The organism is Cyclobacterium qasimii M12-11B (genome assembly GCF_000427295.1).
GTDB lineage: Bacteria > Bacteroidota > Bacteroidia > Cytophagales > Cyclobacteriaceae > Cyclobacterium > Cyclobacterium qasimii.
Window position 1 is genome coordinate 1 of record NZ_ATNM01000016.1, and the last position, 50,931, is coordinate 50,931.

The 50,931-nt window shown below is 38.9% G+C and carries 38 protein-coding genes and 2 pseudogenes; 22 read left to right on the forward strand and 18 right to left on the reverse strand.

All coding sequences use genetic code 11. From position 1 onward, the window contains the following. The 4 genes from ADICYQ_RS01425 to ADICYQ_RS01440 all read right to left on the reverse strand — a co-directional run. The coding region (locus ADICYQ_RS01425) for an ion channel (protein WP_040413863.1) at positions 1-673 on the reverse strand (673 nt) is incomplete at its 3' end. Positions 674-821: 148 nt separating this feature from the next. Further along, the gene (locus ADICYQ_RS01430) at positions 822-1,331 is read right to left on the reverse strand and encodes a hypothetical protein (protein ID WP_020893213.1); all 510 of its coding nucleotides are present in this window, start codon (positions 1,329-1,331) and stop codon (positions 822-824) included. 359 nt (positions 1,332-1,690) lie between these two features. Beyond that, a complete protein-coding gene (locus tag ADICYQ_RS01435) occupies positions 1,691-2,044 on the reverse strand; it encodes a hypothetical protein (protein ID WP_020893215.1) in 354 nt (117 codons plus the stop codon). A gap of 350 nt (positions 2,045-2,394) precedes the next feature. Beyond that, complete coding sequence (locus tag ADICYQ_RS01440; RefSeq protein ID WP_040413868.1) at positions 2,395-2,592, reverse strand: hypothetical protein; 198 nt, start codon at positions 2,590-2,592, stop codon at positions 2,395-2,397. A gap of 264 nt (positions 2,593-2,856) precedes the next feature. Between ADICYQ_RS01440 and ADICYQ_RS01450 the strand changes: the two genes are divergently transcribed. From ADICYQ_RS01450 to ADICYQ_RS01480, 7 genes and pseudogenes are all read left to right on the forward strand, one after another. Beyond that, the gene (locus ADICYQ_RS01450; protein WP_020893219.1) at positions 2,857-5,265 is read left to right on the forward strand and encodes a PSD1 and planctomycete cytochrome C domain-containing protein; all 2,409 of its coding nucleotides are present in this window, start codon (positions 2,857-2,859) and stop codon (positions 5,263-5,265) included. A 3-nt stretch (positions 5,266-5,268) separates the two neighbouring features. Beyond that, the gene (locus ADICYQ_RS01455) at positions 5,269-6,726 is read left to right on the forward strand and encodes a DUF1501 domain-containing protein (protein ID WP_020893220.1); all 1,458 of its coding nucleotides are present in this window, start codon (positions 5,269-5,271) and stop codon (positions 6,724-6,726) included. Between the two features lie 188 nt (positions 6,727-6,914). Next, the gene (locus ADICYQ_RS01460) at positions 6,915-7,871 is read left to right on the forward strand and encodes an aldo/keto reductase (RefSeq protein WP_040413871.1); all 957 of its coding nucleotides are present in this window, start codon (positions 6,915-6,917) and stop codon (positions 7,869-7,871) included. Between the two features lie 26 nt (positions 7,872-7,897). Further along, positions 7,898-8,854 carry an aldo/keto reductase gene (locus tag ADICYQ_RS01465; RefSeq protein ID WP_020893222.1) on the forward strand — a complete coding sequence of 319 codons (957 nt, stop codon included), beginning with the start codon at positions 7,898-7,900 and terminating at the stop codon, positions 8,852-8,854. Between the two features lie 704 nt (positions 8,855-9,558). Further along, complete coding sequence (locus tag ADICYQ_RS01470) at positions 9,559-9,987, forward strand: response regulator (protein ID WP_020893223.1); 429 nt, start codon at positions 9,559-9,561, stop codon at positions 9,985-9,987. A 257-nt stretch (positions 9,988-10,244) separates the two neighbouring features. Continuing rightward, positions 10,245-11,720, forward strand: a complete 1,476-nt coding sequence (locus ADICYQ_RS01475) for a sulfatase family protein (protein WP_020893224.1) — start codon at positions 10,245-10,247, stop codon at positions 11,718-11,720. A gap of 146 nt (positions 11,721-11,866) precedes the next feature. Further along, a pseudogene (locus ADICYQ_RS01480) lies at positions 11,867-13,284 on the forward strand (Glu/Leu/Phe/Val family dehydrogenase). A gap of 112 nt (positions 13,285-13,396) precedes the next feature. Here ADICYQ_RS01480 and ADICYQ_RS01485 read toward each other — a convergent pair. Together ADICYQ_RS01485 and ADICYQ_RS01490 are read right to left on the reverse strand one after the other, a co-directional pair. Continuing rightward, the gene (locus tag ADICYQ_RS01485; RefSeq protein ID WP_020893227.1) at positions 13,397-14,278 is read right to left on the reverse strand and encodes a 3-keto-disaccharide hydrolase; all 882 of its coding nucleotides are present in this window, start codon (positions 14,276-14,278) and stop codon (positions 13,397-13,399) included. Between the two features lie 27 nt (positions 14,279-14,305). Further along, complete coding sequence (locus tag ADICYQ_RS01490) at positions 14,306-15,391, reverse strand: hypothetical protein (protein WP_146948513.1); 1,086 nt, start codon at positions 15,389-15,391, stop codon at positions 14,306-14,308. Positions 15,392-15,577: 186 nt separating this feature from the next. Between ADICYQ_RS01490 and ADICYQ_RS01495 the strand changes: the two genes are divergently transcribed. The 3 genes from ADICYQ_RS01495 to ADICYQ_RS28025 all read left to right on the forward strand — a co-directional run bounded on the left by ADICYQ_RS01495 (position 15,578) and on the right by ADICYQ_RS28025 (position 18,784). Continuing rightward, positions 15,578-16,990: a Gfo/Idh/MocA family oxidoreductase gene (locus ADICYQ_RS01495; RefSeq protein ID WP_020893229.1), complete on the forward strand. Its 1,413-nt coding sequence runs from the start codon at positions 15,578-15,580 to the stop codon at positions 16,988-16,990. 205 nt (positions 16,991-17,195) lie between these two features. Next, the gene (locus ADICYQ_RS01500; RefSeq protein ID WP_235114245.1) at positions 17,196-18,410 is read left to right on the forward strand and encodes a sulfatase family protein; all 1,215 of its coding nucleotides are present in this window, start codon (positions 17,196-17,198) and stop codon (positions 18,408-18,410) included. Beyond that, positions 18,404-18,784: an alkaline phosphatase family protein gene (locus ADICYQ_RS28025; RefSeq protein WP_235114246.1), complete on the forward strand. Its 381-nt coding sequence runs from the start codon at positions 18,404-18,406 to the stop codon at positions 18,782-18,784. Before ADICYQ_RS01500 ends, ADICYQ_RS28025 begins: the two co-directional genes overlap by 7 nt. A 67-nt stretch (positions 18,785-18,851) precedes the next feature. Here the strand turns inward: ADICYQ_RS28025 and ADICYQ_RS01505 are convergent, their stop codons facing one another. From ADICYQ_RS01505 to ADICYQ_RS01530, 6 genes are all read right to left on the reverse strand, one after another. Then, positions 18,852-19,856, reverse strand: a complete 1,005-nt coding sequence (locus ADICYQ_RS01505) for an FG-GAP repeat domain-containing protein (protein ID WP_020893232.1) — start codon at positions 19,854-19,856, stop codon at positions 18,852-18,854. A gap of 179 nt (positions 19,857-20,035) precedes the next feature. Then, the gene (locus ADICYQ_RS01510; protein ID WP_020893233.1) at positions 20,036-23,125 is read right to left on the reverse strand and encodes a PVC-type heme-binding CxxCH protein; all 3,090 of its coding nucleotides are present in this window, start codon (positions 23,123-23,125) and stop codon (positions 20,036-20,038) included. 369 nt (positions 23,126-23,494) lie between these two features. After that, positions 23,495-23,683 (reverse strand): hypothetical protein, encoded by a 189-nt coding sequence (locus tag ADICYQ_RS01515; protein ID WP_020893234.1) that lies wholly within the window; start codon positions 23,681-23,683, stop codon positions 23,495-23,497. Between the two features lie 144 nt (positions 23,684-23,827). Beyond that, positions 23,828-24,607, reverse strand: a complete 780-nt coding sequence (locus ADICYQ_RS01520; protein WP_040413896.1) for a 3-keto-disaccharide hydrolase — start codon at positions 24,605-24,607, stop codon at positions 23,828-23,830. Positions 24,608-24,664: 57 nt separating this feature from the next. Beyond that, a complete protein-coding gene (locus tag ADICYQ_RS01525; protein WP_020893236.1) occupies positions 24,665-26,182 on the reverse strand; it encodes a DUF4301 family protein in 1,518 nt (505 codons plus the stop codon). 363 nt (positions 26,183-26,545) lie between these two features. Continuing rightward, positions 26,546-27,784: a DUF5723 family protein gene (locus ADICYQ_RS01530; protein WP_020893237.1), complete on the reverse strand. Its 1,239-nt coding sequence runs from the start codon at positions 27,782-27,784 to the stop codon at positions 26,546-26,548. Between the two features lie 297 nt (positions 27,785-28,081). Between ADICYQ_RS01530 and ADICYQ_RS01535 the strand changes: the two genes are divergently transcribed. The 3 genes from ADICYQ_RS01535 to ADICYQ_RS29220 are packed head-to-tail and all read left to right on the forward strand — an operon-like array spanning position 28,082 to position 29,816. Then, positions 28,082-28,816 carry a hypothetical protein gene (locus ADICYQ_RS01535; RefSeq protein WP_020893238.1) on the forward strand — a complete coding sequence of 245 codons (735 nt, stop codon included), beginning with the start codon at positions 28,082-28,084 and terminating at the stop codon, positions 28,814-28,816. After that, a complete protein-coding gene (locus tag ADICYQ_RS01540) occupies positions 28,810-29,472 on the forward strand; it encodes a S41 family peptidase (protein WP_152520443.1) in 663 nt (220 codons plus the stop codon). The genes ADICYQ_RS01535 and ADICYQ_RS01540 overlap by 7 nt, the downstream gene beginning before the upstream one ends. After that, positions 29,442-29,816 (forward strand): S41 family peptidase, encoded by a 375-nt coding sequence (locus tag ADICYQ_RS29220; RefSeq protein WP_020893240.1) that lies wholly within the window; start codon positions 29,442-29,444, stop codon positions 29,814-29,816. Before ADICYQ_RS01540 ends, ADICYQ_RS29220 begins: the two co-directional genes overlap by 31 nt. 13 nt (positions 29,817-29,829) lie before the next feature. On the opposite strand, the gene ADICYQ_RS01545 is transcribed toward ADICYQ_RS29220, so the two are convergent. Continuing rightward, positions 29,830-32,838, reverse strand: coding sequence for a PVC-type heme-binding CxxCH protein (locus ADICYQ_RS01545; RefSeq protein WP_152520444.1), 3,009 nt, complete (start codon positions 32,836-32,838; stop codon positions 29,830-29,832). Between the two features lie 39 nt (positions 32,839-32,877). Next, positions 32,878-34,458 carry an Alkaline ceramidase domain protein gene (locus ADICYQ_RS01550; RefSeq protein WP_020893242.1) on the reverse strand — a complete coding sequence of 527 codons (1,581 nt, stop codon included), beginning with the start codon at positions 34,456-34,458 and terminating at the stop codon, positions 32,878-32,880. A 412-nt stretch (positions 34,459-34,870) separates the two neighbouring features. Here ADICYQ_RS01550 and ADICYQ_RS01555 point away from each other — a divergent pair, with 412 nt between their 5' ends. Beyond that, positions 34,871-35,749, forward strand: a complete 879-nt coding sequence (locus tag ADICYQ_RS01555) for an arylamine N-acetyltransferase family protein (RefSeq protein ID WP_020893243.1) — start codon at positions 34,871-34,873, stop codon at positions 35,747-35,749. A gap of 111 nt (positions 35,750-35,860) precedes the next feature. Here ADICYQ_RS01555 and ADICYQ_RS01560 read toward each other — a convergent pair whose 3' ends face one another. After that, on the reverse strand, positions 35,861-36,109 hold the full coding sequence (locus tag ADICYQ_RS01560; protein WP_020893244.1) for a hypothetical protein: 249 nt from the start codon (positions 36,107-36,109) through the stop codon (positions 35,861-35,863). Positions 36,110-36,904: 795 nt separating this feature from the next. Here ADICYQ_RS01560 and ADICYQ_RS01565 point away from each other — a divergent pair. Next, on the forward strand, positions 36,905-38,236 hold the full coding sequence (locus ADICYQ_RS01565; RefSeq protein WP_020893246.1) for a Gfo/Idh/MocA family protein: 1,332 nt from the start codon (positions 36,905-36,907) through the stop codon (positions 38,234-38,236). A gap of 147 nt (positions 38,237-38,383) precedes the next feature. Here the strand turns inward: ADICYQ_RS01565 and ADICYQ_RS28030 are convergent, their stop codons facing one another. The 3 genes from ADICYQ_RS28030 to ADICYQ_RS01575 all read right to left on the reverse strand — a co-directional run bounded on the left by ADICYQ_RS28030 (position 38,384) and on the right by ADICYQ_RS01575 (position 41,058). After that, entirely contained in the window at positions 38,384-38,791 is a 408-nt protein-coding gene (locus ADICYQ_RS28030) for a ferredoxin reductase domain-containing protein (protein ID WP_020893247.1), read from the reverse strand. After that, positions 38,782-39,588, reverse strand: coding sequence for a globin domain-containing protein (locus ADICYQ_RS01570; protein ID WP_020893248.1), 807 nt, complete (start codon positions 39,586-39,588; stop codon positions 38,782-38,784). The genes ADICYQ_RS28030 and ADICYQ_RS01570 overlap by 10 nt, the downstream gene beginning before the upstream one ends. Positions 39,589-39,981: 393 nt before the next feature. Beyond that, complete coding sequence (locus tag ADICYQ_RS01575; protein WP_051160081.1) at positions 39,982-41,058, reverse strand: SGNH/GDSL hydrolase family protein; 1,077 nt, start codon at positions 41,056-41,058, stop codon at positions 39,982-39,984. A gap of 282 nt (positions 41,059-41,340) precedes the next feature. Here ADICYQ_RS01575 and ADICYQ_RS01580 point away from each other — a divergent pair, with 282 nt between their 5' ends. The 7 genes and pseudogenes from ADICYQ_RS01580 to ADICYQ_RS01605 all read left to right on the forward strand — a co-directional run bounded on the left by ADICYQ_RS01580 (position 41,341) and on the right by ADICYQ_RS01605 (position 50,757). Further along, complete coding sequence (locus ADICYQ_RS01580; protein ID WP_020893251.1) at positions 41,341-41,571, forward strand: hypothetical protein; 231 nt, start codon at positions 41,341-41,343, stop codon at positions 41,569-41,571. 240 nt (positions 41,572-41,811) lie between these two features. Then, positions 41,812-43,368 carry a sulfatase family protein gene (locus ADICYQ_RS01585; RefSeq protein WP_040413883.1) on the forward strand — a complete coding sequence of 519 codons (1,557 nt, stop codon included), beginning with the start codon at positions 41,812-41,814 and terminating at the stop codon, positions 43,366-43,368. 64 nt (positions 43,369-43,432) lie between these two features. Further along, positions 43,433-44,785: a DUF1593 domain-containing protein gene (locus tag ADICYQ_RS01590; protein WP_040413886.1), complete on the forward strand. Its 1,353-nt coding sequence runs from the start codon at positions 43,433-43,435 to the stop codon at positions 44,783-44,785. Between the two features lie 125 nt (positions 44,786-44,910). Then, entirely contained in the window at positions 44,911-46,896 is a 1,986-nt protein-coding gene (locus ADICYQ_RS01595; RefSeq protein WP_020893255.1) for a heparinase II/III domain-containing protein, read from the forward strand. A 171-nt stretch (positions 46,897-47,067) separates the two neighbouring features. Further along, positions 47,068-47,322: pseudogene (locus ADICYQ_RS30000) on the forward strand (sulfatase-like hydrolase/transferase); the annotation flags it as partial. Between the two features lie 434 nt (positions 47,323-47,756). Then, positions 47,757-48,908, forward strand: coding sequence for a sulfatase/phosphatase domain-containing protein (locus tag ADICYQ_RS30005; RefSeq protein ID WP_369073246.1), 1,152 nt, complete (start codon positions 47,757-47,759; stop codon positions 48,906-48,908). A gap of 73 nt (positions 48,909-48,981) precedes the next feature. Continuing rightward, a complete protein-coding gene (locus tag ADICYQ_RS01605; protein WP_020893258.1) occupies positions 48,982-50,757 on the forward strand; it encodes a sodium:solute symporter family protein in 1,776 nt (591 codons plus the stop codon). Positions 50,758-50,931 lie beyond the last annotated feature (174 nt).

Sequence of the window (50,931 nt, forward strand, 5' to 3'; positions counted from 1 at the left end):
CTATGATGGGGATATTTTCGTTGACCTCTCTTATCGTAAAAGCAACATTGGTATTGACTACATCTGAAGAAGTGGAGGCCACAAGGTTGGCTTTGTCTATACCTGCATTTTTATAGGTAAGGGGGTCGTCGAGATCTCCTAACATTACCACTATCTCCATCTCGCTTAACCTTAATCCTTCTGTGAAATCCTGAACAAGTAGTACATAGGAGATCTTGAATGTTTTCAGTTTTTTGATCAAAGCTATTGATACCTCGTCATAATGGGTAAAAATAACATGTCCACTAATCGTTGGATCTAATACTTTAGGTACCCGAGATTGTTCCTGCGCTTTCATCCAAGGGGCGTAAAAAAAATTGATGAAGGTAAATGGAAACAAAACCAGCAAAAACAACATGCCTGAAAGTAATACAACCATGGTGTATACCCTGCCCCAATCTGTTTCAAAAGTGATGTCCCCAAAACCTAAGGTGGTCATTACTGTGAAAGTCCAGTATAGCCCTGTAACCCATGAAAAGTACCTGCCCTCACTCAACATGATAAGGTGAAAAGTAATGGTGAAAATTACAATCAAGACAAGTAATATAAATAAAAACCTAAATAATAATTTGAGGTTTCGCCTGTGGGGTTTGTTTTGAAGCAGGTAGCTTATTTGAGAACTTAAAAACTTCATATATCATCAAATTTAAGAAGCATAGATACACAACTTTTCGTACAAATGCATACTTATATAAAATTGCCAGATATAAGAATAGTATAAAAAGAAATCCCGTTTAAAGTAAAACCTTAAACGGGATTGTATACTACTAAAGATGAACTTGTTATTTGTGCTTTGAAGCTGCGATCTGTTTTAGTAAGATGGCATTCCATTTTTGAATTAATGGCCACTCACCAGATAAATCCGAATGCTTGTCACCATCAAAAAAACACAAAATTGACTTCCCTGATTGTTCTGAAGAATGATTTATGATCAATGATAATTTATCAATTATTTCTGATTTATTTGAACCTTTTCCTACATGTCGACTTTGTTTTTGCATGTCCAGGTGCGAAATGTTATCCGTGGAAACCAACTGAAACCCTAACTGTGATTGAGGATCCATAAATAGGAGCTTGTGCTTTTCAAAATCAATACCAATGCCATACCCGCCTCTCCAAAAGTCCTTCTCTTTTAGCAATAGGCCATTTTTTTCTGCTTCGTCAGTGAATTTTCTTTGGTGGGATTTTTGGATATTGGTTTGTTTTTTCTTGCTAATATATATAGGGGCAATAAATGCCAATATTGCAGCTAGGGATATCCCCAAGCTTACTGGTTCGATATCTACAATCATTTTATTTTTGTTTTAAGCGTTTGGGAAAAAACAATAGGTCCGGAATGTTTGGTTAAACCCAGCTTATTCAATGGGATTTTCTGAACTTTCCCAGGGAATGAATTTATTTCCAAATAGAATACCTATTGTTAATTTAAGGTTACACCTATTGCTAATGTAGAAATTGAGAAAAAGCTTAATTGGAGAACTAATAGCCCTATTTGATTGAATATTTGGCTAAATTATACGGTTCCTTTCGCTAATTTAAATTTCTCTTAGTCTTTGGTGTTTATAAGACGTACCCTCAAATTGCATTAAGCAATACGTTGTTGTTTGCATTTTCCGTGAATCACGGAAGCGCAAAGAAAAATCAAACATTATTACCAAAAGAAATGGAATGGAAAGAGGATTTGTTTTAGGTAATGATAAAGCACCCAATTGTATGGGATAAAGGTTTTTACACCTAAACCAGGGGTGGGGTTCCAAGAAAACTCCTGGTTCTTTATTCCTGCGAATAAACCTTCACTTAAAAAATTTTTGAAAGCGTTCCCTTCTTCGTATACGGATGGAAGCGCAAAGAAATCTACGTAACCAAGTGCTTTAACTGAGGCTTCCCTTTCATTGGAAGTGTTAAACGCTTGTGTTGGGGAAAACGGTAACAAGAATGACCATATCATTACTGCTCCGGAGAGTAGTAATGAAAGCGACATTTTTATATCTTTTAGTTTTCTCATTTAAGCGGTAAATCTACTTCTTTTTTAATTATTTCAGGATTGTCCTCATTTTATTTTTTGTTCTTTCTAAAGCCGTTAACACTTTAACCCTAAGGAGATTTAACAACAAAATTAAGTGGTTAATAAAGAATTAATGAGTACCCAGGCTAACCTGAATACTAAATTTATTTAAACCCTATGCTAAAAATACCATAAACAATGCTGGGGATATTTTGAGTAAATGTGGAGAAATTTGTGGTAAAGTGTAGAATGCTAATTTAATTGAGAAGGCTAAAAAAGTAATTTTTAAAAAATAATAGCCTTCCTTAAAAAAGAAAAGCTGCCACATATTGTGACAGCTTTAGTGCGATTTATTGCGCAGAAATCACTACTTCCTCAACTATTTCCACTGAATCTTCAGTTTCTATAATTATTTCCTCATTCTCCATTTCGATTTCTACCTCTTCTTGTTCGATAGTAGTGTCGATTTGTGATTCTACAGGTTTTTTGCCGCAAGATGCCACCAGGCTGGTTGCGACGATCATCATAACAACGATGCTTGTTCTCATTTTCTTATTTTCTTTTTAATGTCTCTTTAGACAAGGATACTATAATAAAAAGTATGCCAGAAAATTAAATATTGTATGCTTGCCAATATTTATTTTCTTAAGCTGTTCTTCTAAATTTTCATCTAAGAATTTATGGTGCTTAAAATCAAACAATTGACGCGTTTTGGATTGCTTTTGTTTTTTGATAAATCCGTAAAAATTGTAAATCAATTGCTCTAAAAACAATGGCTTTGCTTTTACACCTTAAATAACTATTTTAACGATATGAATAGCGAAAAGGCAGTGAAGTTATATTGGATGTTACCAATTTGGGGATGGTTGATTTTCGTGATATTAGTTTTAGGCTGCGAAGAAAGCCAAAGAAATGAAACAGTCAATTTCCCTAATGATATCAGTTACAACCTTCATGTCCGGCCCATTCTTTCTGAAAACTGTTTTACTTGTCACGGCCCTGATGCCAATAAAAGAGAAGCTGGCCTTCGATTGGATAAAGAGGAAGATGCTTATGCAGCATTGGCAGAAAGTCCTGGTAAGCATGCCATTGTTCCTGGTGATCCGAATTCCTCCATGGCCTTTCTCAGAATACTTTCTGACAATGCAGAAGAGAAAATGCCGCCTCCTTCCTCTAATTTGCAGCTTAATGATCACCAAATCAAACTTATAAAGAAGTGGATAAATCAAGGCGCTGTCTATGAACCCCACTGGGCATTCGTGCCTCCAAAGAAACCGCAACTTCCGAAGGTTAAAAATGAGGAATGGGCAAAGAATGAACTTGATTATTTTGTACTGGAAAAGATGGAGGAAGCAGATTTAAGGCCTTCTCCAAAAGCGGATAATTTGACCTTAAGTAGGCGGCTTTACTTTGACCTTACAGGCTTACCACCCAATCCTAAAGATTTGGACCAAATGGCTGAAAGTCCAATTGATGTAGGAGAAACCGTTGATAGGTTATTTAAGTCAAAAGCTTATGGGGAGAAAATGGCCGTGACCTGGATGGATGTTGCCAGGTATGCAGACAGTCATGGCTATCAGGACGATTATTACCGGACCCAATGGCCTTGGCGAGACTGGGTCATTCATGCATTCAATGAAAACATGCCCTACGACCAGTTCATTACCTGGCAACTTGCCGGTGACCTTTTGCCTGAGGCAAGTATGGAGCAGTTACTGGCTACAGGATTTAACCGAAACCATAAAATTACAGAGGAGTCGGGTGCCATAGATGAAGAGTACCGAGTCATGTATGCCATAGATAGAACCAACACCTTGGGTAAAGCAATGTTGGGCGTTACCTTGGAATGTGCTCAATGCCATGACCATAAGTACGACCCCTTTTCTCAGAAAGAATATTTTCAAACCTATGCTTTTTTCAATAATGTAGCGGAATGGGGAATTGAAGAATCCACACCAGGCTTTTCCAAGAAAAGTCCTGCAAAGTACCCCTTGATGGAAATTAGTGAGACAACAGCTAAGGAAGTACTTCAATTCATAAATATGCCAGATAGTGTCAGCAGAATGACCAGAATGATGACGGGAATGCTTAAAGGCGCCAATTACAATTCTCTACTCAAAGAATCTACGGTATTGAAGGTGGCCGTGATGGGGGATTTGGATAGCACTCGATCCACTTTTATTCTTGAAAGAGGGGAATATGATGCGCATGGTGAGCAAGTAGAGCCTGGTGTTCCTGCTTCCATTTTTCCATTTCCGGAAAACCTACCTAAAAATAGGCTGGGATTATCAAAATGGTTATTTGATGCTAACAATCCATTGACAGCGAGGGTATATGTGAATAGGATTTGGCAGGAGATTTTTGGGACAGGATTAGTCGATACACCTGGAGATTTCGGACTGCAGGGTAATTTGCCAACCAATCAAGCTTTACTTGACTGGCTGGCAGTAGACTTTATAGATAATGGCTGGGACATTCAGTACCTATTAAAGAAAATTATGTTGTCAGCCACTTATCAGCAATCTTCTAATGTGAATGCAGAAAGTTTTGAAAAGGATCCGGACAATAGGTTCCTGGCACGATTTCCCAGACGAAGGTTAAAAGCAGAAGAAATAAGAGATCTGGTGTTAGCGACTAGTGGCTTGTTAAATGATGAGGTAGGCGGGCCATCTGTAAAAACTTACCAGCCCGAAGGATTATGGGAGGCAGCAACATCCGGCAGAGGGAATCTCTCAATATTCCAATTGGATACAGGGCAATACTTGTATAGGAGAGGGCTCTATACTTTTATCAAAAGAACAGTCCCACCACCCAATATGATGCTATTTGATGCAAGCAACAGAGATGCCTGCGAGGTGGAAAGGTTAAAAACCAGTACTCCTTTACAAGCCTTGGTGATGATGAATGATCCCGTTGTCCTGGAAGCCTCCAGAGTATTTGCCGGTAGATTATTAAAAAAAGATGACAATGTGGAAGTTGGGGTGAATTATGCCTTTTACAGTGTTATTGGCAGAAAGCCTGATGAAAGTGAACGAACAATTTTAATGAATCATTTTGAAACGTTTCTTAATGAATACAACGAAGACAACTCCAAAGCAATAAAAATATTGGACGTAGGGAAGTTTCCACTGACGGATGAAATACCTGTGGCCGTACATGCTGCTTTGATGCAGGTCATTGCACTTATTTATAATTTGGAAGCCACTATTACAAAAGCTTAAACCATGGAAAAGGAATTTTTAAATCATCGATTAAACCTCAATAGAAGACATTTTCTTTCCAAATTAAGTTTAGGCTTAGGAAGTGCGGCTTTAGGGTCGCTTTTAATACCTGATTTGTTTAGTGGCGCTGACTTGAGTGGGTCAGATGGTAAAGACCTGGGATTGCCTCATTTTGCTCCCAAGGCAAAAAGGGTGATCTATTTGTTTCAAAATGGAGCCCCTTCCCAATTGGAATCCTTCGATTTCAAACCAAAACTACGAGACCTTTGGGGGCAGGAGTTACCAGAATCTATACGGAAAGGGCAGCGGCTTACGGGGATGACGGCCAGTCAAACTACCTTTCCTATGGTGGGGTCTTTTTGTGATTTTCAGCAATATGGTGAAGCAAGGGCCTGGGTTAGCTCGCTTTTCCCTCATACGGCCAAGATTGTCGATGATATTTGCATTGTGAAATCCATGCACACGGAGGCCATCAATCATGATCCAGCACTTACCTTCTTTCAAACGGGTGCCCAACAAGGTAATCGGCCCAGCATGGGTTCCTGGTTAAGCTATGGACTTGGAAGTGAAAACAATAATTTGCCAGCCTTTACGGTGTTGCTTTCCAAAGGAAAAGGAAATGGTCAAGGCGTCTATTCAAAACTTTGGAACAATGGTTTTTTACCTTCTGCACATCAGGGGGTCCAGTTTAGCAATGGCGAAGATCCTGTACTCTACCTAAACAACCAGGAGGGTATGAGTAAGGCTGGAAGAAGGAAAATGCTGGACAATTTAGCTGCTTTAAATCAACATGCTTATGAAAAAGTGGGAGACCCTGAGATTCAAGCTAAAGTGGCACAGTATGAACTTGCTTATAGGATGCAAACTGCAGTGCCTGAAGCTACTGACTTATCTAAAGAGCCCGAAAGTGTTTTTGAAATGTATGGTGAGGACAGCAGGAAGCCTGGAACCTTTGCGGCAAATTGCCTGCTAGCCAGGAAGCTTTCAGAATCAGGGGTCAGGTTTGTACAATTGTACCATCAGGGATGGGATCATCATGGTAACCTTCCTAATCAAATGGCCGAACAGGCAAAAGACGTAGATCAAGCTTCGGCGGCATTGATAAAGGACCTGAAACAACGAGGACTTTTGGATGAAACCCTGGTCATTTGGGGTGGGGAATTTGGCAGGACGAATTATTCCCAGGGAAAATTGACGAAAGATAACTATGGTCGAGATCATCATCCAAGATGTTTTAGCATTTGGATGGCTGGTGGAGGAATAAAACCTGGAATGGTTTATGGCGCCACTGATGAGTTGGGTTATAATATCACTGAAAATCCGGTTCATGTGCATGATTTTCAGGCTACCGTATTGCATCAATTAGGTTTGGATCATGAGCGATTGATTTATAGGCATTTGGGAAGAAAATTTAGGCTTACGGATGTTTCCGGACGGGTTATTGAGGATTTGTTGGTTTAAAAAAATCGAATTTAAACACTTTGTGATGAAACTTGATCTTCTGATTTTTGTTTAATAATTGAGATTTTTGGATTCCACTGCATTCCGCAGAACTTTCTTAAATTAAAATGAATCAAATATTGATTAGGATCAATTTTGATTGTCAACCATTAAAATAGCTTTCGACTTAAACTACACAACCAACAAAAATGAAAAACTTAATATTTAAGAACGGAGACAAAATGCCATCCCTTGGCCTGGGAACCTGGAAGTCAAAACCGAATGAAGTTTATGAAGCTGTTCTTCACGCCATAAAGGTGGGATACAGACACATAGATTGTGCGCTTGTCTACAAAAATGAAAATGAAATAGGGAGCGCAATAAGTGACGCCATTTCCAAAGGTTTAGTGAAGCGGGAGGATTTATGGATCACTTCGAAATTATGGAATGATTCCCACTTGCCAAATGATGTACTCCCAGCCATAAAGAAGACCTTGAGTGATTTACAGTTGGATTACCTTGATCTTTATTTGGTTCATTGGCCTATAGCTTTAAAAAAAGGTGTTGGATTACCTTCCGAAGCATCTGACTTTTTGACCAAAGAAGAGGCTCCTCTGGGCGCAACCTGGGCCGAAATGGAGAAGCTTCAAGAAAATGGGCTCACGCGTCAAATTGGAGTTTCTAATTTTAACTCAGCCAAAATTGAATCCCTTAAAGCAAATGCTTCACAAATGCCAACTGTCAACCAGGTAGAATTTCATCCTTACCTACCTCAAGTTGAGTTGAAGGATTATTGTGATAAAAATGACATTCTAATTACTGGGTATGGCCCCTTAGGTGCAGCGTATAGGGTTGCAGACAATGAAGTTGACCATCCGATATTACTTGACAATAAGGAATTGTCGGTTATAGCAAAGAAATATTCTGCCTCAGTAGCGCAGGTGGTGCTTGCATGGGCGATTAATAAGGGAGTGTCTGTAGTGCCTAAATCTGTTAATTTTCAACGAATAGAGGAGAATTTTGCAGCAAGTCAATTGAGTCTTAATGAAGAGGATATGTCTATTATAGATAATCTTGGAGGACCTTATCGATATACCCATGGCGGTGCCTGGGTAGGTGGGGTTAGCCCTTATGATTTTTCTGATATCTGGGAAGAATGTCTTTAAGTTTTAGAACAACAAAGAATTGAACTATGAAATACATAACATTTAAAAATCAAGATAAAATGCCTATGCTGGGCTTAGGGACATGGAAATCCGGTCCAGGAGAAGTATATCAGGCAGTACTATGGGCACTTGAGGCAGGTTACAGACACATTGATTGTGCAGCCATCTATCAAAATGAAAAAGAAGTAGGCGATGCTTTAAATAAAGCTTTTAAAGATGGAATCGTAAGTAGGGAAGAAGTTTGGGTAACTTCCAAGTTATGGAACAATGCGCACGAAATGGATAAGGTGGAGGGTGGCCTTCAAAAATCATTAGCAGATCTTCAGTTAGACTATCTGGATCTTTACTTGATTCATTGGCCTATATCTTTAAAAGAAGAAGTGATGTTTCCCAAAAGTGGAGATGATTTTCTTGATTATAAAACTGTGCCTCTTTCAGATACCTGGAAAGGAATGGAAGCCCTTAAGGACAAAGGACTTGTCAAGCATATTGGTGTTTCCAATTTCAATATTTCAAAACTGAAAGAAATACTTGATTCTTGTGTCATTGCTCCTGAGATGAATCAAATTGAATTACACCCTTATTTACCTCAAGACGGATTGGTAGGTTTTTGTAAGGAAAATGGCATCAATATTACGGCGTATTCGCCATTGGGATCTGCTGATAGGCCCAAAGCCAGACAGAAAGATGATGATCCTATCTTGATGGAACACAAGGTTTTTAAAGACATTGCTCAAAAGCACGGCGTCTCAGTGGCTCAGGTATTGATCGCTTGGTCTCTTCATAGAGATATTGCGGTTATTCCTAAATCAGCCAACAAGGAAAGAATAAAAGCGAACCTTGAATCCAAAGATGTTGAATTGCAGGCGGATGACTTGAAATCTATTGCTGATATCAATAGTCATCACAGGTATATTGATGGTACATTCTTTACAGAGGTACCTGGAAGTCCTTTCCGTCAATCAGATCTTTGGGAGGATTAATAGATAGAACATAGCAAAAGCCTGTCTTGTAGGCAGGCTTTTGCTATGGCCTATATCAAAGGTATTTAAGAGAAAGCAATTTACTTTTTTTTAGGCTTATCGTAAAGCAACCATGTGTTACCATTGTTTTTTTAAGCAATGGTTATAGTGCCTACTTAATGCATTGTAAATGACAATAAGGTGGAAGGGGAATTTTAGCTAATTAGACTGATTTTATTTGCTATCACTCTTTGATTTATATTTTTGAGTGATTTAAATACAAACTTAGAATTGGTAAAGGTGATTTGGTGGAAATAATTACTAAGTATCTTATACTTAAATAAAAAAAACACATTATTTCTGATTAATCATTAAATTTTTTCTCAAAAATACTGCTAAATAAAAAAAATACGATAATTTCGTGTGTCCTTGGTAGGATTGGTGAATTTTCATTTCACTGACATTTGAGGTTTATTTAAAATAAATTGCTTTTAGTTATCTAAATTGATTTTAATAGAGGAAAGATTTTTCTACCATTAAATTTATTTTTATATTTAATGGGTGTCTCTTTAGTTTTATGTGATTGATAGATAAATTTAATAAGTATCTGATTTGAGAGTGTTTGAAATGAATAAAAGCAATTTTGTTTTTATGTTCAGACCAATAAATTTTAACATACTTCGCATTTTGAATGGGGGTATTAATGTAGTAGAATTAAGAAAAACATGAAATCAGCACATATTTTATTGGTAGAGGATAATGAAGGTGACATATTTTTAACAACCGAAGCCTTAAATGAAAGTGAAAATGAAAGTAGGGTCAGCATTGCTCGTGACGGACAAGAAGCACTGGACTTTATTTTTAAGATAAATGGGTTTGAAGAACAAGCTACACCTGATTTAATCATACTTGATGTTAACCTTCCCAAGAAAAGTGGGCATGAAGTCTTGATTGAGCTAAAAAACCATGATTGCTATAAACAAATCCCTGTGATCATCCTATCTACTTCCAGTTCTAAGAAAGACATTGATTTATCTTATCAGAATTTTGCAAATTGCTACATTACCAAGCCTGTTGAGGTTACTGATTTCATGAAGGCCATTTCTTCCTTACAGAAATTTTGGTTAGAAACAGCCACCCTGCCAGTCAATTGATCTGAGAAATTTACTATTAAAGTAAAAAGACCTTTCGAAAAGCCAGGCATAGCTGGACTTTCACTAACATTCTAATGGCTAGCTTTTAGCTTGGCGGGTACAGCCCTAATTGTAAATTTCTAAGAGGTCCCCAACCATTCTAATCTTATAGTAAATATTTACCTTTCAATTCTTTGGGTAAAGTGCAAAATATCAACTTATGGCTTTGTTAAATGGCTTGGGTTCGGTATCTTCTGTCATTTATAAATATGACACAGATGATTCCTAACTTTCCAATGCCTTTTAATAGCGTTCACTATTTATTCATTCTTGCAATCATAGCTTCAGTCGCAGGCTGTTCAACTTATTCGGAGAAAAAAGAAGCCGGTGAAAAACCAAATCAACCCAATATTGTAATCATTTTCACGGATGATCAGGGATATGGAGATGTAGGGGTTTTTGGTGCGGAAAATATATCCACCCCCAATCTAGATAAAATGGCTGCAGATGGTGTTCAATTCACCAACTTTCATGTAGCCAACGCAGTATGTTCTGCATCCAGGGCTTCTCTTCTAACAGGATGTTATTCGAATCGGCTTGGGATTTTCGGGGCACTTTCGGATAAAAGTAAGCATGGATTATCTCCTGATGAGACAACTATAGCTGAGGTTCTAAAACCAAAAGGATATGCTACAGGCATTGTGGGTAAATGGCATTTAGGACACCTTGAACCATTTCTTCCAACCCAGCAAGGGTTTGACGAGTTCTTTGGGCTTCCTTATTCCAATGACATGTGGCCTTATCACCCAGAAAACCCCGATGCCTATCCACCGCTTCCACTTTATCAAAATGAAACCATAATCGATACCCTTACGGATCAAAGCCTTTTGACAACTTGGTATACGGAGAAAGCCGTGGACTTTATTGACAGAAACCACGAAAAGCCATTTTTTCTTTACCTGGCTCATAGTATGCCTCATGTACCTCTTTTTGTTTCTGATAAATTCAAAGGAAAATCTAAAGCAGGCCTATATGGAGATGTGATTATGGAGATAGATTGGTCGGTAGGTCAGGTGATGCAAGCATTAAGAAAAAACGGTTTGGAAGAAAATACCCTGGTAATATTTACCTCTGATAATGGACCATGGCTTTCCTATGGAACACATAGCGGAAGCACTGGCATTTTTAAAGAAGGCAAAGGTACTTCATGGGAGGGGGGTATTCGAGTACCAGCTATTATGCAGTGGAAAGGAAATGTTCCGAAGGGAAAAATTCAGGATAAGATGGCAATGACCATAGATTTATTGCCTACCATAGCTCATATTACTAACGCTCCTCTACCTCAAAAATTGATAGATGGTAAAAATATTTGGCCATTGATACAAATGGAAAAAGATGCAAAATCGCCGCAAGAGGCTTATTTTATTTATTATAACAAAAATGAACTTCAGGCTGTTATTTCAGGTAAGTGGAAATTGTACTTTCCACATAGGTATAGAACGCTTCCGGAAAACTTTGTTAAACCATCGAATGGTATTCCCGGTAAATATGAGATGACGGATCTGAAAGAAATGGAGCTATATGACCTTGAAAAAGACCCTTCCGAAACCAAAAATGTGATTGAGGAATATCCTGAAGTATTGAATAAAATGAGAGCAATGGCTGATAACGCTAGAAATGATATGGGGGATGCACTTCAGGGAATTGAAGGAAAGAATGTTCGCTTACCTATGAAATTTGTACCTGCGGAATAGTATTTACAGTGTTTAAGTTCTGGGAATTTGTTACCATATAAAACTATATTTTTTAAGGTTCAGCATTAATAAGAAGTTTCACTATTTAGGCATAGACCTTGCAGTTAATTATATGAAATTCAGTTTAAAAATTAAATGAAGGTTTTATGAATGCAAAGGTGGAGTACAGTCTGTTTGATGATGTAAATAAAGTTGTTGATGATGCAGCCAGTCATATGGATATTCATCCAGGCTTATTGGAACAAATAAAACTATGCAATAGTATTTATAAATTTAGTTTTCCTCTTAAGAATGGGGATGGAACGTACACAGTATTGCTGGGATATAGGGTACAGCACTCCCATCATAAATTACCAGTAAAGGGAGGAATTAGGTACAGTAGTTTTGTCAATGAAGAAGAGGTAAAAGGCTTAGCTGCATTGATGACCTATAAATGTGCCTTGGTAAATATACCTTATGGCGGCGCTAAAGGCGGAGTAAGGATTGATCCCAAAAAATATACAGTTGATCAATTGGAGAAAATCACAAGAAGGTATACTTCTGAGTTGATCAAAAAGAAATTCATAGGACCAGCAATAGATGTACCTGCGCCTGATTATGGTACCAGTAGCAGAGAAATGGCTTGGATTGTAGATACTTTCGAGGCTTTCAATCCAGATGTAATAAATGCCAAAGGATGTGTTACGGGCAAGCCACTTTCCCAGCATGGCATAGAAGGCAGAACGGAAGCTACAGGAATGGGTGTTTTTATAGGTATTCGTGAAGCAGTAAGTGTTAAAGAAGACATGAATGCCTTAGGATTAAAAGTTGGGTTGAAAGGTAAAAAATCATTATCCAAGGGCTAGGTAACGTGGGGTATTACTCGGCAAAATATTTATCAGAGGCAGGTGCTAGAATTATTGGTATCGCTGAATACAATGGGGGGATTTGGGATGAAAATGGCATAGACATAGAGCGAATTAAAGTTTACCAAACTGAAAATAAAACCTTTAAAGGTTATGCTAAAGGGCAGTTTATTGAAGACGGAAATTCTTTGTTAACCAAGCCTTGTGATATTCTGATTCCAGCTGCCTTAGAGAATCAAATCACCGTACAAAATGCACATGACATAAAGGCTAAAATTATTGGAGAAGCTGCGAACGGGCCAGTGACACAAGAGGCCAATACCATTCTTTTGGAGAAGGGGATTATGATTATTCCAGACATGTACTTGAATGCAGGAGGGGTGACAGTATCCTATTTTGAGTGGTTGAAAAATCTTTCCAGGGTTTCTTTTGGGAAATTAGAGAAGCGGTACGACATGAAAAAGTACGAAGAGCTTCTGTTAGGTATAGAGAAAGCAACGGGTGATTCCTTTAGCGAGGAACAAAAAAGGATTATTATAAAGGGGGCAAGTGAAAGAGATCTTGTTAATTCTGGACTGGAAGAGACGATGGTTACAGCTTACCATCATATGAACGGTGTTCGAAAAGAGAAAGGAATAAAGGATTTAAGAACAGCTGGATTTATTGTGGCACTTGAACGGATAGCGATATCTTATACGGATCTGGGTATTTTCCCATAAAACCCACTTAATAAGGTCACCACCTTCAAAAGCGATGACTTTGCAAATAAAAACAGCCACGGATATTATTACGTGGCTGTTTTTTTGATTTTAGCTATTTCTTGGCACTGTATTAATCGACTTGCCCTTTACTTTGGGTTTTTAATAGATTTAATACTTCTTTTAGCTTTTCTGTATCGTCTTTATAAGGACTTAAATCAAATATCTCTACGCTTTTAAAATCGATAGGATGACTTTCGCTTTGAAGGGAAATATATCCTGTTTTAATCAATTGTCCATCCTTTTTGACATCAGGGTTATGATTGCTCACATTACCACCTCCCATTTGAGGTTGTAAATAAGTAAGTACTGTGTCTCCTTCAATTATATGGTGAATAATGGAATCTCCCAAGACCAGGAAATCTGCAGTCACCCATTGATCGCCATGGTAAGTTTTTGAATTCGAACTTACACAGTGAGGGGTGAAAAGTTCTCCGTCCATTACCACATTTGTGCCGGGAGTACAGAGGTTGCTGGTAGTTCTTGGTTTTTCTCCATCGCCACCCAAAAGCTGACCTTCTATAGAAATAGGGAAATCCTGGTCTCTGGTCATCGTTTCCGGGTTTTGTCCATGGAGCATGACCCCTGAGTTTCTCCAGGCCCAACCTTCACCACCTGGTGCTTGTTCTCCTACGAACCTATACTGAACACGGTACAGGTAATAAGAAAAAGATTCGTCGTAGAAAATATGACCATATTGTTTGTTAAAATCTTCGTAGCCATCATACCTTACTTTTAGTAAACCATCTTCTACCCGAAAAGTATTGGAATAATTTTCGTCTAGATCATGTTTGGCTATTTTAATGCGCCAATTGTCCATGTCCTTTCCATTAAACAGGCTTCGCCATCCATCTTCTATATTAATGCTTTCGCTTTTGTTTGAAGAGGTGCAGGATGCCAAAAGCGTACAAAGGATTATAAGTACTGAATACTTCCTTAAGAGATTTGTCTTCATTGGGCTATAGTTGTAAGTGACTTATTATTATTTCGGTTGAAGTTTCAATTTCAGTACTTTCGCTTCCTTGTTGCCTTTAGGTAATGAACTAGGATTTATCAAAGCGTAAAAAGATTGACCTTCATCTGTGAAGTTAAGCAAAAAGAGTACGTTTAATGGTAACTCTATAGGATTTGACCATCCGGTCTCATAATTGTATATTTTTAATTGTTTGCCGGGTAACTTGTTTTTCTGGGGCGAACTTTTCGATATCCCATCTAAATAGACTACAGCAAATCCATTTTCTAAAGCAAAAAGATTGGTGATTTCACCTTCTGCTAAAACAGACCCATCGTTGCCGATTGGGACTTCTTGCCCTTCTATTTCTACAAATCCTTCTGAGTCCAATGAAACACTGCTTTCCCAGGCCCCATTATTCTCCAAGTTGTATTTGCTGATTAAAGGTTCTTTATTAAAAACGAAATACAGAGAATTGCCTAAAACACTTATTAGGGCAGTAGGGGGTACAAAATGAAGGTTCTCCTGGTACTTGCTTTCAGGAGATAATTTGAGATAGGGTACTGCCTCACCCGTACTAGGATTTAATTTTTCTATCAAGAAATTGTCTTTGTAATACCCTAAATTATAAGGGTTTTTATTGTCTCTTCCCGGGTAAAAAAGAAGTAATTCATCTTTATAAATTTCGATAGCATTTTGATTTCTTTTAAGATCAAGAGAGCCATTCGGAAAGGGCATACTAACCTTTTTTAGAAGGTTTAATTCCTCATCGAGCAAGCCAATTTCTCCTCTGATTGTTTTAGCTAGAATATTTCCATTTTCAATTATTTTGAGGCCATTGACATAAAACAAGCCATTTTCACCTTCTGAAGGAATGGTATTTTTGGCCAATACATTGCCTAAACTATCAAATTTTAAATATTCCCCGGATCTATAATTGTAAATCAAACCTGTGTGGTTGGCGTAGGCTCCAGCGTGAATGTCTCCGACAAAAGGGATATCAAGCGTGTCTAAGAACACTAAATCAAATTGACCATCATTACTTTGGAAAGTGTTACATGCTCCTGTCAATAGTGCAATAACAAAAATAGGAAATAGGTGATTCTTAACTTTCATCCCGAAATTTAAGCGCATTTTCCAGCCTTTTCAAGTTTTTTGCTTAAAGTAATTTTTGAAATCGACTGAAATTATAGACTTTTCCATTAACTTCAAATCAAAATATCTTTAGAAAGCGCATTCAATTCTCCAACGGTGCTTTAATTTTCAGAGATTTATCAATAGACCAAATAATTAACAATAAGAATGAATAACCAAAGAAGACGATTTTTAAAATCGAGTGCCATGGGTGCTGCAGGTATTTCTCTAATACCTTCATTTGTCCTCGGAAATCAAACCGGGCATATTGCACCAAGTGAAAAAGTGAATTTGGCCTGCTGCGGTATTGGTCACCGTGGAGGATCAATCACCAAATCATTACATGAAACAGGCCTTGCCAATATTGTAGCCATTTGTGATGTGGACATGGGAGCGGAACATACCCTTGAGGTTATGGAGATGTTTCCAGATGTGCCAAGATTCAAGGACTTCAGGGAGATGTTCGATAAAATGGGCAAAGACATCGAGGCTGTTTCTGTAGGTACACCTGATTTTTCTCATTTCCCTATTACCATGCTGGCCATGTCTATGGGGATACATGTATATGTTGAAAAGCCTATGGCCAGAACATTTAATGAAGTGCAGCTTATGATGGACGGTGCCAAAAAGCACAAAGTTGTCACCCAAATGGGGAACCAAGGTCACTCAGAAGCCAATTACTTTCAATTTAAAGCCTGGAAGGAAGCTGGTATAATCAAGGATGTGACTGCTATGACAGCTCACATGAATGGCCGTAGAAGATGGCACGGATGGGATCCTAAGATCAATTCTTTTCCTGCCAAGCAACCAATGCCATCTACTATGGATTGGGATACCTGGTTAGGTACCTCTCATCACCATGATTATAATGAAGACCTTGTCAATGGTCAGTGGAGATGCTGGTATGATTTCGGTATGGGCGCACTAGGTGATTGGGGCGCACATATTATGGATACTGCACACGAATTTCTTGAGTTGGGATTACCTGAGGAAATAGAACCTTTAAGACTTGATGATCACAATACCTTCTTTTTCCCTATGGAATCAACATTGGCTTTTAAATTTCCGAAAAGAGGAAATATGCCGCCAATGACCATTACCTGGTATGACGGTCAAAACAATATACCTCCTGTTCCTGCTGGTTATGGCGTTTCTGAACTTGATCCGAATATTCCACCTCCAAGTAACGGACAATTGCAACCCGCTAAACTTAACCCAGGAAAGATTATATATGGTGGAGACCTAACCTTTAAGGGTGGCTCTCATGGCAGTACACTTTCTATCATCCCTGAGGAGAAAGCCAAAGATATGGCTGATCAATTACCGGAAGTTCCTGAAAGTCCTTCCAACCACTTTGCCAATTTCCTTAAAGCGTGTAAAGGAGAAGAAAAGACCAGGTCTTCCTTTGAGATTGCCGGACCTTTGAGTCAAGTGTTTTCTTTAGGTGTTTTGTCCCAGAGATTAGGAGCCAAATTAGAATTTGACAGAAAGACCAAGCAAATTACCAATCATGCCTTGGCAAATGAATTGCTAGCAGGTGTTCCACCAAGAAAAGGCTGGGAAGAATACTATAAAATGTAAGCTAATTATCCCCTTCGGGAAAATTGTTTTATAAGAGTTATTAAGTAAACTACTGGTTCGGGTAGGTAACAGATTTTCCTGTGGCCTATCCGAACCAATTGGTTTATACCTAAATACAAACCGATTGCCCAGTTACTTTTGCAATACACCTTAAGGGCGAATCATCCTGATTTTGAATCACAAGATTAAAAGCCATAAACCCACTATGCTGAAATCATTTACCCAATTTAAAAAGTTCCCTTTGTGCAAAACCAATATTCTAATCGGATTGGTTTTGTTGCTTGTAATAGGTGTTTTAGTAGGTTTTACATTCAAGTCCTCTCCGAAATCTGAACGACCTAATATAGTTATCATCTTTGCCGATGATATGGGGTATGGAGATATCAGTGCGCTAAATCCCTTGTCTAAAATTAATACCCCTAATATCGATGATTTGGTGAAAAATGGGATTTCATTTCAAAATGCCCATGCAAGCGCATCCGTTTGTACTCCTTCAAGATATGGTTTGCTAACTGGCCGATATGCATTCAGAACGCCTAAAGCTTCAAAAGGAATAGGTGGATTTACCCCTTCAGTTATTGAAAAGGACCGAATCACCATCGCTGGAATTTTAAAAAAGGCAGGGTATACGACTGCAATTACAGGCAAATGGCATTTGGGATTGGACTGGGGGACAAAGGATAATAAAGAAGCTCAATTAAATTCCACTACAGGTTATTCAAATGTGGATTATACATTACCCGTTAAGTCAGGACCTAACGATTTTGGCTTTGACTATTCTTTTATCCACCCTGCATCCCTGGACATTCCTCCTTATTTCTTTTTAGAAAATGGAAAAGTAGTCGATCAAGATGTGGTATTGACCACAGCTGTTTACCCTATCAGAAAAGAAAACACTAAATTCTCCTGGGACAAAAAGCACAGTGATGACAAAGCCGTTTATTGGGAAAAGGGCGTATGGTGGCGTTTGGGTGAAATGTCAGCTTCATTTCGAGTTGAAGAATGTTTGGAGACAATCGTAAATCAAGGTGAGCAATTTATTGAACAGCAATCTGCCGACAAGCCTTTCTTTTTGTACATGCCACTTACAGGGCCACATACTCCCTGGTTGCCTTCTGAAGAAAATAAAGGGAAATCAGGGGCCGGATTATATGGGGATTTTGTAATGGACATTGATCAGGTGGTTGGTAGAATTAAAACAAAATTGGAGGCTGAAGGCTTGCTTGATAATACCCTAATCATTTTTAGTAGTGACAATGGGGCTTACTGGCCCGCCGAAGAAATCCTTTTACACGGACATGATTCAAATAAAGGAAGCAGAGGACAAAAAGGTGATGTTTGGAATGGTGGTCATAGGGTTCCACTTATTTTGTCATGGCCCGATGGTATTAAAAAAGCAATACCTATGAAGGCTTGGTAAGTCTAACGGATATCTATGCTACAATGGCGGCGATGACCGGGGTGGAAATACCTGTAGGCGAGGCCATAGATAGTAAGGCCTTTATCCCTGTTTTATCGGGCAACATGTCTTTTCAAACCAGAAATAACATGGTGCATCAATCTTCAGGAGGAATGTATGCCATTACTTCTGGCGCTTGGAAATACATTGATGGATTAGGGTCCGGTGGTTTTACCTTTCCTGCTATGTTGACACCTGAAGACAATGGCCCACAAGGCCAGTTGTATCAAATAAAAGAGGATCCATTGGAAAGTGAGAACCTATCTTCAGGATTTCCTGAAAAGATTAATTCCATGAAACAACTGCTGGAAGATATTAAAAACAGCGAGGAGTAGGCTTTTTTAGGGCTGGTTTTAGTAGTGATACACAATTGATTTTACCCTGACTTCTTTAAGGGAATGATTATTTCTCTTTTCCAGGTTTAATCGCTAGTTGCTCAAAAACAAAGACTCCTTTTTTATTGGCTACAATAATATCCATTCGATCATTTCCGAAAAAATCTGTAACAATTACCTGAACACCTACGCCTGAGTTGTCATCAATTATATGTTTGGTCCAGCTTGGTGAATTTCCTGGCAGGTATTCATACCAGGCTAGGAGAGGTGGCTCTTTTCCACCTGGGTCTTTGCCCATGTGTGCAAAATAACGTTTACCTGTTACCAGGTCCTTATTCCCATCCCTATTAATGTCCACCAATTCCAATCCATGTGTTTGAGAGAAGCTTGTGTCTATAAGGTATGTTTCCCAAGCTCCAGTTGGCTGTTGCGCATGCCACCAAATACCCAGTTGATGTGCTGCCGATGAAATTACTTCAGCCTTACCGTTCCCATTCAGGTCATGGGTATACATTTGGGCAGAAGCCTCACCTAAATCCGCTTGGTGAAATTTCCACGGTCCTGTTCTTGGGTTTTCCGGTGATTCCCACCAGCCATCGGTTATCATTAGATCGACATTTCCATCACTATTAAGGTCACCCATGCCTAGGCCATGTGCATATCGTGCAGTACCGGGGCTCTCTTTTTCGCTTATGGTGAATTTTTCCCAGGCTAAATTTTCAGAATTGGAGGGTGCCTTGTACCAAACCATTTCACCTGAGTCCGGTATGCTTCCTACCAAATCTTTTCTGCCATCTTTGTCGATGTCAAAAAAGCCCGCTGATTCATTTCCCAATGCGGGGCAGATGCTGTGAACCTCCCAGAAACCTGATTCATTTTTCGGGTTTTCAAACCAGAGAACGGCTTCACCCGGAAATCCAATCCTTACAAAATCTACCCAACCGTCCATGTTTACATCCATTCCATGACTGATAAATGCATTGCTGTAGCCTTTATCGTATTCAAATAGCTGTGGTTCTTCCAATTCATGTGGTTTCCAGGCAGGTGCCTCAAACCAATAAGCTCCAGCCATAACATCCATTAAACCGTCCTTATTTACATCTCCTACGGCTGCCCCTTCTGCAAGGAATTGAGTAGTGAGTACATGTTTTTTTGAAGGTTATATTAGAGGATTGTGCATAGCTAAAGGTTGTGCAAGAATAAAAAACCAGAAACAAGGAGGGGAGAAGTAAATTGTTTGCTTTTGACATTTTATCGAAGGCTTAGTAAATAGGTCATTAAACCATTGAACTGAGATTGACTGAGCGAATTGCCAAAATGATCTGGCATTAAGGTCATATTTGATGGGGTTTGCTCGTCGATGTCTTTTTTGGCGATGGTGAATTCTTTACCTGATTGGTCGGCCATGACCACAACGGGCCCATCCTCTCTTCTGAACAAACCAGACCTGGTTTGGCCGTTATTTAGTTTGATTGTATAGGTGCGGAAGTTCTCTGAGATATTTCTATTGGGATCCAGCACCTTTGTTGCAAGGGCATCGAGTCCCCAATTGCCTACTCCATCTAGTTGTGGACCAATCATTCCACCATCATCTCCAATTCTGTGACATATCCCACAGTTTTGTTGAAACAGTGTTTTCCCAGCAACTAGCTGGGAAGAGTCGTTTTGATAACCTTTTGTTCTTTGTACAATTAGTGTTTGTTTTTCATCACTTATTGGCGGTAAATTTTCCTTTAGTTCAGCGAAAGCTGCTTTTTGCTTTTCACTGGCTCCTGAAAGGAATCTTTCTTCCACCTGTATGCCTTTTAATACTCTGGCAGGTGCATGCCCCTCCTTGATTAACTTTAGCAGTTGGTTTTTCCCAGTATTGGTAGTGGCAAGTTGCGTCGAAATGAATTCCTGCAATTCCATAGGTGAGTTCATGATACCATCTACTAAGGCCGTTAAGGATTGATTCGAATTTGCTTTGGCAATGGCTTCTGCCATCTTCTTTCTAAAGCCAATGCTACTGTTGCTGTCTTTCATCCAGCTCTTCAAAAAGTCGACTTGTGATTGAGGGGCAATTTCCATCAAGGCATCGGCAGCAAGCGTTCTAAGTTCGACTTTTTCCTGACTATCGTTTACCAACTGCTTTATTTGGGGGATACTCTTACTGATTTTAAGTAAGCCTGAAATTTGAATAGCGAATTTCAATTCATCCAAATCATTTTCTGATTTGCTAGCCTGATTTGTTGGGTGTTTTTGAAAAATTTCACTGCTTAAAGATTGATTCCAGGATTTAAGCGCCGGAGGAAGGTCCATTCCTTGTTGCTTTACGCCATTATTCAAAGCCGTTGCTTTTTTGAAATCAGGGACTTTAGGTCCTTTCTCTTTTGCAAGCGCTATTATCCCTTCCATTCTTGATGCTGGTAGGTCTCTCGTTATTGATGTTAAATAGGCTAGGAATTTATCTTCCCCGAGGTCATTGTTTTGCAAGTATTTAATTAGGAATTCACCTGCTGTTTTTGATTTTGTATCAGAAAAAACCAATGCGACTATTTCTTTTTCTGCAGCTGACCAATCCTTAGAGGCCATCTCTGAGGCTATTTTAGGCTTTTGTGCATGTTGGAATAAGGCGTATTTTAGGGCATATTTTAAATGGCTGTCCTCTTCATCCGCTTCTTGTAGTGCTTTCAAAATGGGTGAAACCATTGTTGCGTTTTGATTTCTTATTAAGGTTTCTGCAGCGACTCTTTTTACGTGAGCACTTTCATCTTTTAAACCCTTTTTTAACCATTCCAGCTTTTGGTTGTCAAAGTCATGGTATTCTCCCAGGATTCTCTGGGCATGAACACGAACAAGTACATCTTTATCTAAAAGTGCTTTTTCAAGGACATTCTCCTTTAAAGCATCAAGTCTAAACAATGCCCAAAGCACCTGAACCTTCTGGATATTGGGTGCATTTCCATCTGCTGCTAGTTTTGCTAAGGCAGGTATTGCTGAATCCTCAAATCGATCCACCAATTCATCCGTGGCCATCATTCTGGTTTGAAGAACTGGATCGTTTAATTTTTCTATTAAGAACTCAAAACTTCCTTTAGACCAATCTATAGGTGTTTTTTCCTGACCTTTATAAGTGATTTTCCAAATTCTCCCACTGTTTCTGTCACGCTCAGGATGATCTAGGGGGACTTCGTAATGGCCTATTATACTGTTGTAAAAATCCGCTATGTACATGGCGCCATCAGGGCCTATTTTAATGTCCACAGGTCTGAACCAAGGGTCTTTGCTAACTAAAAAATCAGCCTTCCTACTGGCTTTTGGGCTAGAGCCATTAAAGGTAATTGTACTCCTACTGATCCTACAAGTCACTACATCACCGGAATAAAAGCTGTTTTGATATTCCGTAGGGAACTGATTATCTGTATAGTAGACAAGCCCGGATAAGGCAGTGGAATTCAGCCCATAGTCCATCATCGTTGGTGCATAACCCATATTTGGTTCCAATTTCCCCCATTGGGTGTAATTGCCGTCTCGTATCATTTGGTAAATAGGTAAAGTATGGCAATCCGCAGAATAGTGGTAGCCCCACTTATCGAGATCTGAGCCAAATGGGTTGATCCTACCATCACTTGTTTTCTCTGCATGCTGCCCATCCAAAGTAAATCGAAAGGTGTTACCTGATGTCATTTTTATGGAATCACCATCCTTTCCGGCTACAGTGGAAACATTGCTAAAGCCATGGGATGCGTGCATCCAGCCATCCATTCCTCTGAAAAGATTGTTGACCATACCATGGGTGTCCTTGGTCTCAAAAGGCCCTAAGATAAGCTCCCTTTTGTCTGCAATATCATCACCATTGGTATCATAAAACCTATAAAGGTTGGGAATGCTGAAGGCTATGGCCCCACCTTTGACAGGTTGAATGCCAATGGGAATATTTAAATCGTTGGCAAAATCTGTGATTTTATCAGCCTTTCCATCTTTGTTCGTGTCCTCCAATATACTTATCCTGTCTGTGCCTTTCCCTGGCCCAGCTTTAATAGGGTATTCAGAAGATTGAGAAACCCAAAGCCTACCTTTTTCATCAAAGGCCATATTAATAGGCTTGGTGATGTCAGGTTCTGAGGCAAAGAGTGTAATGTCAAATCCTGGAGGAAGAATAAAATCATTTTTCTCCTCTTCTGGATGCTGAAAGGATGAAGTCCTAATATGTTCGGCGTAAATTGGATCAGATTCTTCTTCTATATAGTCATCCGATGGTTTTTTTTGCGTATCCGTTAGACCATCTTGTCGCTTCCCATTTTCGCAAGCAAAAAAAATCAGTACAAGTAGGCTAAAGATTAGTTGTTGGGTTTTCATCAACTGATTGAAAATGAAGGGTAAATAATCTTGTTAACTTAAGATTTATTCTCTAAACAATCAATGAATAATTGCTTTCATTGTATGAAAGTTGAAATTTTTATCTAAATTATAGCTATAGGGTGAGTGTATAAGTTGATTTTGAACCTTTTTACCATATAAATATACTGAATGGTGTGGGAATTAGGGTAGGTTAAAAAGCATAAGGAATAATTACCTATCCTGTAGGGGGTGAATTAGCTGATCTCCTTTAATCGTTAATTGGTTTTTGCCTATTAAACCCTCATAAAAATTTTTTCTAGGTTGATAGTGAAAACAGATGCTTTTCCCCTCCTAAAAGTAAAAGGTGGACCTGGTATTAATAATTGGTTAACTTTCGTCTTTCATGGATTTCAATAAGCCTAAGCCAGAACTGAAAAAAATAAAGCCTAAAACAAGGCTTACTGTTGTGGTTTTCCAGTCTCCATTTTCAGGTACTAAAAATAAATAAGCCCCATAAATTAGTGCTCCTAATCCTAATACTGAGAGAAATGGTCCAAAAATCTTTTTAAAGTTCATATTGGTTTTATTTGCCTTAGACTCAAAAACATTGCCAATCTATAATCCCGAGGATTCCATAGCTATTTTATAGGTAGGAGTCTATTGATAACATCAAAAAAAAAGCATCTTTCGAAGAAGTCGAAAGATGCTTTTATAATTTACTTAAAAGTCTGTGTCAGCCTTTTCTAGTTTCAATCTCTCTATCCAAATGTTCCGGAAAAGCACTTCATGTCCTTCGGCTTGGAGCTTGATTCCTCCTGGTCGATTGGTAATGCCTTCGCCTCCATCTCTTCCTCCATCGACACCAGAATTTGGTCCTCCCCATACTTTCTGTATAGACACATTTTCATGAATCTTTTGCCCATTGAAATAGATAGTGGTCATTGCTTTTTCACTCAATTTACCATTTTCATCAAATCTCGCAGCCCTGAATTTGATGTCATAGGCATTCCATTTGCCAATACCATTGTAAACTTCATAGGGAGCGGCTTTTTCGTTGATTATAGCTGCCATTCCATGGGTGGTGCTATCTCCATCCAGGATTTGAATTTCGTAGCGATTTTGCAAGTATACACCACTGTTACCTCCTTCATTTTTTATTAGAAATTCCACATGAAGTCTAAAATCTGTGTATTTCTTTTTCGTAACGATATCTGCTGCACCATATTTTCCACCAGCACCTGAAGGATCGTTGGCACTGACCGTTTCTCCTTTGTCTACAGGGTCAGGAACAATTTCCCATTTAATGGGAAGTTCGGCTGCTATTCTAGGGCCTTCCCAGTAGGTCCAGTTCTTGTGTAGCGCACGTTTTTTACCATTAAACAATTGATCAGCATCTTTAGGTGCTTCTGTTCCCACACCAACTTGCGCCAGTAAAGGGAGCTGAAACAAGACGCTCAAAAGAAATAGGGCTAGAAATTTATTAGTACTGGCTAAGTTCATAATCTCAAGTGAGAATTTTGTGAAAAAAGGTAAATGAAAGAACATTTCCTTCAGTGATTATTGGTGGACATCTCGCAACAAATCATTAATGGTTTTGACAGGATTAAAGGTTATCAAAGGTACCACCACGAATATTGAGTTCCAGTTGGCCATTGAACCGTTCCACAGACCTGGAAGTTCCTGCGCTTTCAAATCTCTTCCGCTTTTCGATTTCTGTGTGATAAATCCAGTTTTAGGATCTCGGTATTCCATAAGGTTAAAAGCCTTTCCTTTATAATCCCTGATCCCACAAACCAAATCCGTAGGGTTAAAATGTGTGGAGGATTTAAAGTGTGCTTCTTGCGTTTTGTCTTCAAGGTTTAATTGGGCAGTTTCTCCTATCTGAAGGGATAAACTTCCGTCCGAATCTTTTACCCAAAAAGGTCCTCCTCCTGGTTCTCCAGTATTTTCCACCATGCCGCAAACTCTCATAGGGCGGTTAAGCTTTTCACTAAGCCAAGATGCTTTTTCATCAAGGCTTTTAGAGCCATAGGAGGGAGCTAATTTCCCACCAATTACTTTAGTAAATACTTCCTCTGCTTGACTAACAGACTTATCAGTAACTTTATTGTCCAATTGTTTAAGGGCGGCAAAAGTTTTGTCCTGCGCTTCAATCAGTAATCCCCCAATTGCCTGCTTATAGGTAGTGGTCGTATCCTTTAAACGGTCTGGGACTACATTGTCGATGTTTTTAATAAACACCAGATCAGCCTCGATTTCATTTAAGTTCTCCAGCAATGCGCCGTGTCCAGCAGGCCTAAACAATAGTTCACCGTTGTCTTCAACAAATGGTTTGTTATCTAGCGATACAGCAATAGTATCGGTGGATTTTTTTTGTTGTGAAAAGCTGATCTCGAATTTCACACCGAATTCCTTTTCCATTTTGGGTTGAACTTCAGCAACCTTTTCTTCAAACTTCTTTTGATGTTCAGGAGAAACAGTAAAATGCAGTCTTACCGTATTGTCCTTGCCAATTCCATATTGTGCGCCCTCTACAAAATGTTCTTCCACAGGAGTTCGGCTTTCCTCAGGATATTGATGAAACTTTAACAGTCCCTTTGGTAAACTGCCATAGGAAAGATGATCATCATCTAAAAGATGTTGGATAATAAGACCGTACTTTTTCTCATCAATGGCTTTTGAAATACTGGTACCTGCTTTTTTTAAGCTGTTGTCCAGGTCTTCATAGAAGGCAAAAGACTTGATTTCAGAAATAAAGGTTTTTGCAAAGTCATCACTTTCAAAACTATTGTCTCCTTTTTCTAAAAAGCTAAAAAGGTTCTTAAACATCCTACTTGCAGCTCCACTTGCAGGTACAAACTTCACGATAATTTTATCCTTAGACTTTTCCTTGTAATCTTTTAGTGCTTTTTGAAGCTCACCATCATTTAATTCAAGAATTCCATCACCGATTTTCGCAGCATAATCGATGTCTAAAAAGGGGAAACCATCCTTGAAGTTTTTAATTTGTTCTTCAACTATACCCAGCGGCATGCCCTGGGCTTTTATTTTATTTTCGAGCTCGTTAGTTAACATGGGTGTGAAATGTGGTTATTGATCTTTTAAGATGTTCCAATATAATAATTCATTTTATGAAAGCCCCATTAATCTATGGGAAAATCCAATGAGATCTTCCTGATTGAAAATCATTTTGAGATTGGTTAAATGACTTTGTATCTAAGAGTGACTTTTTGCTACGGGAATTATAAAAAACTATAGATGGGAGCAATCACACCTCTTTTAACAAGCAAGTTTATTGCCAAAAATCGCTTTAATCTTTTAAACCCTGAAATATGCAATAGCAATTCCATCAAATAATAGAAGCACTATTGCATATACTGGGTTAAAGAAATCAGCTGATTTCCAAATAATGTGAAAGGACTAAAAGAATGGTACTGTTTAGGACCCAAATCCCCAAGATAGGCCCAAATGAATGTCTGCCCTTTGGCTATCACTGTTCATGAAGCTTGTAATTACAGAGTTGCTACCTATGAAAAAGCCCCCATATTGAAGCCCAAGACCTCCTGTGAAATTAGAAATTTGGTGTTGCATCCAGGGAGAATACAATTCAAATTTACCCAATACAAGCCTCGGAGTGATAACAATTAAATCGGCTGCGCTTAAATTAATATTATTATTTTCATTGCTGATTCTTTTTTGGCCATATAATGATATTTGAAAGCTTTTTACAGGACTAAATTCCACATAAGCAGCTACCGTTCTCGGTAAATTTACCCGTATATCTGAATCGGAATCGTTAATGGTAAAATAACCTGAATCTACAAGTTGCTGTTCTATTTCATCTATATTTCCATCAAGGTTGTCGACCCTGAAATATTCGTTCTGTGGGATATTTACAATATAATTCTTGTTTCTTTGATTGGATCCCATTCCCATACTCCCAAGGTTTTTCAAGGACAAACCGATATTTAAGAGTGGGTCGTCGTCCCTTTTTATCATATAATTAACACCTAGATCTACTCCCAATCCTCCTGGATTAAATCCTCTCCACAAATCCTCTTCCAGATCAAATCCATCTTCATTTTCCCACCTTTCATCGTAGGATAAGTTAAGGCTTCCCTGAGCATCGGTAAGTAAAGTTTCATCCTCAGAGTCAATGATTGTTGCTGATAATTTATCCATTCCCAAATTTGAATAGCTTCCTGGGAAAAGTAATTTAAAATTTGCTCCTACGGATAAAGAATGGAAATCAGTATCCAAAATTTGCCTTCCCACTATAAATCCGAGCTCCATCCAACCAGAAGCATTGACTCGTTGGTTTTCAGGAATATTTATGGTTGTTTGATCATTGTTTCCATTTGCATTTTCAATGATTGAATTGCCCAGGTCAGGGTTAAAGTCTATTATATCTACCTTAGCCTTAACTTCTGTAGTAATTCCAAAAGACCATTTATCAAACCTTAAACCTACTGCAGGACCCATCACCGACACATCTGATCTTAGGTTTACCGGTTTGTCTACGTTTTCAAAAATATTATCAAAAACATCCGGGTTGTCTATAATGTCCTGAGCAGATAGAATATTATTGTCTAAACCCACATTAATTGAAAAGAGTGATACCTCCACTTTCTTTGTGAGATTGTTAATTTCAGCAGGGTTCATCATGGCATTGATCATGCCTTTTCTCTTACTGTTTTGTATTCCAAAGTAATTCTGCTGCGCAATAGAGATACCACTGCTAACTACAAAAAAAAAGAGATAAATAGTGCCTTTTTCATGAATAATTGTTTAAAAATTTAGTTTAAAAATATATTCTCAAAAATAGATAAATTATTTTTATTTCCCTCTTTTTGATGAGGGACTGTCTCAGAAATTCAAATTTAATTGTAATTTGGGTTCTTGAATTATTAATAAAAAATTAATGCTAAAAACATACCATAGCTTTACCCTCTTTTTTTCTGTTGGTTATTTTTAGTGAATAATAGTTTTGCTCAGAGTTTTGGAGATGTATGGTTGTCTACAGGTATCCAGTCCATGGCCAGTAAAGATGAAGGTTTCTCTTTATTAAATTACAAAGGAAATAAATCTACAAGCTCAGTAGGTTTTGCTCTTCGCAAAAAGAATAAAACGCAATGGATTCAAGGAGATTTTTCCTATGGTGTATTAGCCAATCAACCTGGTGGTACCATGAATGAAATGGGTGCGAGCTTTTCAACCTATACCTTTTACCATAAATTAAAGCCTGCTTCCAAAGGGTTTCAATATGGTTGGTCGAATAAAAACACCATGCACATAAGGAGACACAACCAATTTAGTAATTATAGTTTTCGTTATGATTATTTCACTTCCCTAGGACCTGTTGCCAGGCACTTGTTGCCATTTGAGTGGAAGAAAAAGTCATTTTTATGGCAAAACATGGCCAATTGGCAACTATTAGGGTTCCAGGTCAAATCAGGGTATATAGGAGCTGAGCCAGAGAACTACCAAGCAGATAATTCCTTAGCAGATAATTTCTTTAATACTGTAAGCCCATTCATTCCTCTCAGGGATTTGGATATGAATTTTTCTTCTACCCTTTTTTGGGAGCTACCAACTGGCAATAGACTAGGATTAAGGTACCAGACCAATTACACCAAACTTTCAGGTATTAAGAGCGTTTATCGATTGGATCATTCCATCGATCTGATTTTAAATGTTAGGCTATGGTAAATAGAATTAATTTCTGCTTGATAGTATTACTTTTCTTTACTTCTTGTGACTCTTGGATACTTCCGGAGGATCCTAAAACCGAACCTTTAGATATATTTGATAGCCTTTGGAAGGATGTTAATGAAAGGTATTCTTTTTTTGAACACAAGGACATTGACTGGGAAAATATTAGAGCTACTTATAGAGCAAAAATAACCAATGATATGGGCGCTGTAAGTTTATTTGATGTTTTAGCAAACATGTTATTTGAACTAAGAGACGGCCATGTAAACTTGGCTGCAGGATTTGACAACAGTCGAAATTGGGAATGGTACCAGGATTATCCAGACAATTACGATCAGAACATTATCGATAAAAATTATCTCCGTCGCGATTTCTGGATCAGTGGACCTTTAAAACACCAGTTTATTAACGATGTGCTTTATGTGAATTACAGCTCCTTTTCTCAAAATATAGCCCAAGGAAACTTACAGGTAGTTTTAGAAAGAGCCAAACTAGGACGTGGTATCATTATAGATGTGAGAAATAATGGAGGAGGCAGTCTTGGAAATGCCTATACTCTTGCTTCAGCATTTACTGATACGGAAGTCTTGGTTGCCCAGAAACGAATAAAAATGGAATTGGAATGGATGACTTCTCTACCTGGGAGGATATAACGGTCCCTGCTGGTGAAGATGTTTACAGTGGGCCTGTGGTTGTCCTTACCAATAGAAGATCTTATAGTGCAACTACTTTTTTTGCTCAAATGATGAAAGAATTGCCACAAGTGACTATCGTAGGTGACCAGACAGGCGGTGGTGGGGGAATACCCGTTTATGGCGAACTGATAAATGGTTGGACCTACCGATTTTCAGGTACTCAAACCATTGATATGGAGGGGAGACAGATCGAGGATGGGGTCCTTGTTGATGTTCGGGTAGATTTAAACCCCATAAGTACAGCAAAGGGTGAGGACAATATTATCACCACCGCTTTGAGAATACTTATGGGGAACAATTAATTTTAAACGATTTCTATTGAGCTCCTTTCAAGTAAGCCAATAAATCTGCCATTTCCTGATCAGTCATATTTTGTTCCAAACCATTTGGCATCAATGAGAGCCCAGGGTTTTGTATGCTTTTTATTTGAGTACGCAAGATGTTTTCCTCCGTGCCATACGCAGTCCTTAAACTTAATGAATTGGCGGATTCAGCCGCAATCCTACCAGTTACTTGTTTTCCCTCATGGGTGGTAACAGTAATTGCCTGATAGCCTGGGAATACCTCATAGTTTGGTACAATGGTATGCAAAAGCAAAGCCAATGCTGGCTGGTTATTTATGCCGGATAAATCTGGACCTACATCTCCACCTTCGCCTGCATAAGTATGGCAGGTAGCACAGTTTAATTTAAAAATACCTTCACCGTTAGCCGCATTTCCTTTAATATCCAGAACTCTCTTGTGTTCCTCATATACCTTCATTCTTCCTCCTGATTCCAATTCTTTGAAAAGATCTTCTGCGCGTGATCTCACTTTTGAGTCACTTGCTTTCATTAAAGAGAGCCTTGTTGAAGATGAGATTTCAGCAGGGTTGATTTTGCTTTCCTCAATGGCCATCAACAATTGGTTGCGAAGAATTGGCCTTGAAACCATTGTAGCAATTACAGCTCCTTTTGTCTTAGGAGTATAAGCTTTCCACGCAGTCGTTTCTATCAGGATTTCTCCCGCTTCAACACTGTTTAAGTTGCCTAAGGATTGAATCGCGGCCAACTGAATTTCAGGAGGATTGTTAGGGGATATTAATTCCTTTAAAGAAGCTTCTGTTTCACCCGGTGAAAAATAACTTAGTAATGCTGTCGCCTGAATCCTGGAAGTCAAACTGTCTTCAGCCGAAGAAGCTCTTTTGGTAGTCTCTTGAACCAAAGCATCTAATTGTTCTTTGGATTTGGTATAGGCATCCAGGTAAGTTTTTTCGCTGCCTTTAACATGCCTTTCACTTCCTTTTAAAAGGCCAAGCAACAAAGAGAAAGTAGGGTTATCCCATTCGCTATTAATAGAAGAATCTATTAGACCCGTCAATTCCTTGGCTGAAACGGAACTACCGATAAGCTCTCCTAATTCAGACCACATTGGTAATTGTGAAAAAGTAACTTGTTTCTTCTCAGCTTCCAAAATGTTCAAAAAGGAAATTTCCTGACCATTTAATGCAGTCATCACAGCAGCCCTTGTCCAAGGGTCTGATGCGTCTTCTTGCGCTATTTTAGCTAAGTAAGGTAGCCATTCCTTCTTTTTATCACCACCAAAGGTAAGTGCAGTCATGTAACGTACCCTTGGATTGGTATCTGTAGCTCCTTTTATTAAACTGCTGGCCAATTGTTCTGAGATATTTGGTTTCAAAGCAATTATAGCAATGATCTGCTCTCTAATGATTGGGACGTTGTCATCATAAATAGTGGTCAGCATCTTGTCATCTAAACCATCAAAGTGGTGTAACAACCATATGGCCTTTACTTTACCTTCAATTATGGCGTCAGATAAAACCATTTCCTTAAGGGGTGCAATTGCTTCCTGAGGCATTTTTTCTAGTATTAACCTAAATGCCGTATTTCGTTCCCACTCGTCATCGGATGAAAGTGCCGTGATAAGCATATCCATACTTGCTGCGGAGGAGGTAGGGAAGACCGTTTCTACCTTGTTGTATTCTAAATTATCTCTAGTAATCCTATAAATCTTACCTTTTCCCTTGCCACTTTCGAAATCCAAGGCTCCTCTGGTTTCTTCCGGTACATAAGAAGGATGGTCGATTACCTTTCGGTACATGTCTGCTAAATACATTGCTCCCTTAGGTCCGTGGGATAAGAAAACTGGATTGAACCAAGAATCTGATGATGATAGAAACTCCCAATCTTCATGAACCCTTTCGGAGATGAAAGTGGCACCGTTTTCTTTGATCGATTGCCTTTGAACCAGATTCTGAGCAGGCTCACAAATAAAAGCATTGCCTTTATGCGCTTCATGTAAACCTTCACTTTCAAAAATTAAAGTTCCGCAAGCAGAAGTAAAAGTACCTTGATGCGATAAGCCCATTAATTTGGGGATGTAATCTGCTGTAGTAATACTTTTACTAATAGGGTAAACAAATCCCTCTGCTTCAGCCGGTGCTACATCTTCAATCGTTTTATTGAAAAGCAGGTTAGGGTTATTGCTTAATTGATCAGGTTCCATTACGATGTGCTGCAAAGGATGTCTGTTACTCGATCCATATCTTCTTCCAAAAGCATCAAAAGCAAGTCCGAATTGACTTTTTCCGCCTCTCAACTGAAATTCCAATGTTTCAGGATTAAATCTTCCATCTGCACCATTAAATGAGACAGGCTTCCTTTCAGGATGAGCAGGGGAATAGACCTCTCCTCCATTAAGACCACTGGTGACATATATCCAGCCATCAAGCCCTAGGGTAGGGTGAGAGGTTCGGATTTGCGCAGTTCTGTTGGCGTTAAAACCAGTTAGTACGATTTCCTGAATGTCGGCTTTACCATCTCCAGTCGTGTCTTTGAAGTAATAGATATGTGGCGCACATGTTACAAAAACACCGCCTTTCCATGCCATGATCCCATTTGGGTAGGTAAGCCCTTCTACAAAGACACTTCGTTGATCGTATTTCCCATCTCCATCACTGTCCACTAATCTGGATATTTTCCCTAGTGTATCAGGTTTTTTCCCATCCATAGGATCTGGATAGCCTGTGTTTTCAGCGACATAAAGTATTCCTTTTTCATCGAAGGCAAAGGCTGAAGGATCCGCCACCAAAGGATCTGCAGCAATTAAGTCTATCTGAAGCCCAGGTTCTAGCTGAAAGGCTGCCATTGAAGTCTTTAATGCAACAGAATCTGCATAAGTATATTGTGGGGAATTAACAGGGTTCTTTTGGATTTCAAATTTTGGAGGAGAATCCAACGTTGCTTTTTCCTGTTGACAAGCCAGTAATAAAGCGAAACAAGTCATTATAGACCAATTTCTTGGGGAAATAAGGTAGTTTAACAAGTTTTTACGATTTTTAATTTGCAATGCATGAGAGGTGGTTTATCTAATTTCAGGTGGAACATTTCCATAATTCCAAGGCTCTCCTGTGAAGGCAGGAGCTTTTTGAAATTCGGGTAAAAGGCCAGGTTTTAGGGGTTTTATGAGTCTTAAGCTTTGGTCAACAATTTGGTTGCCCGCTGTAATTTCTAAATTGCTGTATGAGGTTAGCCTGGTTTCGTAGCCGCCACCATTTATAGAGAAAGCCTCCAGTGTGGGGACATATCCTACACAGTCATTGGCCATACTTACAGGGAATGTAAGTGGGAATTGGCTTTCCGCTTTTATTTTAAGTCCCAGTTCACAGAAAAATTCTGCGGGGTTACTTACGAGCACAACAGGTCCGAGCTGTATGGCTTGAATTTCTACCTTATGCGTAGGATTTCGTTTTCCGTAACTATCGAGCATAACCGTCTCCTTGGCAAAAACCCAGTCAGTCTTTCCTACTTCCTCGGGACTTTTTTTAATCATTGCCAGACTTTCCTTAACTTTTTCTTCAGAAGGCATCCTTCTTTTGATGGTAATAAATTCTCTTGAAGTGGTGATAGGGAAGGTGGTGCCTCTAGGTATGGATAGCAGTGTTTTAACTGCCTCTGCACCAACACTGGCACCAACAAATCTAGCCCAGTCTTCACCTGACCTGTTTTTATTCGGATTACGGTTATTGACTTGGGTCACATCTCCACTAGCGCCTTGGAGAAAAACAACTACACAGTCTTTACCTAAAGCGCCTTTTATAGTTTGCTCCATGTAATATACCCAATTGGCTGAAATACCTCCAGGGTTAGTGGTGGAATGACAGGCGAAGTTCACTATGCAGCCAATACATTTACCTGCTTTATTCCAGGTTCCAATAACGCCTACTTCAGGATCGATTGGGCCAGCTACTTTTGAAATAGCTGGGTTTAATTGCCCAGGATGGGAATAAGTCATTCCATTTTTCATGAAAAAGCGCCGGTTAAATGCGACTTTTTCTTCTTTGCCACTGCCCACACCAATTTCTACTTCTTCCAAATCTTCCAGCGCTTGTAAGGCTGTTTTTACGGTCGTTTCTTTAGTGGTAGCCAAGTATTTAGGGTCTGCACAGGAAGATTGCTTATAAGCAAGGTCCTGAACAAAAGAGGAAGCATGGTCATATTGCCCTGGCATAACCATTGCAGTTGGGCCAGAAGAATGGGAATGCGATGCTGATATCATTATTTCTTCTTTCGAAATGTCATATTTAGCAGCGATACCCTCTTTGATTTCATCGACCCACGGTTGGTATACTGCTAAGGCATCGAATCCGATAATTAATGCTTTTCTTGCACCGCTTTGAAATGCTGAAACCCTTACCTTGCAAGGGTCATGAAAGGTTTTGTGGTAATTCTTGCCATAGTTCCCAGGGCTTTCCATTCCAATTTCAGGAGAAATATCCCCGTCTGCAAAAGCTGCTTTTACAGGGGCTTCAGAGGCATTTGGGTTTTGGATAGCTGTGCCGGCTTCTGCTGTGCTTATTGAAAGACCTAGCCCAGCAGAAAGTATAGTGGTTTGTTTAAGGAATTTTCTTCGAGATGATAAATCAACAAATGTATTTTTTAACATAACAAATAAAACATTGGCTTGTGGTTGTGGATAAGTGTACGTTACCAAAGTTAACGTAAAAACACGGTTAATATACTGGAAATCATTGATAGTTCCATTTTTTTTATATAAGATAGGCAAGGAATTCCTCCCTAATAGTCTCTTTTGGAGATTTTTTATAATAAGTTTCTCTTGGTTTATTTAAGGTGAAGTTTGCATTGGTGGCTAATTATTATTGCGATACCATTGATTCTCTTGAAATTACATTCTTTTTGCAAAGCCTATTGTATTCTTAGTGTTGATTTATATTTGAAGATTGGAGATTCTCCCTTTTTCCAAAATTAATGAACTGAGGACTACGGGAATTATTTCAACATCTTTAACCTCCTTTTTCTAAAAAGTGCTAATTTTAGCTGAATTATTTAAGTCAATTATGATCTCGAAACAAGAAAATATTTCACTTTTTAAGGGTTTATCCTTAGATGGTGCATCTTTGAAGGCCTATTTCAAGCGAATTGGTTTTGAAGGTAAGCCAGAAATAAACCTTGATACCTTAAAGGAGCTACATAACCTTCATCCACAAGCCATTCCCTTTGAAAATCTTGATCCATTGTTAGGAACACCGGTTGAATTGACTTTGCCAGCTGTTTTCAATAAAATGGTTAAAGAGGGAAGAGGAGGATTTTGTTTTGAGCAAAACTTGCTTTTCGGAGCGGTATTGAATACGATCGGGTTTGACGGGGTAGGCTTGTCAGCCAGAGTATTCTGGGAAATTGGTGAAGGGGAAATTCGGCCAAGGGATCATATGTTGTTATTGTTGGACTTGGAGGGTATGAAATACATTCTAGATGTTGGATTCGGCTCTGCTTCCTTTTCTTCTCCTTTGGTATTGCAGCAAGAAGGAATTCAGGATACTGGAGATTATCAATATCGAATTAGTTTGGTGTCGGGGTTTTATTATTTAGAAATTAGGATAAAAAATTCGTGGAGATTGATGCATCGATTTGGTTTGGAAGCTCAAATGCTGCCCGATTATGAAGTGGTCAGTTGGTTCTTATGTACTTCGCCCAAATCTGTTTTTATAAAAGACTTAATGGTAGCCAGGAGTTTCCCTGACGGCAGGTATGCGCTTTACAATAATCAATTTACTGTTCATAAGAAAAAGGAGAAAAGTGTAAAGAAAACGCTTCACAGTATAGAAGAACTTACTGGCATTTTACAAGAAATATTTCTTATAAAGCTTCCGGAAAATGTCAATTTAAACGCGAAGTTTCAAGGATTAATAACTCCTGTCCTTACTACTGAAAAATAAAAAAGGCCTCTTAAAAAAGAGGCCTAAAAAATTTTAGCTGTTATTAAAATTCCACAGGATTAAAAAATAAAACAAATAGGAATTTTGCTGTCAAATGAAAAAGTTTATAGTTTAGTTTAAATGCATTTGGTGGTATTCTACTTCCGGTTGAGCTAACTGGAATTGCAAAGTATCTTCTTTTTTATTGTTGTTATTGGGCATCTTACCTATTCTCCAGTTTGCAGGTTTGTGAAATCTGCCTTCTTTCTTAAACTCATCAAAAGTTTCAGGATCATCCTCAGCATTTCTAATGGCTTTGATCGTAAATAAAAGTCCTAAAGTCGCTCCGAGTATTGCGTATATAAAAATGTAAGTGTCCATGTGCTTAATTTTATTTTTTGAGTCTTTCAATTTGCTGAAGGATTAAACTACTTAAAACTTGCTTTAACCTTATTCAGAATGATTGATTAACAATTCAAATTTAAGGAAATTTTATTATATAATTCAATTAAAAACCCCTCTTTTTTGGTTAAAATTTTGTAAATATAAAATAGTATTTTGTTACATTATTTTTGTATTTCACATTGGTTTTTTAGGTGGTTGCTACTAATGGTTTAATTTCAAAGTCATAAAATCATCATTTTCAGGGGTTTTTATTTTCATTGGCCAATATAAAAGACTTTCTATTCCCTAATGAAAACTGAAGGCTATTGTTAAAATTCCAAACAAAATTCTGCGTGAAGTGTGCTCTCTGAAAGTTTGTCAAACCAGGCTTCGGAATGGTTATTCCTTAGTGAATTGACTGCTACTTAAATTTAGCTGAAGTTTAAATTTTGTGGCTTTTCCAAATCGGTTTTACTCCAGTCTAAAACTTCTTTGAGTTACTGATGATAACCCAATTCTTAAAAGCCCTCCTTGTTATAATCTACCCAGGAAGGTGAATTCGGCTTTGTCCAAGTGGCTATTTTAGATTATTTTTTGTTAATTGACTTTGTTTTATTTTAAAGGTGAATTCTGGCTTTAAAAACGAATGAATTTTAACTCACCCAAATAAAAACCGTTAAAATTTATATTAACTACTAATCCGGATAGGGCTAATAAAAAGTAGCGCATTTAAAATGAGAACAAAAAATCATTGCTATTAAGAATAAAAAACAATCAATTAACCAATATAACATGACTGAAAAGAAAAAACCCTCTTTGTCCAGACGAAAGTTTATGGGCACAGGTCTGCTTAGCGCAGCAGGATTAGGGGTGTTGCCACAAGTGAGTCTAGGCAAATCAACGGATAGTAAAAAAGAGGCCAATGAAACATTACGTTTAGGTTTTATTGGAATGGGAAGGCAAAGCAATGGACTACTTGGTAGCTTTATTACTTTACCTAATATAGAAGTAGTAGCAGGCTGTGATGTGTACGAAGACAAACGGCAAAGATTTTTAAATCGCACAAACGATTATTACAAAGGTAAAGGGAAAGCAGTTGAAGTAGCTGTATATGAGAATTACCATGACCTTCTGGCAAGGAAAGATATAGATGCTGTAGTCATAGCTAGTCCAGATCACTGGCACGCGCTTATGGCCATTGATGCTTGTAAGGCTGGTAAAGATATTTATTTGGAGAAACCATTGACCTTTACTATCAAGGAAGGGCAGGAGTTAATTAAAGCCGTACGTTCCAATAGTATTGTTTTGGCAACTGGAAGTATGCAAAGGTCTTATGATAACTTTCAGCATGCAGTGAAAATGGTGCAAAAAGGAAGAATAGGTGCGATTAAAAAGGTTTATGCTTGTGTAGGTGGACCTCCGAAACCGTATGATCTACCAAAGGAGGATATACCTGCCGGTCTTAATTGGGACATGTGGTTAGGCCCTTTGGCTGCAGATATACATTTCAACAATGACCTTAACCCACCTATATCCATTAACCCTCCTGAGAACGAAAAAGTGTGGGGTGCATGGCGTTGGTACAAAGAGACTGGCGGAGGATTGACGACAGATTGGGGCGCACATATGTTTGATATCGCTCAGTGGGCAATCGGAATGGACAGAAGTGGACCAATAGAAATTATTCCAGCGGGATATAAAGACACCAAACATTTGACATTTATCTATTCAAATGGGGTGACTGTTACCGAAGAACCTTTTGATAAAAAAGAAACAAGGGGATGTAGATTCGTAGGCAAAGACGGATGGATAGAGGTCTCAAGATCTCATTATGAAGCTTCAGATGGGACTTTGTACCCATTGGTAGCAGAAGGTGAAGATATGAGAGGCGGTGCTGGTACTGCTCATCATATAGATTTCATAGAATCTGTGAGAAGGAGAAAAGACCCTATAGCATCAGTAGAAATTGGTCATAGCACCTGTACTACTTGCAACCTTGGTAATATCGCATATGACTTGGGCAGACCATTGAAGTGGGATCCTATAAATGAGAAATTTGCTAACCCAGATCCTGAAGCGGAGAAACAGCTTCATAGGACTTATAGACCTGGTTACAGATTGTAAATATAAAAAAGCGAAACCGTTAAGGTTTCGCTTTTTTTTTTGTGGTGCATTCACTTCGTTAAACAAAATGGGTTGCTACAGCAATCTTAATTTTTAAAGTGGTTTAAGATCCAATTTATACTGTTTGCTACGCAACGACTTTTTGGTTTAGTTTAAATTTAGTAATTGAGGGCCAAATTCCTCAAATGAAATGGCATCTCCAGGAACACCTTTTGCAATAAGCTCTTTGTGCTGCTGCGCAATAAAACCTGCAGGCCCACATATATAATACTGTGATTCTTTAGGGAATGCTTCAATTTTATTTAGGTCCAAGGGACCTTGGAGCACGCCATCTTTTTCATCCTTTTCTGTCAGTGCGTCGTAGAAAATATGCTGACTTAAATCTGGGTTATTTTCAGCCATTGACTTGACATCCTCTTTGAAAGCATGAACTGTCTGGTTTCTGCATGGGTGTACCCATGTTAGGGGCTGGCTGGGTTTGTCAAAGCTTAGCGATTGAAGCATACTGATAAGTGGTGTGACGCCAACTCCTCCGCTTATAAAGGTTATCGGCACGCCTTTTTTGGTTCTAAAGTGAAATTCCCGATAGGTGCAGTTAGATCTACTAAGTCACCTGTTTGGATATGATCATGAAGAAAATTACTGATCATTCCATTTATGTTCAAATTTGGGTTGAATTCCTTTTTGACAGATATTCTGTAATAATGTTCATTCGGAACACTAGAAACACTGTATTGCCTTGCTTGGTTTAGCCCCAAGTCAGGTAGAAAAACCCGAAGACTTATAAATTGGCCAGGGATATGGGAGATTACATTTTCTCCATCGCAAGGGTACAAATAAAACGAGGTTATTTCGTCGGATTCTTTAACCTTTTCTTTTACTCTAAACGGTCTCCAACCTGTCCATCCACCTTTTTTATTGGTTTGATCTTTATAGATACCAGCTTCTATCCCCATCATCAGATCGGCTAGTTGATTGTAAGCGATCTCCCAGGCCTCCAAAATCTCCAGACTGGCTGCTTCTCCAAGCACTTCCTTTATAGAAGCAATCAAGTGATTGCCCACAATTGGGTAATGTTCAGGCCGAATTTCTAAACTGACATGCTTGTGACCAATTCTGTGAAGTTCAGGTAACAAAACGCCCGGATTTGCAATATGTTCTGCATAGGCCAAAACGGCCATGGCCAAAGCTTGTTGCTGCTTGCCGGTTTTTTGATTGCCCATGTTGAAAATATTTTTCAAGTCAGGATGATGTGAAAACATCCTTTTGTAAAAGTGAGTGGTCAGGGCTACCCCATGCTCTCTAAGAATAGGGACTGTAGCAGTTATAATTTCTCGTTGGCTGTTATTCATAATTCAATTGAAATAATGTGTTGGCACCTCATGAAAATTACTGAGGGTTATAATTGATTGTCCTGCGGCAAAGGTAAACAAAAGATTAAAAGATAAAAATATCTTTATTTATTTTTATCTTTGTCAAATTATGGATGAAGCAAGCCAGTAAAATAGGGTCTTGATGCTGAAATAAGGATTATTCTTATGAAAAAGGTAAAGCAATACAAGGATTAAAATACTGTAAAGATCAAGTTATTATCCTTTACTAGGTGTGCTTTTAAGTTTGTTTTAAAATTAAACTAAAAAATGCATAATCAAGCCTTCAGGTTGTCCTGAAATGACTTTTTTTTAGTGACCACATCACGTTATAGGAGCGCTATACCGTGATGTGGGTTCAGTAAGATAAATGTTTTACTGTGCCAGCAGGTTTCTTAATTCCGGCAATAAGAATTCATACATTCTATAATTACCCAAATCATTGAAATGTGTGCCATCAACGGTGGCTTCATTGTCTTGCCCAATTAGGTCTTTACTGTATACATAGTGAAGGTTTTTATACCGCTTTTTTTCATCCAAATACACTTGTCGCAAGGCATTGTTTTGATTTTGAATATACGATAAGGTACCAAACTTTGTCGGATCATCTACCTTGAAAAAAGCATAATCCCTGATAATACTTTCCACCAATAAAATAGGAACTGAATCATCGATGTTTCTGATGAAAGCGATCGTCTCTGGTAAATTATTCAATATGGTATCAGGGGCTGAGTTAGGTGTACAATCCAATACGATAATAGAAGGGTTGGAAGGCATGATATATTGCATGACTTCTTTTTCAAATCGACCATTTCCGCTAAATCCAAGATTGATAACTTCTTTGTTGATTTCTCTTTCTAATAAGGCAGCATAAGTAAGTCCCGGTCTGGAAGCCGAAGCTCCTTGCGTAATGCTCGTTCCGTAAAATACTATTGGATTTCCGCGATCGATAATTGCATGCATTGGCTTGGTGATAGTGGCTTCCTCATCTACACCGATTTCAAGTTTTTCTACTCCTTCATACAGTGGGAGGTTTAACAAATATTCCCGGTTTCCTTTGGCCATACCCGTTATCACAGTAGCCTCATTTGATAATTCTTCACCAGGGATGGCGACGCCGACAAATTGCCACCTGCCGTTAGTATAAGCGTATAAATCCAAACCATTGCTAGCAATTGGAGTCATATTGCCTTTAATGCGCATATTGTCCAGTGTCCAGCGAATTTTAATGGTGGATGAATTTGAAGAAAATCTTATCGATACTCCTGCGGAATTTCTCGAAAGAGACCAAACGGCTGGCCTGACCTCTTTTTTAGCCTGAGCAGGCAAACGTCTGTAAGATTCGTTTTTCGGAAGCGCTCCTAAAATTTCAAAATTTGAAGCGTCCCAATAAACAATAGGCTCTGGAGTATTATTTTGCCCAAGAAGGCGCAGTGGAAGTAGGCAGATCATTAGCCCTACAAATAAAAAAAGGACCCTTTGGTAGGAGTTTTAATAATAGGATAATTCATAAACACTTATTTTTTTTATGCTTTAAAAGAGGATAGGTTAAAGCCATTTAATTTGATGTTTTTTCCAATTCAATTACGATGGTGCGCTACCTCAAAATATTTATTTAAGTATCTCAATAGGATTCCCTTATAGAAGGATCAAAACTCATTAGCAGGCATTACCAGCTTTTTCCTGAGAATTTAATAGACTGATATGTTTTGCTGTCTAACCCTTTTACCGTTAATGAATCAGGAAATCACTATTGTCTTCCGCTACAATAAAATCGAGGTAAATTTATCTTTTAAAAGTGACAATAGACTTGATACAGCAAATAAACTGAATTTTACCATTGTTTTTTCAGGTGCTAAAATAGAAAAGGTTTCAAGAAAATTAGCAAAAAACAACTTCCAGTTTGTGCCAACTTTAATTCTGTGCTTCATTTGGACTGTTGGGCTTATTTTAAAAATTTTATAACCATCGCTATATTCAGGTTAAGTCGAATTTTTTCAGGTGTTTTTATTTTATGATATGAAATTGTTTTATCAAGTAAAAGTAGCCCTGACCCCTTAGCCGGTTTTTTTCATTGTATATATTTAATACTTGTTTAGAAGAATTTTCCCCGATGCCACTAAAGCTGCTTATGATCTGAGATATCACAATATTTATCTATATTGTTCTTTCAAAATTCAAGTTCAAAACATCATCTTCTATTCTATGAGGCCAATTCTTACCTTCAATTCACTAGGTGTTTTATGCATCAGCCTACTCTTTTTTGCTTGCAAACAAGAAGTTTCAACCACATCTGAAACGCCACAAAAACCCAATATTGTCATAATTTATATGGATGATTTGGGGTATGGAGACATGAGTGCTTACGAAGCAGGTTTGCTTGAGACCCCTAATATGGACCTACTTGCCAATGGTGGTGTAAAGTTTACCGCTGGATATGCTTCTTCGGCCACCTGCTCACCCAGTAGGTATGCCTTGTTAACAGGTACTTATCCCTGGAGAAATAAAGACGCAAAAATATTACCAGGAACGGCACCATTACTCATTGGAACATCAGAGATGACCATTCCTAAAATGCTGAAAGGTGAGGGATATGCCACTGCGGTAGTTGGTAAATGGCACCTGGGATTGGGTGCAGGTTCAGTCAATTGGAATGAAAAAGTAAGCCCTGGACCAAATGAAGTTGGCTTTGATTATTCTTATATAATGGCTGCTACTCAGGACAGGGTACCCACCGTTTATTTAGAGAATGGACTCGTAGAAGGGCTGGATCCAAATGATCCCATTGAAGTGAATTATGATAAAAACTTTGATGGGGAGCCAACGGGCAAAGAAAATCCTGAAATGCTAAAAATGAAATGGCATCATGGTCATAACAATAGTATCGTAAACGGAATACCTCGTATAGGCTTTATGAAGGGGGGAGAAAAAGCAAAATGGGTGGATGAAGACATGGCCGATCATTTCCTTGAAAAAGCCCAGGCTTATGTCAAAGAGAAAAAAGACCAACCCTTCTTCTTGTATTATGCCTTGCAACAACCTCACGTGCCAAGAACACCTCATCCAAGGTTTGAAGGAAAATCGGGTATGGGGCCTCGTGGAGATGTGATTTTGGAAGCAGATTGGTGTGTTGGACAATTTATGGAAACTTTAGAGCAAGAAGGGCTGCTTGAAAATACCCTAGTGATTTTTTCCAGTGACAATGGACCGGTATTGAATGATGGTTATTATGATGATGCAGAGGAAAAAGTAGGCGATCACACTCCATCAGGGCAATTTAGAGGTGGTAAATACAGTTTATTTGAAGCGGGTACCAGAGTTCCCTTTATCAGTTATTGGAAGGGGAAAGTAAAATCTGGAACTACTGATGCCATGGTCAGTCAAATTGATATATTCAATTCATTGGCAGCCATCGCGGGTAGTGAGGTAAGAACCGCGGACGGGGAAGATTTCTCGGGATTATTTCTAGGAATAGCAGATAAAGGAAGAGAATCACTTATTCTTGAAGCCACATCCCGCACAGCTTTCCGAAAAGGAGACTGGGTGTTAATACCTCCCTATAAAGGCCCTGCCGCCAATAAAATGGTGAAAATCGAACTGGGGAATGATGCCGATTTCCAGTTGTACGACTTGAGTACAGACATAGGCCAGCAAAATAACCTGGCCAAGGAAAATCCAGAAAAGCTAAAAGAATTACTGGAAGATTTTATTGCCATTAGAGGGGAAAGCTTTGGTAGCACAGAAGCATTAGAACTTAAGTAGTTTCTTAGCCTTTCCCTATTATTGTCTTACGTATCCATTATCTCAAAAACCCAAAAGTATACAAATGTTAAGTTTCGTTATCAGAGCCCTTGGGTTTATATTGTTGACTCCGTTAATTTCAAGCGCAACCATGGGGCAACAAAAGCCCGAAGTCATTGTACTCACTGATATTGGAGGAGACACGGATGATGAACAGAGCCTGGTAAGGTTCCTTTATTATGCCGATCAATTTGAAATTAAGGCCATTTGTGCCACGAGCCGGCTTGGGCATGGACAAGATATCAAGCCTGAATTGATAAATGGACATCTAGATGCATATAGAGCGATTTACCCCAATTTATTGCTGCATACCAAAGAATTTCCACACCCTGACAAATTGATGGGGCTTGTGAAAAATGGTCAGGGAAACTCGAGGGCTCTTGGAGAAGGCTTTGATTCAGAAGCATCAGAAGCCATTATAAGTATTGTAGATGAAAGTGAAAACACCATTCAAATTCCAGTTTGGGGAGGATTAAGGGAATTGGCCCAGGCCCTTTGGAAAGTGAAAAATAACCGCACCAAAGCTGAACTCGACCATTTCTGCAGCAAAATCCAAGTGCATGCCATAGGCGATCAGGATGGACATAGAGATTATATACTCAAGAATTTCAAGTCGCTTAGGTTTATTGCTAGCGGATATGCCTGGTATGGGTTTACCGGAGTGGTGCAACTTTCTTCCTTTAGAGGAATGTACATGACTGGAAACCAGCAAATGCAGGATGCGGAATGGGTGAAAACAAACATCCATGGAAATGGTCCTCTGAGCGATAGGTATCAATTAAATGGGCATGGAACCGACGGTATGAAAGAAGGTGATTCGCCTTCTTTTTTGGGATTGATAGGAAATGGCCTTAATGTTCCAGAACATCCCGAATGGGGAGGTTGGGGCGGAAGATACCGCCAATTGACCAAAACTTTATTCATTGATGCACCTGATTTTATGGAAGGTACATTGAATGAAAGGCATGGAGTAGCACGGTGGAGGACAGCTTTTCAATCTGATTTTATGGCAAGGGCTAAATGGGCAGTTTTACCTTTTGGACAAGCCAATCATAATCCTGTAGTGATGGTTAATGACCATAAATCAACATCTCCTTTGTATATAAATGCCCAACCTGGTAAAGACTTGGAGTTAGATGCGACAGCAAGTGTTGATCCGGATGGTGATTCATTGACCTTTAGTTGGTGGGTTTACAATGAGATTTTTCAGCCGGTTAACTCAATTGATTTCAATGGCACCGCAACAAATTCAAAATTGAAAATAAAGGTTCCACCCATGGCTCCAGGGAAGCAGCTGCACCTTATTCTCGAGGTAACAGATAAGGGCTTGCCCGCGCTGACCAGTTACAAACGTGTCATTATTACGGCAACAATATGAATTTATTCCTTCAACTTTTATTAGTTATTAATGGATAATCGAAGCACTTAATTCTGGAAAATCCAAGAATGCACCGTCATGGAGTTATGTACTTTTGATAAGAAATTAACGTTAAGCCCAAATCTATGCCCATTCCTTTGTCATCAATAGCTCGTAAAATTTCACTTTTATTTATTGGCTTGTGTATCGCGTTTTCGGCCTATTCTCAGGAAAACAGAAACTTGTTGACCAATTCATTAAGCAGAAAACAAATAGCGGATAATTTAACCAGTGCAAAACAATGGGTCAATTATCCTGCCTATGAGGACAGAGATGCCTGGAATCAACTTCCTGAAGCAGTCCAGAAAGCCATAATAAGTGCGGGAGAGACTTACTTAGATTACGATTGGCCAATCGTCAAGGCCAGCATGTACCTTGAATTTACACGTACAGGAGATAGATCTAAAGATGCTGCGGTCAATAGTGCCAGGAAGAAGGCCCTTCAAGCCCTGATGATGGCCGAGCTGGTGGAGGGTAAAGGTAGGTTTTTGGATGACTTGGTCAATGGGGTGTTTGCTTTTTGCGAACAGACGTATTGGGGAGCCTCAGCGCATTTTTACCTGTATGGATTCGAAGGAAGCATTGCTAATCCTACCACCATTTTGCCTGATATTGAAGACCCAATAATAGATTTGATGGTTGGAGATATTGCCAGTGATTTGGCTTGGACCTTGTATTACTTCAAGGACGCTTTCGATGCCATCAGTCCGGTAATAAGTAAAAGGCTTTCCTCAGAATTAAAGAAAAAGGTGTTGCAGCCTTTTTATGAGCGCAATGATTTTTGGTGGATCACAGGCTGGGGAGAAGGAAGAGTAAACAACTGGACCCCATGGTGTAATTTTAATGTGCTTACAGTCTTGCTATTGGTAGAAGATGACCCGATTAAAAAACAAGATGCGGTTTACAAATCCATGCAATCGGTAGATTTATTTATTAATTCCTATCCAGATGATGGTAGTTGCAGTGAAGGGCCAGCCTATTGGGCACATGCAGGAGGTAAAATGTTTGACTACCTGGAACTATTGGACAAGGCTTTAGAAGGAGGGATAGCTTCTATTTTTGCTCATCCACTTATTGGGAATATGGGTAAATACATCTATCGGTCTCATATTAACGATGGCAGTTATTATATCAATTTTGCTGATGCTCCATTAAAAATCAAGCATGATCCAGGAAGAATATTCAGGTATGGGAAAAAAATAAATGACCCAATCATGGAGAAGTTTGCGGCTTATTTGGCAAACAATAGAAATGAAAACGATCTGGTAATTTCAGGAACTATAGGGGATAGGTTAGGAAATGTATTTATGCTAGCGTCCTTGGAGGACTTGACGGCCCAAGCCCCTCAGGTAAAAGATTTCTATTTTCCTGATTGGGATGTGGTGATAGCTCGAGAAGAAGCGAATGCCCAAGGCTTTTATTTTACAGCAAAAGGAGGCAGTAATGACGAACACCATAATCACAATGATGTGGGGTCTTTTATGCTTTATTATGATGGAAAGCCTGTCTTTATTGATGTGGGAGTGGGTACTTACACCAAGCAAACCTTCAGTCCTGAGCGGTATTCCATTTGGACCATGCAATCCAATTACCACAACCTACCACTAATAAATGGAGTAGCACAAAGAGCAGGGGGGGATTTTAAAGCTACAGGATCCAGTTATCGGTTGAAAAATGATCAGGTTCATTTTCAGACGGATATTTCGGGTGCCTATCCGAAAGAAGCAGCAGTAAAAACCTGGGAAAGGTCCTTTGAATTTAGGAGAGAAAATGGTTTAATAATTAAGGATCATTTTGAATTGGATAAAAATGAAAACCCAACAAGCTTCCATTTTATGAGTGCATTGCCTGTAGCGTTAAAATCTCCCGGGTTATTAGAAATTAAAGGAGAAGCATTTGCGATTAATACACACTTTGACCACAGAAAACTTGATGCCAGTATAGAAACAATTACTATCGAGGACCCCAGGTTAATTGACAACCATGGAGAACAACTGTATAGAATTGTTTTTACCTGGAAAGAAGACAAGCTTAAGGGAGACATTAAGTTTTCAATTAGCGTTAAAAAGTAAGCGAAAATTGGACTGACTTATAGTTTTTCTTTATCCGGTCATCCTCAAAATAAGGGCAATAACATAATTTTAGCCATTATTTCAGTAATTAAGTGATTTTTTCAATTAGATTGTATCTTTATAAATCGATTAATGAAAAATATCACCTATCTCTTCCTGCTTTTGAGTTGTATGGCTTGCAAGAATAGTCCTAAGGAAGTTGACAAACCAAATATCTTGTGGATTTCCCATGAGGATTTAGGGCCTATATATGGTTGCTATGGGGATGAATATGCCAATACGCCTACAATTGATCAGCTGGCAGCCAACAGCATTAAGTTTACTCAAGTCTATTCCAATGCACCAATATGTGCTCCAGCGCGCTCAACTTTGATTACTGGAATGTATGCCGTTTCACTAGGTACCCAACACCTAAGATCTGCAATTCCAGTACCTGAGCAGCTCAAGATATTGCCCGAAGTGTTACGGGAAGCAGGCTATTATACAAGTAACAATGTAAAGACAGATTATAACTTCAGCCATGAAGGCAGGTGGGATGAAAGCAGTAAGGAGGCTCATTGGAGAAATCGGCCAGAGGGCAAGCCTTTTTTCAGTGTGTTTAATTTTATGATTACTCATGAAGGACCTACCAATGCTCTGAGGCCAGAGGATACATCCAGTCTACCCACACATCATGATCCTGCGAAAGCAGTCCTTCCTCCTCACTTACCAGACAGTCCCAAAATGCGGGAGATATGGGCGCATATGTACGACCTGCTGGAAGTATTTGATGGGCAGGTAAAAGATTTATTAAGTCAGCTTGAGGAGGATGGATTACTGGAAGAGACCATTGTTTTGTTTTTGCAGACCATGGACATGGTATGCCAGGGCACAAGCGCTGGCTTGATAATGCTGGATTACAAGTCCCTTTTATTCTACATGTTCCAGATAAATACCAACATTTGGTGGAAGGCATTTCTGGAGCAACATCCGATAGGCTGGTCAGCTTTGTTGATTTTGCGCCTACTACGCTTGCCTTGGCCGGAGTCAATATTCCGGAAATGATGGAAGGCAGAGATTTTTTAAGCAAAGAAGAAAGTAAGTATGTATTCGGCTATCGGGACAGGGCAGATGACTGCTATGAAGTAGCAAGGTCCGTTTATGATGGGCGGTATTTGTATATCCGTCATTTCATGCCCCAATTGCCCTATTACCAAAATGCCTTAATTTTTAATAAGGGAGGTAGCTATACGGAAATGAACAGGCTCAGAGATGCTGGAGAATTGCCCGATGCCGCAAAAAAAATGTTTGCTACCAAACCTGTGGAGATCTTATATGATTTACAGGAAGATCCTCTTGAACAAAATAACCTGGCCTCTAATCCAGAATTTGAAAATAAAGTAGCAGAATTGGCAGGAGAACTGGATGAATGGATGATTCAGAACAGGGATACAGGTTTGCTCACCGAGGGCATTATGATGCAACAGGCCAACCAATCCAATTCAAATGTTTATGAAATAAGCAGGGCTTATTCTACAGCATCCTTTACTGAAGTATTAAAAGTTGCTAAAATGGTAGGGAAGATCACCCAACTTTCAGAAGTTATTCCTTACTTGGAAAGTGAAATTGATGCAGTTCGGTTTTGGGCCCTTATAGGAATAGATGCCTACGAAGGTGATATAGGTAAGTTAACAGTCAAAATACAAGAAATGTTGTCAGATGAGGTGCCAGCAGTGTCCTCAAAAGCAGCTGAAATTCTTATTAAATATGAAGAAAATCAAGTTGCTTATAAGGTGTTAGGAGAGCTGCTTTTACTAGAAGATGAAGTTCAGGTTTTGCAGGCGGCTATTAGTGTTCGCCGATTAGGTGCCAAAGCGAAACCATTAATTCCGATAATTACAAAAGAAATATTGCCTAAATACTCAGGAGAGATATGGGGGAGGTATAAAAACTGGAGTTATCCCATGTTTATAGGAATGGCCTTAGATCAGGCCCAGCTTAATTGTGGCATTAATGTGCCCACAAAGAAATAGAGACAACTAAAACCCAAAATGATACAAGAATTCACTTTATTGAAAAAATCATACCCACTTACAAATTTAAATTATGCTTTTACAAGGAATTGATTGGTTGATATTGGTCGCTTTTTTTGCTGTCTCGTTGGGGATAGGATTGTACAGTTCCAGACAATCATCCAAAAACATTAATGAATTCTTTAAAGCAGGAGGGAACCTGCCTTGGTGGATATTAGGCACTTCTATGGTGGCCACCACCTTTTCCACTGACACGCCAAATTTGATTACAGATATCGTCAGAAAAAATGGTATATCAGGAAACTGGGTATGGTGGAGTTTTTTATTGACGGGAATGTTAACTGTATTTTTCTTTGCCAAACTTTGGAAAAGATCTGGTGTGTTGACAGACATAGAATTTTATGAATTGCGTTACAGTGGGAAAGCAGCCTCTTTTTTAAGGGGATTTCGAGCCATTTTTCTTGGCTTGTTTTTCAATGTGGTGATCATTTCAGGGGTTTCCCTGGCGGCTATAAAAATCGGAGGGGTATTGCTTGGGATAAGCCCAATAGCGACCTTGTTAATTTCAGGTGTTGTAACCGTTATTTACAGTTCTTTGGGAGGTTTGCGTGGTGTAGTATTTACAGATTTCATCCAGTTTATTTTATCCCTGGCAGGGGCAATTGCTGCCGCATGGGTAGCAGTGAATCATCCAGCAGTTGGGGGACTTGAAAATCTTGTCAACCATGAATTGATAGTCGATAAGCTTAATTTCATTCCTGATTTGGCCAATAGGGAAATATTTCTGACAATTTTTCTTATTCCTTTATTCATACAGTGGTGGTCTGTTTGGTATCCGGGATCTGAGCCTGGTGGAGGGGGATTTATCGTCCAAAGAATGCTTGCCGCAAAAGATGAAAAGAATGCTTTGTCATCCGTTATGTTTTTCACTATTGTTCATTATGCCATCAGACCTTGGCCTTGGATATTGGTAGCCTTGTGTAGTATCATTGTTTTCCCGGACATGGCTTCACTTCAAGCAGCATTCCCTAACGCCGATGCATCCATTGTTCAGGATGACATGGCCTATCCTGCTATGCTCTCCTTCATGCCTGTGGGAATTATGGGGCTAGTGGTGACTTCTTTGGTTGCAGCTTATATGTCTACTTTATCTACCATGCTTAACCTTGGGGCATCGTATATGGTCAATGATTTTTACTTAAGGTTTATTAAACCTGACAGTACACAGAAACACCTTGTAGCTGTTGGAAGGATAGCTACCGTTTTGATAATGGTACTGGGTGGATATGTGGCTTTACATTTGGAGAATGCCCTACAGACATTTAGTATATTATTGCAAATTGGGGCAGGAACTGGGTTAATTTATATTTTACGCTGGTATTGGTGGAGGATCAATGCCATGAGTGAGATTGTGGCAATGGCGGCTTCATTTCTTACAGCCTTGTATTTTGCCTTTATCCATCACAATTATTTTGAAGAATTCGCGACCCATGAAGAGTTGATTGTTGGTATTTTGGTGACAACAGTTTGTTGGGTTTCTACAGCTTATCTTTCCACACCTACAGAGAAATCAGTCCTTATATCCTTTGTGAAAAAGACAAAAGCTCCAGGGCCGGGTTGGAGAAGGATACATAATTTAATAGGAAGTACTGGGGAGAAAGTAGATACCACAGGATACTTTGACTTTCAAGCTGCCATCCTGGCATTTGGCGCCGGAGTTATTGGGGTTTACAGTTTCCTATTCGGAACAGGAAATGTTTTGTTAGGTGATATGCTCAATGGTATCTTATTAATAATATTGGCCATTGTGGCTTTTGGAGCCTTGTTTGCTTTAAGGAAGCGCTTCTAGGGAGAAGCCTGCAGGACTCGGATAACTAAAATCAGGGCTGACCCAATTCGTGGAGGGGAAATCAATCGCCAAATTTCAAACCAATGAGTGTGGGTTGAAGATGAATTTCAGTGCCGGCTGTTCAACACCTTCAGTGTTGAGGGTCGGCGTGTTTTCTTACCCGGTGGGTTGTCA

Excerpts from the sequence above, each read along its gene's own strand:
- ADICYQ_RS01510 (WP_020893233.1), bottom strand. The coding sequence starts at position 23,125 with ATGAAAACCCAACAACTAATCTTTAGCCTACTTGTACTGATTTTTTTT.
- ADICYQ_RS01520 (WP_040413896.1), bottom strand. The coding sequence starts at position 24,607 with ATGAACTTAGCCAGTACTAATAAATTTCTAGCCCTATTTCTTTTGAGC.
- ADICYQ_RS01580 (WP_020893251.1), top strand. The coding sequence starts at position 41,341 with ATGAATCAGGAAATCACTATTGTCTTCCGCTACAATAAAATCGAGGTA.
- ADICYQ_RS01500 (WP_235114245.1), top strand. The coding sequence starts at position 17,196 with ATGCTGAAATCATTTACCCAATTTAAAAAGTTCCCTTTGTGCAAAACC.
- ADICYQ_RS01555 (WP_020893243.1), top strand. The coding sequence starts at position 34,871 with ATGATCTCGAAACAAGAAAATATTTCACTTTTTAAGGGTTTATCCTTA.
- ADICYQ_RS01435 (WP_020893215.1), bottom strand. The coding sequence starts at position 2,044 with ATGAGAAAACTAAAAGATATAAAAATGTCGCTTTCATTACTACTCTCC.
- ADICYQ_RS01575 (WP_051160081.1), bottom strand. The coding sequence starts at position 41,058 with ATGATCTGCCTACTTCCACTGCGCCTTCTTGGGCAAAATAATACTCCA.
- ADICYQ_RS29220 (WP_020893240.1), top strand. The coding sequence starts at position 29,442 with ATGGATGACTTCTCTACCTGGGAGGATATAACGGTCCCTGCTGGTGAA.
- ADICYQ_RS01590 (WP_040413886.1), top strand. The coding sequence starts at position 43,433 with ATGTTAAGTTTCGTTATCAGAGCCCTTGGGTTTATATTGTTGACTCCG.
- ADICYQ_RS01540 (WP_152520443.1), top strand. The coding sequence starts at position 28,810 with ATGGTAAATAGAATTAATTTCTGCTTGATAGTATTACTTTTCTTTACT.
- ADICYQ_RS01440 (WP_040413868.1), bottom strand. The coding sequence starts at position 2,592 with ATGAGAACAAGCATCGTTGTTATGATGATCGTCGCAACCAGCCTGGTG.
- ADICYQ_RS01525 (WP_020893236.1), bottom strand. The coding sequence starts at position 26,182 with ATGTTAACTAACGAGCTCGAAAATAAAATAAAAGCCCAGGGCATGCCG.
- ADICYQ_RS01450 (WP_020893219.1), top strand. The coding sequence starts at position 2,857 with ATGAATAGCGAAAAGGCAGTGAAGTTATATTGGATGTTACCAATTTGG.
- ADICYQ_RS01515 (WP_020893234.1), bottom strand. The coding sequence starts at position 23,683 with ATGAACTTTAAAAAGATTTTTGGACCATTTCTCTCAGTATTAGGATTA.
- ADICYQ_RS01530 (WP_020893237.1), bottom strand. The coding sequence starts at position 27,784 with ATGATCAATGCCATGATGAACCCTGCTGAAATTAACAATCTCACAAAG.
- ADICYQ_RS01430 (WP_020893213.1), bottom strand. The coding sequence starts at position 1,331 with ATGATTGTAGATATCGAACCAGTAAGCTTGGGGATATCCCTAGCTGCA.
- ADICYQ_RS01565 (WP_020893246.1), top strand. The coding sequence starts at position 36,905 with ATGACTGAAAAGAAAAAACCCTCTTTGTCCAGACGAAAGTTTATGGGC.
- ADICYQ_RS01570 (WP_020893248.1), bottom strand. The coding sequence starts at position 39,588 with ATGAATAACAGCCAACGAGAAATTATAACTGCTACAGTCCCTATTCTT.
- ADICYQ_RS01460 (WP_040413871.1), top strand. The coding sequence starts at position 6,915 with ATGAAAAACTTAATATTTAAGAACGGAGACAAAATGCCATCCCTTGGC.
- ADICYQ_RS01470 (WP_020893223.1), top strand. The coding sequence starts at position 9,559 with ATGAAATCAGCACATATTTTATTGGTAGAGGATAATGAAGGTGACATA.
- ADICYQ_RS01465 (WP_020893222.1), top strand. The coding sequence starts at position 7,898 with ATGAAATACATAACATTTAAAAATCAAGATAAAATGCCTATGCTGGGC.
- ADICYQ_RS01550 (WP_020893242.1), bottom strand. The coding sequence starts at position 34,458 with ATGTTAAAAAATACATTTGTTGATTTATCATCTCGAAGAAAATTCCTT.
- ADICYQ_RS30005 (WP_369073246.1), top strand. The coding sequence starts at position 47,757 with ATGCCAGGGCACAAGCGCTGGCTTGATAATGCTGGATTACAAGTCCCT.
- ADICYQ_RS01485 (WP_020893227.1), bottom strand. The coding sequence starts at position 14,278 with ATGAAGACAAATCTCTTAAGGAAGTATTCAGTACTTATAATCCTTTGT.
- ADICYQ_RS01490 (WP_146948513.1), bottom strand. The coding sequence starts at position 15,391 with ATGAAAGTTAAGAATCACCTATTTCCTATTTTTGTTATTGCACTATTG.
- ADICYQ_RS01455 (WP_020893220.1), top strand. The coding sequence starts at position 5,269 with ATGGAAAAGGAATTTTTAAATCATCGATTAAACCTCAATAGAAGACAT.
- ADICYQ_RS01495 (WP_020893229.1), top strand. The coding sequence starts at position 15,578 with ATGAATAACCAAAGAAGACGATTTTTAAAATCGAGTGCCATGGGTGCT.
- ADICYQ_RS01505 (WP_020893232.1), bottom strand. The coding sequence starts at position 19,856 with ATGGCTGGAGCTTATTGGTTTGAGGCACCTGCCTGGAAACCACATGAA.
- ADICYQ_RS01595 (WP_020893255.1), top strand. The coding sequence starts at position 44,911 with ATGCCCATTCCTTTGTCATCAATAGCTCGTAAAATTTCACTTTTATTT.
- ADICYQ_RS01475 (WP_020893224.1), top strand. The coding sequence starts at position 10,245 with ATGATTCCTAACTTTCCAATGCCTTTTAATAGCGTTCACTATTTATTC.
- ADICYQ_RS01560 (WP_020893244.1), bottom strand. The coding sequence starts at position 36,109 with ATGGACACTTACATTTTTATATACGCAATACTCGGAGCGACTTTAGGA.
- ADICYQ_RS01585 (WP_040413883.1), top strand. The coding sequence starts at position 41,812 with ATGAGGCCAATTCTTACCTTCAATTCACTAGGTGTTTTATGCATCAGC.
- ADICYQ_RS01605 (WP_020893258.1), top strand. The coding sequence starts at position 48,982 with ATGCTTTTACAAGGAATTGATTGGTTGATATTGGTCGCTTTTTTTGCT.